54 protein-coding genes and 1 pseudogene (2 of these 55 running past the window's edge) are annotated in these 54677 nt (G+C 60.2%); 29 read left to right on the plus strand and 26 right to left on the minus strand.

Features of this window, described 5'->3' with window-relative positions:
• Positions 1-916: the 3' portion of an SdiA-regulated domain-containing protein gene (locus tag AC07O1_RS05400; protein ID WP_495088133.1), read on the plus strand. The gene continues 2 nt to the left of window position 1, outside the view; only the last 916 of its 918 coding nucleotides appear in the window; only part of the start codon is in view: it crosses the left edge, with 1 base visible at position 1; the stop codon is at positions 914-916.
• 136 nt (positions 917-1052) lie between these two features.
• On the opposite strand, the gene rpiA is transcribed toward AC07O1_RS05400, so the two are convergent.
• Entirely contained in the window at positions 1053-1724 is a 672-nt protein-coding gene (rpiA, locus tag AC07O1_RS05405; RefSeq protein ID WP_495088134.1) for a ribose-5-phosphate isomerase RpiA, read from the minus strand.
• A 146-nt stretch (positions 1725-1870) separates the two neighbouring features.
• Here rpiA and ilvA point away from each other — a divergent pair, with 146 nt between their 5' ends.
• On the plus strand, positions 1871-3385 hold the full coding sequence (gene ilvA / locus AC07O1_RS05410; RefSeq protein WP_494990764.1) for a threonine ammonia-lyase, biosynthetic: 1515 nt from the start codon (positions 1871-1873) through the stop codon (positions 3383-3385).
• 39 nt (positions 3386-3424) lie between these two features.
• Complete coding sequence (locus tag AC07O1_RS05415) at positions 3425-3853, plus strand: DUF2269 family protein (protein ID WP_495088135.1); 429 nt, start codon at positions 3425-3427, stop codon at positions 3851-3853.
• Between the two features lie 71 nt (positions 3854-3924).
• Here the strand turns inward: AC07O1_RS05415 and AC07O1_RS05420 are convergent, their stop codons facing one another.
• Positions 3925-4581, minus strand: coding sequence for a histidinol-phosphatase (locus AC07O1_RS05420; protein WP_495088136.1), 657 nt, complete (start codon positions 4579-4581; stop codon positions 3925-3927).
• Positions 4582-4724: 143 nt separating this feature from the next.
• Between AC07O1_RS05420 and AC07O1_RS05425 the strand changes: the two genes are divergently transcribed.
• Together AC07O1_RS05425 and ptsP are read left to right on the plus strand one after the other, a co-directional pair.
• The gene (locus AC07O1_RS05425) at positions 4725-5204 is read left to right on the plus strand and encodes an RNA pyrophosphohydrolase (RefSeq protein ID WP_150806187.1); all 480 of its coding nucleotides are present in this window, start codon (positions 4725-4727) and stop codon (positions 5202-5204) included.
• A gap of 22 nt (positions 5205-5226) precedes the next feature.
• Positions 5227-7506 (plus strand): phosphoenolpyruvate--protein phosphotransferase, encoded by a 2280-nt coding sequence (gene ptsP, locus AC07O1_RS05430; protein WP_495088137.1) that lies wholly within the window; start codon positions 5227-5229, stop codon positions 7504-7506.
• A 117-nt stretch (positions 7507-7623) separates the two neighbouring features.
• Here the strand turns inward: ptsP and AC07O1_RS05435 are convergent, their stop codons facing one another.
• Positions 7624-8370 carry an NRDE family protein gene (locus AC07O1_RS05435; protein ID WP_495088138.1) on the minus strand — a complete coding sequence of 249 codons (747 nt, stop codon included), beginning with the start codon at positions 8368-8370 and terminating at the stop codon, positions 7624-7626.
• A gap of 122 nt (positions 8371-8492) precedes the next feature.
• Here AC07O1_RS05435 and AC07O1_RS05440 point away from each other — a divergent pair, with 122 nt between their 5' ends.
• The 3 genes from AC07O1_RS05440 (at position 8493) to AC07O1_RS05450 (ending at position 11201) form a co-directional block, all read left to right on the plus strand.
• Complete coding sequence (locus AC07O1_RS05440) at positions 8493-9275, plus strand: sulfite exporter TauE/SafE family protein (protein WP_495088139.1); 783 nt, start codon at positions 8493-8495, stop codon at positions 9273-9275.
• An 84-nt stretch (positions 9276-9359) separates the two neighbouring features.
• Positions 9360-10181: a prolipoprotein diacylglyceryl transferase gene (gene lgt, locus AC07O1_RS05445; RefSeq protein WP_489069213.1), complete on the plus strand. Its 822-nt coding sequence runs from the start codon at positions 9360-9362 to the stop codon at positions 10179-10181.
• 48 nt (positions 10182-10229) lie between these two features.
• Entirely contained in the window at positions 10230-11201 is a 972-nt protein-coding gene (locus AC07O1_RS05450) for a thymidylate synthase (RefSeq protein WP_495088140.1), read from the plus strand.
• Between the two features lie 93 nt (positions 11202-11294).
• Here AC07O1_RS05450 and cadR read toward each other — a convergent pair whose 3' ends face one another.
• On the minus strand, positions 11295-11744 hold the full coding sequence (cadR, locus tag AC07O1_RS05455; RefSeq protein WP_495013077.1) for a Cd(II)/Pb(II)-responsive transcriptional regulator: 450 nt from the start codon (positions 11742-11744) through the stop codon (positions 11295-11297).
• Positions 11745-11829: 85 nt separating this feature from the next.
• Here cadR and AC07O1_RS05460 point away from each other — a divergent pair, with 85 nt between their 5' ends.
• The 7 genes and pseudogenes from AC07O1_RS05460 to AC07O1_RS05490 all read left to right on the plus strand — a co-directional run.
• Entirely contained in the window at positions 11830-14109 is a 2280-nt protein-coding gene (locus AC07O1_RS05460) for a heavy metal translocating P-type ATPase (protein WP_495088141.1), read from the plus strand.
• A gap of 16 nt (positions 14110-14125) precedes the next feature.
• Complete coding sequence (locus AC07O1_RS05465) at positions 14126-14989, plus strand: LysR family transcriptional regulator (RefSeq protein WP_495013079.1); 864 nt, start codon at positions 14126-14128, stop codon at positions 14987-14989.
• Positions 14990-15214: 225 nt separating this feature from the next.
• A complete protein-coding gene (locus tag AC07O1_RS05470; protein ID WP_494990754.1) occupies positions 15215-16291 on the plus strand; it encodes a putative 2-aminoethylphosphonate ABC transporter ATP-binding protein in 1077 nt (358 codons plus the stop codon).
• Positions 16291-18015 (plus strand): putative 2-aminoethylphosphonate ABC transporter permease subunit, encoded by a 1725-nt coding sequence (locus AC07O1_RS05475; RefSeq protein WP_495088142.1) that lies wholly within the window; start codon positions 16291-16293, stop codon positions 18013-18015. The genes AC07O1_RS05470 and AC07O1_RS05475 overlap by 1 nt, the downstream gene beginning before the upstream one ends.
• A 47-nt stretch (positions 18016-18062) precedes the next feature.
• Positions 18063-19088 (plus strand): putative 2-aminoethylphosphonate ABC transporter substrate-binding protein, encoded by a 1026-nt coding sequence (locus AC07O1_RS05480; RefSeq protein ID WP_495088143.1) that lies wholly within the window; start codon positions 18063-18065, stop codon positions 19086-19088.
• Positions 19089-19214: 126 nt separating this feature from the next.
• Positions 19215-20345 (plus strand): TIGR03364 family FAD-dependent oxidoreductase, encoded by a 1131-nt coding sequence (locus AC07O1_RS05485; RefSeq protein ID WP_495088144.1) that lies wholly within the window; start codon positions 19215-19217, stop codon positions 20343-20345.
• A gap of 2 nt (positions 20346-20347) precedes the next feature.
• A pseudogene (locus AC07O1_RS05490) lies at positions 20348-20596 on the plus strand (HD domain-containing protein); the annotation flags it as partial.
• A gap of 112 nt (positions 20597-20708) precedes the next feature.
• On the opposite strand, the gene AC07O1_RS05495 reads toward AC07O1_RS05490, so the two are convergent.
• Both AC07O1_RS05495 and AC07O1_RS05500 read right to left on the minus strand, forming a co-directional pair.
• The gene (locus tag AC07O1_RS05495; protein ID WP_495088145.1) at positions 20709-22073 is read right to left on the minus strand and encodes a GTPase/DUF3482 domain-containing protein; all 1365 of its coding nucleotides are present in this window, start codon (positions 22071-22073) and stop codon (positions 20709-20711) included.
• Positions 22066-23445, minus strand: a complete 1380-nt coding sequence (locus tag AC07O1_RS05500; RefSeq protein WP_495088146.1) for a DUF2868 domain-containing protein — start codon at positions 23443-23445, stop codon at positions 22066-22068. The genes AC07O1_RS05495 and AC07O1_RS05500 overlap by 8 nt, the downstream gene beginning before the upstream one ends.
• 94 nt (positions 23446-23539) lie before the next feature.
• On the opposite strand from AC07O1_RS05500, the gene AC07O1_RS05505 reads away from it, so the two are divergent.
• Complete coding sequence (locus AC07O1_RS05505) at positions 23540-24052, plus strand: dihydrofolate reductase (protein WP_495088147.1); 513 nt, start codon at positions 23540-23542, stop codon at positions 24050-24052.
• 112 nt (positions 24053-24164) lie between these two features.
• Here the strand turns inward: AC07O1_RS05505 and AC07O1_RS05510 are convergent, their stop codons facing one another.
• On the minus strand, positions 24165-25556 hold the full coding sequence (locus AC07O1_RS05510) for an L-cystine transporter (RefSeq protein WP_495088148.1): 1392 nt from the start codon (positions 25554-25556) through the stop codon (positions 24165-24167).
• A gap of 241 nt (positions 25557-25797) precedes the next feature.
• On the opposite strand from AC07O1_RS05510, the gene AC07O1_RS05515 reads away from it, so the two are divergent.
• Positions 25798-26853, plus strand: a complete 1056-nt coding sequence (locus tag AC07O1_RS05515; protein ID WP_495022720.1) for an HAD family hydrolase — start codon at positions 25798-25800, stop codon at positions 26851-26853.
• A 155-nt stretch (positions 26854-27008) separates the two neighbouring features.
• Here AC07O1_RS05515 and ilvD read toward each other — a convergent pair whose 3' ends face one another.
• From ilvD to AC07O1_RS05530, 3 genes are all read right to left on the minus strand, one after another.
• Positions 27009-28850: a dihydroxy-acid dehydratase gene (ilvD, locus tag AC07O1_RS05520; protein ID WP_494990744.1), complete on the minus strand. Its 1842-nt coding sequence runs from the start codon at positions 28848-28850 to the stop codon at positions 27009-27011.
• A 335-nt stretch (positions 28851-29185) separates the two neighbouring features.
• The gene (locus tag AC07O1_RS05525) at positions 29186-29644 is read right to left on the minus strand and encodes an REP-associated tyrosine transposase (RefSeq protein ID WP_495013088.1); all 459 of its coding nucleotides are present in this window, start codon (positions 29642-29644) and stop codon (positions 29186-29188) included.
• Positions 29645-29823: 179 nt separating this feature from the next.
• Entirely contained in the window at positions 29824-31020 is a 1197-nt protein-coding gene (locus tag AC07O1_RS05530; protein ID WP_495088149.1) for a class I SAM-dependent rRNA methyltransferase, read from the minus strand.
• A gap of 229 nt (positions 31021-31249) precedes the next feature.
• Here AC07O1_RS05530 and mutM point away from each other — a divergent pair, with 229 nt between their 5' ends.
• The gene (gene mutM, locus AC07O1_RS05535) at positions 31250-32062 is read left to right on the plus strand and encodes a bifunctional DNA-formamidopyrimidine glycosylase/DNA-(apurinic or apyrimidinic site) lyase (protein WP_495088150.1); all 813 of its coding nucleotides are present in this window, start codon (positions 31250-31252) and stop codon (positions 32060-32062) included.
• Positions 32063-32086: 24 nt separating this feature from the next.
• Here the strand turns inward: mutM and AC07O1_RS05540 are convergent, their stop codons facing one another.
• From AC07O1_RS05540 to AC07O1_RS05560, 5 genes are all read right to left on the minus strand, one after another.
• Positions 32087-32338, minus strand: coding sequence for a YfhL family 4Fe-4S dicluster ferredoxin (locus AC07O1_RS05540; RefSeq protein WP_489069174.1), 252 nt, complete (start codon positions 32336-32338; stop codon positions 32087-32089).
• Between the two features lie 106 nt (positions 32339-32444).
• A complete protein-coding gene (gene coaD, locus AC07O1_RS05545; RefSeq protein WP_494990740.1) occupies positions 32445-32924 on the minus strand; it encodes a pantetheine-phosphate adenylyltransferase in 480 nt (159 codons plus the stop codon).
• A 115-nt stretch (positions 32925-33039) separates the two neighbouring features.
• Positions 33040-34635, minus strand: a complete 1596-nt coding sequence (locus AC07O1_RS05550; protein ID WP_495088151.1) for a GMC family oxidoreductase — start codon at positions 34633-34635, stop codon at positions 33040-33042.
• A gap of 135 nt (positions 34636-34770) precedes the next feature.
• On the minus strand, positions 34771-35316 hold the full coding sequence (locus AC07O1_RS05555) for a twin-arginine translocation pathway signal protein (RefSeq protein ID WP_495088152.1): 546 nt from the start codon (positions 35314-35316) through the stop codon (positions 34771-34773).
• A gap of 27 nt (positions 35317-35343) precedes the next feature.
• Positions 35344-36774 (minus strand): coniferyl aldehyde dehydrogenase, encoded by a 1431-nt coding sequence (locus AC07O1_RS05560; protein WP_494990737.1) that lies wholly within the window; start codon positions 36772-36774, stop codon positions 35344-35346.
• Between the two features lie 147 nt (positions 36775-36921).
• Between AC07O1_RS05560 and AC07O1_RS05565 the strand changes: the two genes are divergently transcribed.
• Together AC07O1_RS05565 and AC07O1_RS05570 are read left to right on the plus strand one after the other, a co-directional pair.
• Positions 36922-37593 (plus strand): TetR/AcrR family transcriptional regulator, encoded by a 672-nt coding sequence (locus tag AC07O1_RS05565; protein WP_495088153.1) that lies wholly within the window; start codon positions 36922-36924, stop codon positions 37591-37593.
• Between the two features lie 33 nt (positions 37594-37626).
• Entirely contained in the window at positions 37627-38481 is an 855-nt protein-coding gene (locus AC07O1_RS05570; RefSeq protein WP_495088154.1) for a sulfurtransferase, read from the plus strand.
• A 40-nt stretch (positions 38482-38521) separates the two neighbouring features.
• On the opposite strand, the gene AC07O1_RS05575 is transcribed toward AC07O1_RS05570, so the two are convergent.
• The 8 genes from AC07O1_RS05575 to AC07O1_RS05610 form a co-directional block, all read right to left on the minus strand.
• Positions 38522-38851: an AzlD domain-containing protein gene (locus tag AC07O1_RS05575; protein WP_494990734.1), complete on the minus strand. Its 330-nt coding sequence runs from the start codon at positions 38849-38851 to the stop codon at positions 38522-38524.
• Positions 38848-39567, minus strand: coding sequence for an AzlC family ABC transporter permease (locus tag AC07O1_RS05580; protein ID WP_495088155.1), 720 nt, complete (start codon positions 39565-39567; stop codon positions 38848-38850). The genes AC07O1_RS05575 and AC07O1_RS05580 overlap by 4 nt, the downstream gene beginning before the upstream one ends.
• 34 nt (positions 39568-39601) lie before the next feature.
• The gene (locus tag AC07O1_RS05585) at positions 39602-40450 is read right to left on the minus strand and encodes an AraC family transcriptional regulator (RefSeq protein WP_495088156.1); all 849 of its coding nucleotides are present in this window, start codon (positions 40448-40450) and stop codon (positions 39602-39604) included.
• Positions 40451-40455: 5 nt separating this feature from the next.
• On the minus strand, positions 40456-41454 hold the full coding sequence (locus AC07O1_RS05590; protein WP_495088157.1) for a hydrolase: 999 nt from the start codon (positions 41452-41454) through the stop codon (positions 40456-40458).
• 77 nt (positions 41455-41531) lie between these two features.
• A complete protein-coding gene (rsmD, locus tag AC07O1_RS05595) occupies positions 41532-42152 on the minus strand; it encodes a 16S rRNA (guanine(966)-N(2))-methyltransferase RsmD (RefSeq protein WP_494990730.1) in 621 nt (206 codons plus the stop codon).
• A complete protein-coding gene (locus tag AC07O1_RS05600; protein ID WP_495088158.1) occupies positions 42152-43642 on the minus strand; it encodes a M16 family metallopeptidase in 1491 nt (496 codons plus the stop codon). Before AC07O1_RS05600 ends, rsmD begins: the two co-directional genes overlap by 1 nt.
• The gene (locus tag AC07O1_RS05605) at positions 43635-44990 is read right to left on the minus strand and encodes a M16 family metallopeptidase (protein WP_495013095.1); all 1356 of its coding nucleotides are present in this window, start codon (positions 44988-44990) and stop codon (positions 43635-43637) included. Before AC07O1_RS05605 ends, AC07O1_RS05600 begins: the two co-directional genes overlap by 8 nt.
• Before the next feature lie 290 nt (positions 44991-45280).
• Positions 45281-45427 (minus strand): hypothetical protein, encoded by a 147-nt coding sequence (locus tag AC07O1_RS05610; protein ID WP_494990727.1) that lies wholly within the window; start codon positions 45425-45427, stop codon positions 45281-45283.
• On the opposite strand from AC07O1_RS05610, the gene ftsY reads away from it, so the two are divergent.
• From ftsY to rpoH, 4 genes are all read left to right on the plus strand, one after another.
• Positions 45426-46964 carry a signal recognition particle-docking protein FtsY gene (ftsY, locus tag AC07O1_RS05615; RefSeq protein ID WP_495088159.1) on the plus strand — a complete coding sequence of 513 codons (1539 nt, stop codon included), beginning with the start codon at positions 45426-45428 and terminating at the stop codon, positions 46962-46964. The genes AC07O1_RS05610 and ftsY overlap by 2 nt on opposite strands.
• Positions 46961-47632: a cell division ATP-binding protein FtsE gene (gene ftsE, locus AC07O1_RS05620; RefSeq protein ID WP_494990725.1), complete on the plus strand. Its 672-nt coding sequence runs from the start codon at positions 46961-46963 to the stop codon at positions 47630-47632. Before ftsY ends, ftsE begins: the two co-directional genes overlap by 4 nt.
• A complete protein-coding gene (gene ftsX, locus AC07O1_RS05625; protein WP_495088160.1) occupies positions 47629-48651 on the plus strand; it encodes a permease-like cell division protein FtsX in 1023 nt (340 codons plus the stop codon). Before ftsE ends, ftsX begins: the two co-directional genes overlap by 4 nt.
• A gap of 113 nt (positions 48652-48764) precedes the next feature.
• A complete protein-coding gene (rpoH, locus tag AC07O1_RS05630) occupies positions 48765-49619 on the plus strand; it encodes an RNA polymerase sigma factor RpoH (RefSeq protein ID WP_494990723.1) in 855 nt (284 codons plus the stop codon).
• Between the two features lie 174 nt (positions 49620-49793).
• Here rpoH and mtgA read toward each other — a convergent pair whose 3' ends face one another.
• Positions 49794-50516 carry a monofunctional biosynthetic peptidoglycan transglycosylase gene (mtgA, locus tag AC07O1_RS05635; protein WP_495022726.1) on the minus strand — a complete coding sequence of 241 codons (723 nt, stop codon included), beginning with the start codon at positions 50514-50516 and terminating at the stop codon, positions 49794-49796.
• Between the two features lie 74 nt (positions 50517-50590).
• Here mtgA and AC07O1_RS05640 point away from each other — a divergent pair, with 74 nt between their 5' ends.
• From AC07O1_RS05640 to AC07O1_RS05660, 5 genes are all read left to right on the plus strand, one after another.
• Positions 50591-50962 (plus strand): DUF423 domain-containing protein, encoded by a 372-nt coding sequence (locus AC07O1_RS05640; protein WP_495088161.1) that lies wholly within the window; start codon positions 50591-50593, stop codon positions 50960-50962.
• A 90-nt stretch (positions 50963-51052) separates the two neighbouring features.
• Entirely contained in the window at positions 51053-51253 is a 201-nt protein-coding gene (gene thiS, locus AC07O1_RS05645) for a sulfur carrier protein ThiS (RefSeq protein ID WP_495088191.1), read from the plus strand.
• 61 nt (positions 51254-51314) lie between these two features.
• Positions 51315-52109, plus strand: coding sequence for a thiazole synthase (locus AC07O1_RS05650; protein WP_494990720.1), 795 nt, complete (start codon positions 51315-51317; stop codon positions 52107-52109).
• A gap of 9 nt (positions 52110-52118) precedes the next feature.
• Complete coding sequence (gene trmB / locus AC07O1_RS05655) at positions 52119-52844, plus strand: tRNA (guanosine(46)-N7)-methyltransferase TrmB (RefSeq protein WP_495088162.1); 726 nt, start codon at positions 52119-52121, stop codon at positions 52842-52844.
• Between the two features lie 186 nt (positions 52845-53030).
• Complete coding sequence (locus tag AC07O1_RS05660) at positions 53031-53840, plus strand: hypothetical protein (RefSeq protein WP_495088163.1); 810 nt, start codon at positions 53031-53033, stop codon at positions 53838-53840.
• A gap of 44 nt (positions 53841-53884) precedes the next feature.
• Here the strand turns inward: AC07O1_RS05660 and AC07O1_RS05665 are convergent, their stop codons facing one another.
• Both AC07O1_RS05665 and AC07O1_RS05670 read right to left on the minus strand, forming a co-directional pair.
• On the minus strand, positions 53885-54385 hold the full coding sequence (locus AC07O1_RS05665; RefSeq protein WP_495088164.1) for an RNA 2'-phosphotransferase: 501 nt from the start codon (positions 54383-54385) through the stop codon (positions 53885-53887).
• A gap of 22 nt (positions 54386-54407) precedes the next feature.
• Positions 54408-54677, minus strand: the 3' portion of a protein-coding gene (locus AC07O1_RS05670; protein ID WP_494990718.1) for a DUF3392 domain-containing protein. Its footprint extends 54 nt past the window's final position; the window shows 270 of its 324 coding nt (coding positions 55-324); its start codon lies off the right edge, out of view; the stop codon is at positions 54408-54410.

Here is a 54677-nt window from a genome sequence, read left to right on the forward strand (position 1 = left end):
GCGCCGACTTGCCCGTCCCCAACCGTTCTTCCTGCTTGTGAGTCTTGTCGCTCTGGTGCTGCTGGTACTGGCCGGGCAGCACTATCGACTGTTCGAGCGCGCCTGGTTCAACGTGCAGGCGTGGTGGCAGCCTGCGGACGCCCGATCCATTGGTCTGGCGGATTACCGGGTATCGCTTGAGGCCAGGGTCATCGAGGGGCTGGATGCCGACGTCTCTGCGCTGACCTATGACCCGGTGCGTAAAAGCCTGTTTACGGTCACCAACAAAAATGCTGAGTTGATTGAACTGTCCCTCGATGGTCGGATCCTTCGACGTGTGACATTGATCGGGTTTGGCGATCCGGAAGCTGTCGAGTTCATTAACGCCGACACCTATGTGGTTGCCGATGAGCACGGGCAGCGACTGATCAAAATTCATCTGGAAGACAACACGGTGTTCCTCGATGCGGCAGATGCCGAGCAGATGACCCTCGGCGTGCACACCAGCGGCAACAAAGGCTTTGAGGGGTTGGCATACGACTCGGTGGGCAAGCGGCTGTTCGTCGCAAGGGAGCGCGACCCGATGCTGATCTATGAGATTCAGGGTTTTCCTCATTACAACCCTGAAAAGTCGTACGCGGTGCATGTGGTGAACAATCCCAAGCGTGACGCCGGGTTGTTTGTCCGCGATCTGTCCAGTCTGCAATACGACAAGCTCAGCGGGCATTTGCTGGCGCTGTCGGATGAGTCGAGGCTGGTGCTGGAGCTGGATGTCGACGGACGGCCGTTGAGCACGATGTCACTGAGCAGGGGGCATCAGGGGCTGCAAAAGACCGTGCCGCAAGCGGAAGGGATCGCCATGGATGACGAGGGTACGATGTACCTGGTCAGTGAGCCCAATCTGTTTTACGTCTTCAAGAAGCCGCCGCAACCCTGATAAACACCGCAGAGCCATGTAGGAGCAGCCGGTCGACGCTCGATTGCTCGCGATAGCAGTCTGTCAGTCGACATCTCTGTCGCCTGTGACGGCCTCATCGCGAGCAATCGAGCGTCGACCGGCTGCTCCTACAGGGTCATGCGCGAAGGGTTTTCACGCCTTCGCTAGTGCCCAGCAGCAGCAGGTCGGCCGGACGCGCTGCGAACAGGCCATTGGTGACCACACCGACGATAGCGTTGATCCGGGTTTCCAGCTCGACCGGATTGGTGATCTGCATGTTGAACACGTCGAGGATGATGTTGCCGTTGTCGGTCAACACGCCTTCGCGGTAAACCGGGTCGCCGCCGAGCTTCACCAGTTCGCGGGCCACATGGCTGCGGGCCATCGGGATCACTTCGACCGGCAGCGGGAAGGCGCCCAGTACTGGCACGAGTTTGCTGGCGTCGGCGATGCAGATGAAGGTCTTGGCCACCGCCGCGACGATCTTCTCGCGGGTCAGGGCTGCGCCGCCACCCTTGATCAGGTTCAGGTGTTCGTCGGTTTCATCGGCGCCATCGACGTAGAACTCCAGGTCGCTGACGGTATTGAGCTCATACACCGGAATGCCGTGGCCCTTGAGGCGTGCCGCGGTGGCTTCGGAGCTGGCGACCGCGCCGTCGAACGCGCCCTTGTGCAGGGCCAGGGCGTCGATGAAACAGTTGGCGGTGGAGCCTGTGCCGACCCCAACGATGCTCTTGTCGTCGAGTTTTGGAAGGATAAAGTCGACGGCGGCCTGAGCCACTGCCTGTTTGAGTTGATCCTGGGTCATGCGGGCTCCGAAGCGGGCAGAGGGGGAACAGAAGGCCGCCATTATAGCCGTATGCCCGGTTAAAACCTCTTGATTCGTATGGTCGCACGGCCAAACGCTGAGTTAGACTCCTTGGCCCTGCCCAACCCGCTCAGTGATGCTTTCCGATGCTCGAACAGTACGTCAAGAAGATCCTCACCTCGCGCGTTTATGACGTTGCCGTAGAAACTCCATTGCAGACTGCCCGCCAGCTCTCCGAGCGGCTGTGTAATCAGATCTGGCTCAAGCGTGAAGACTTGCAGCCCGTGTTCTCGTTCAAGATTCGCGGTGCTTACAACAAGCTCACACAGCTGACTGATGAGGAGCGCGCCCGCGGCGTGGTCACCGCATCAGCCGGCAACCATGCACAGGGCCTGGCCCTGGCGGCCAAAGTGCTGGGGGTCAAGGCGATCATTGTGATGCCCAAGACCACCCCGGAGATCAAGGTCGAAGGCGTGCGCTCCCGTGGCGGCAAAGTGGTGCTGCACGGCGATACCTTCCCGGAAGCATTGGCTTACTCGCTGAAACTGGTCGACGAAAAAGGCTACGTCTACATCCATCCGTACGATGATCCGCACACCATTGCCGGGCAGGGCACCGTGGCGATGGAGATTCTGCGCCAGCACCCGGGGCGTCTGGATGCCATTTTTGTTCCGGTAGGCGGTGGCGGCCTGATCGCCGGGATCGCCGCTTATGTGAAATACCTGCGGCCGGAAATCAAAATCATCGGCGTCGAACCGGACGATTCCAATTGCTTGCAAGCGGCCATGGCGGCGGGCGAGCGCGTGGTGTTGCCGACTGTCGGCATCTTCGCCGACGGCGTAGCAGTGGCGCAGATCGGTCAGCACACCTTTGACATCTGCAAAGACTATGTTGATGAAGTGATCACTGTCAGCACCGACGAGATCTGTGCGGCGATCAAGGATATCTACGACGATACCCGCTCGATCACTGAGCCTGCCGGTGCTTTGGGCGTAGCCGGGATCAAGAAATATGTCGAGTTGCGCGGCGTCACCGGCCAGACTCTGGTGGCCATCGACTCCGGCGCCAACGTCAATTTTGACCGACTGCGTCACGTCGCCGAACGCGCCGAATTGGGCGAGGGGCGCGAAGCAATCATCGCCGTGACCATTCCGGAAAAGCCCGGCAGCTTCAAGGCATTCTGCGAAGCCATCGGCAAACGTCAGATCACTGAATTCAACTATCGCTACAACACCGGCAGCGAAGCGCACATTTTCGTCGGCGTGCAGACGCACCCGGAAAACGATCCGCGCAGTGCGTTGATCAGTAGCCTTATGATTCAGGGTTTCCCGGTACTCGACTTGACCGACAACGAACTGGCCAAGTTGCACATTCGTCATATGGTGGGTGGTCATGCGGCGCGGGTCAGCGATGAGATAGTGCTGCGCTTCGAGTTCCCGGAGCGACCGGGCGCGCTGTTCAACTTCCTCAACAAACTCGGCGGTCGCTGGAATATCTCGATGTTCCACTACCGCAACCACGGTGCTGCCGATGGGCGAGTGGTCGCAGGCCTGCAAGTGCCTGCCGATGAACGCCATCTGGTGCCGGCAGCGTTGGCAGAGATCGGTTACCCATACTGGGATGAAAGCAATAATCCGGCGTATCAACTGTTCCTCGGTTGAGTGACTACGCTGATGGTCACGGCCTAAGGAGTCGTATACATGGAAACGCTTACCGCCCTGAAAATAGCCCACGTCCTGGCGACGGTGCTGCTCTTGGGCAGCGCGTTGGGATTGGCAATCCGGGTATGGCGTGGTGACAGCAAGGGTGATGCGACGATCTACACCCGCATCTTGCATCGGCCGTGGCTGTTCGTCTGGTTGGTGATGGGGGTTGCGCTGCTGAGCTTGCCGTTCAGCGGCTGGTGGATGGCGCACCTGGTGGGCTGGCCACTGGGGCAGACCTGGGTTCTGGCCTCCAGCGTGATCTATATGTTCGGCGCGCTGAGCTGGTTATGGCTGCTGATACGGCTCAATCGCCTGCGGGTGGCGCAGGCGGCGAGCAATTTGAAATTCACCTTGGCGTTGGCGGTTTTCAGCTTTGTTTGCTTCATTGCCATTTCAGGATTGATGGGCGCCAAGCCGGTTTAAATCCAGAAATAGTGCCGGTCCTATCGCGAGCAAGCTCGCTCCTACAGGAACCCTTGCTCGCGATGGTGTCATCAGTCGCGCAGCGAAATCACCGGCCAACCCCGTTTCTCGGCCTCAGCCCGCAAATTTGGATCAGGATCTACCGCCACCGGATTCGTCACCTGTTCCAGTAGCGAAAAATCATTCATCGAATCGCTGTAGAAGTAGCTGTCTTGCAGGCTAAATCCGGTTTCTTCCAGCCAACGATTCAAGCGCGTCACCTTGCCTTCACGGAAGCACGGCACGTCAGTGCTGCGCCCGGTGTAGCGGCCGTCGATCATTTCGCACTCGGTGGCGATCAGGGTTTCGACGCCCAGGCGTGCGGCAATCGGCCCGGTAACGAAGCGGTTGGTGGCGGTGATGATCACCAGCTTGTCGCCGGCGGCCCGGTGTTTGGCTAGTAGCTCGATGCCCTTGGGCAGCATGATCGGTTCGATGCAATCGCGCATGTAGTCGCGATGCCATTCGTCCAGCTTGGCCATCTCGGTGCGGCCGAGGATTTCCAGGCAGAAGTTCAGGTACTCGGCGTTGTCCAGTTTGCCGGCCAGGTAATCCTGGTAGAACTCATCGTTACGCGCCTTGTAGGCGACAGCGTCGAGGATGCCCCGTTCGCACAGGTAATCGCCCCAGGCGTGGTCACTGTCACCGCCCAAAAGCGTGTTGTCCAAGTCGAATAAAGCCAGGCGCATTGCAGTTACTCGCTGAAAAGTCTGTAAAAAGGCGTCCAGAATACGGTCTTTTCACAAGAGTGCACATAAGGTAGGCCGGCTCGTTGCTGCTTTCACAGCCTTTGTGGAACAATGCGGCGACATGCGTTTGCGAGGTTGTTGCCGTGATCGACCCAGATGGTTTCCGCCCCAATGTTGGGATCATTCTGACGAATGATGCCGGCCAGGTGCTATGGGCTCGCCGTATCAATCAAGATGCCTGGCAGTTTCCGCAGGGTGGTATCAACCCTCAGGAGACACCGGAAGACGCCTTGTACCGTGAGTTGAACGAAGAAGTGGGTCTGGAACGCGAAGATGTGCAAATTCTCGCCTGCACTCGGGGCTGGTTGCGCTATCGTTTGCCGCAACGTCTGGTGAGGACGCATAGTCAACCGCTGTGCATCGGCCAGAAACAGAAATGGTTTCTCCTGCGCCTGGTCTCTAACGAGCAGCGGGTGCGGATGGATTTGACCGGCAAACCGGAATTCGATGGCTGGCGCTGGGTCAGCTATTGGTATCCGTTGGGCCAGGTAGTGACATTCAAGCGCGAGGTGTATCGACGCGCCCTCAAAGAGCTTGCCCCGCGCCTTTTAGCGCGCGACTGACGACGGAGTTCGACCCCGAGCCATGCTCAATACGCTGCGCAAGATCGTCCAGGAAGTTAACTCCGCCAAGGATCTCAAGGCGGCGTTGGGGATTATTGTGTTGCGCGTCAAAGAAGCCATGGGCAGCCAGGTCTGCTCAGTCTATCTGCTGGACCCAGAGACCAATCGCTTCGTGCTGATGGCCACCGAGGGCTTGAACAAGCGCTCGATCGGCAGGGTCAGCATGGCGCCCAACGAAGGTCTGGTCGGCCTGGTCGGCACGCGTGAAGAACCCCTGAATCTCGAAAACGCCGCTGATCACCCGCGTTATCGCTACTTCGCCGAAACCGGCGAGGAGCGCTTCGCCTCCTTCCTTGGCGCACCGATCATTCACCACCGCCGCGTCGTCGGCGTGCTGGTCATTCAGCAAAAAGAACGTCGCCAGTTCGATGAAGGTGAAGAAGCCTTCCTGGTGACCATGAGCGCCCAGCTTGCCGGGGTTATCGCTCACGCCGAAGCCACTGGCTCGATCCGCGGTCTGGGGCGTCAGGGCAAAGGCATTCAGGAAGCCAAGTTCGTCGGCGTACCCGGTTCGCCCGGTGCCGCGGTCGGTACGGCGGTGGTCATGCTGCCACCGGCGGATCTGGACGTGGTGCCGGACAAGACCATCACCGACATCGACGCCGAGCTGGGGCTGTTCAAGACCGCCATCGAAGGTGTGCGCGCCGATATGCGCACGCTGTCGGAAAAGCTCGCCACCCAGTTGCGCCCTGAAGAACGGGCGCTGTTCGACGTCTACCTGATGATGCTCGACGATGCTTCGCTGGGTAGCGAAGTGACTACCGTGATCAAGACCGGCCAGTGGGCTCAAGGCGCCTTGCGCCAGGTGGTCACCGATCACGTCAATCGTTTCGAATTGATGGACGACGCCTACCTGCGCGAGCGGGCATCGGACGTCAAGGACCTGGGCCGCCGTCTCCTGGCCTATTTGCAAGAGGAGCGCCAGCAGACGCTGGTCTACCCTGACAACACCATTCTGATCAGCGAAGAACTGACGCCGGCGATGCTCGGCGAGGTGCCGGAAGGCAAGCTGGTGGGCCTGGTCTCGGTGTTGGGTTCGGGCAACTCCCACGTGGCGATCCTGGCCCGTGCCATGGGTATCCCGACGGTGATGGGTCTGGTTGACCTGCCGTACTCCAAGGTCGACGGCATCCAGATGATTGTCGACGGCTACCACGGCGAGGTCTACACCAACCCGAGTGAGGTGTTGCGCAAGCAATTCGCCGAAGTGGTCGAAGAAGAGCGGCAACTGGCCCTGGGGCTGGATGCGCTGCGCGACTTGCCGTGCGTGACCCTCGATGGTCACCGCATGCCACTGTGGGTCAACACCGGCCTGCTGGCGGACGTGGCGCGAGCGCAGAAGCGTGGCGCAGAAGGCGTGGGTCTGTACCGCACCGAAGTGCCGTTCATGATCAATCAGCGTTTCCCGAGCGAAAAGGAGCAGCTGGCGATTTATCGCGAGCAACTCGCTGCCTTCCATCCGCAACCGGTGACCATGCGCAGCCTGGACATTGGTGGCGACAAGTCGCTGTCGTATTTCCCGATCAAAGAAGACAACCCGTTCCTCGGCTGGCGCGGGATCCGCGTCACCCTCGACCACCCGGAAATCTTCCTGGTCCAGACCCGCGCCATGCTCAAGGCCAGCGAAGGCCTGAACAACCTGCGAATCCTGCTGCCGATGATCTCCGGCACCCATGAGCTGGAAGAGGCGCTGCACCTGATTCACCGCGCCTGGGGCGAAGTGCGCGACGAAGGCACCGACGTACCGATGCCGCCGGTTGGCGTGATGATCGAAATCCCCGCAGCGGTGTATCAGACCAAGGAACTGGCGCGGCAGGTGGACTTCCTTTCGGTCGGCTCCAACGACCTGACCCAATATCTGTTGGCGGTGGATCGTAACAACCCCCGGGTTGCCGACCTCTACGACTACCTGCACCCAGCCGTGCTGCAAGCCTTGCAGAGTGTCGTGCGCGACGCCCATGCCGAAGGCAAACCGGTGAGTATCTGCGGAGAGATGGCCGGTGATCCTGCGGCGGCGGTGTTGTTGATGGCGATGGGCTTTGACAGCCTGTCGATGAACGCCACCAACTTGCCGAAAGTGAAGTGGATGCTGCGCCAGATCAACCTGAGCAAGGCCAGGGAACTGCTGGCCGAGCTGATGACCATCGACAACCCGCAAGTTATCCACAGCTCGCTGCAACTGGCGCTGAAGAATCTCGGGCTGGCGCGGATGATCAATCCGGCGGCGATGAAGGCGCTTTAAGTCCTTACTGAGCATGCCCACGCTCTGCGTGGGCATGCAGCCTTCGACGCTCTGCGCCGGTGACGCGGAGCGTCACGGGATGCGTTACCACGCAGAGCGTGGGAACGATCCTTGGGATTAAACCCTCAGCTCAACCTCCCCCAAATGCCCGCCATAGGGTCCGAAGCTGCGCTCGACGATGTGCCGCGAGCCGTCGGCCCGAACGATCAGCGCCGTGCTGGCTCGGGTGCCATAGCTGGGGCTGGCGATAAACACGCTCGACAGTAGACTCTCGGTAGCGAGGCCAACCCCGGTGTCGGGTAATTCGGCGATCGGAGCGGTTTGTGGGTCGTTCAACAAGGCGAGTAGCGCCTGTGGTTGCGGATCGTCCAGGACCTCGCTCAATGCCGCCTTGGCCTTGAGCACTTTCGGCCATGGAGTATCGAGTCCCGCATTGGACAGTCCGTAGACACCGGCCGCCAAAAGCACGGGCCCAGGCTCCAGTGAGTTGTAGTGCCATAACTGATCAGTCGTACCAACCAGCAGGTTAAACCCCGCATATTCAACCGATCTGTCGACAACGTCGGCTAAATAGTCTTCAATCGGCGTGTTCTCGTTCAGAAAGCGCGCCACCAACTCACCGCGCGATCGACGGGCCGGTGGCTGATGCGGGTTGCGTATATTGGTCAGCGCAGCAAAGCGTCCAGCGGCACCGACTCCGAGCCAGGTGCCTCCTGCCTCCAGATCCCGACCGGCATAGATCTGCGGCGCCTCAGGCCATTGCGCCAACGGCAGGCTCGGGCGCGCGTAGAACTCATCGCGGTTGGCGGCTACAACCAAAGGCTGGGCATGGCCGGGTCGCCAGGCGAACACGATCAAGCACATGGGGTTATCCCTCTGTGTTTTTTGCTCACTCTACGCACAGATCGGGCGGGTATCCATCGCCATCCAGTGGAGCCCAAGGCCATGCATCCGTTACCATGCCGGTCTTATTTCGGGATGCACCCATGGAATTTCTGCTCTACCTGCTGCTGGGCGCCTGTGCAGGCGTGCTGGCGGGGCTGTTTGGCGTTGGCGGCGGAATCATTATTGTCCCGGTGCTGGTGTTCAGTTTCACTTTGCAAGGTTTCGATGCATCGGTGCTGACTCACCTCGCGGTGGGTACATCCTTGGCGACGATTATCTTTACCTCGGTCAACGCGGTCCGCGAGCATCAGCGCAGAGGCGCGGTGCGCTGGCCGATTTTTCTCTGGATGACGGTCGGGATCCTGATCGGCTCGGGTGTTGGCGCGCTGACGGCAGAGGCTATCTCCGGACCGAACTTGCAGAAGATCATCGGTGTCTTTGCCTTGGTCATCGCCCTGCAGATGACCCTGGATCTCAAACCCAAGGCCAGCCAAACCGTTCCCGGAAAGCTCTTGTTGACCCTGGCCGGCAGCGTGATCGGCTGGGCGTCGGCGATCTTCGGGGTCGGTGGTGGCTCGTTGACCGTACCGTTCCTGACCTGGCGTAGCGTGCCGATGCAGCAGGCGGTGGCCACCTCATCGGCCTGCGGCTTGCCGATTGCCGTGGTGAGTGCGTTAAGTTTTATGATTCTGGGCTGGCATGATTCACGTTTGCCGGCTCATAGTCTGGGTTTCATTTATTTGCCAGCGCTGCTCGGGATAGCCCTGACCAGTATGGTTTTCGCACGGTTCGGCGCACGGATGGCGCATAGGCTGTCGCCGCGTTTGCTGAAACGAATGTTCGCCGCATTGCTGTTTTGTGTGGGCTTGAGTTTTCTGTTCTGACAGCGTGTCGCAATATTGGCTTAATCCTGGATTGGCATGGTCCAGCCCCGAATTTTTAGGTTTCAACTCTAACGAGGAGTCGCAATGCTGCCTTACCCGCAGATTGACCCGGTGGCCCTGGCCATCGGCCCGCTGAAAATCCACTGGTACGGCCTGATGTACCTGGTCGGCATCGGCGGCGCCTGGCTGCTGGCGTCGAGCCGGATGAACCGTTTCGACCCGACCTGGACCAAGGAGAAACTCTCCGACATGGTGTTCTGGATGTCGATGGGGGTGATTGTCGGTGGCCGACTGGGTTATGTGCTGTTTTACGACCTGAGTGCTTATCTGGCCAACCCGACCCTGATCTTCGAAGTGTGGAAGGGCGGGATGTCGTTCCACGGTGGCTTCATCGGGGTCATGCTGGCGGCCTGGTGGTTCGGCAAGCGCAACGGCAAGTCGTTCTTCGAGCTTATGGATTTTGTCGCGCCGATGGTGCCGATTGGCCTGGGAGCCGGGCGTATTGGCAACTTCATCAACGCCGAGTTGTGGGGCAAGCCGACCGACGTGCCGTGGGCGATGATCTTCCCGCCTTTCAGCGATCCTGATCAGTTGGCGCGTCACCCGTCACAGCTGTACCAGTTCGCCCTGGAAGGTGTCGCACTGTTTGCCATCCTCTGGCTGTACTCACGTAAGCCTCGACCAACGATGGCCGTATCCGGGATGTTTGCCCTGTTTTACGGAATTTTCCGTTTCATCGTCGAATTCGTTCGTGTTCCAGACAAACAACTCGGTTATCTGGCATGGGACTGGCTGACCATGGGGCAGGTACTCTGCGTGCCGATGATTGTCGGCGGTCTGTTCCTGATCTGGCTGGCCTATCACCGTGCCCCGGCAGCCCCTGCTGCCAAAGACGCGGCGCTTTAAATTCGAATCCCGGGGCGCAGGCCCCGGGTTCAAGGACACAGGTAATTCATGAAGCAATATCTCGATCTGGTCGCCCACGTCATCAAGCACGGCACCAAGCAGGCCAACCGCACTGGTGTGAACACCATCAGTTTTCCCGGCGCGATGCTGCGCTATGACCTGAAGGAAGGTTTCCCGGCAATCACCACCCGCAAGATGGCCTTCAAGTCGGCCATCGGCGAGATGGTCGGTTTCCTGCGCGGCGTGAACAACGCCGCTGAGTTTCGTGCTCTGGGCTGCAAAGTCTGGGACCAGAACGCCAACGAAAACGCTCAGTGGCTGGCCAACCCGTTCCGTCAGGGCGACGACGATCTGGGCGAGATCTACGGCGTGCAATGGCGCAAATGGCCGGCGTACAAACAGATCAACACCAGCAACCAGGCCGCTATCGAACTGGCGCTGAGCCAGGGCTATCGGCAGATCGCCGAAGGTGAAGAAAACGGCCAGGCCTACGTGGTGCTGTACAAGGCCATCGACCAGATTCGTCAGTGTGTCGACACCATCATCAAGGACCCGGGCAGTCGCCGGATTCTGTTCCACGGCTGGAACTGCGCCCAGCTCGATGAAATGGCCTTGCCGCCGTGCCATCTGCTGTACCAATTCCACCCGAATGTCGAGACCAGGGAAATCTCCCTGACCCTCTACATCCGCTCCAACGACCTGGGGCTGGGGACGCCGTTCAACCTGACCGAAGGCGCGGCGCTGCTGAGCCTGATCGGCCGCCTGACCGGTTACACGCCACGCTGGTTCACCTATTTCATCGGTGACGCCCACGTCTACGAAAACCACCTGGACATGCTCAACGAACAACTCACCCGTGAGCCGTTCCCGATGCCGAAACTGGTGATTTCCGAGCGTGTTCCGGAGTTCGCCAAGACCGGTGTGTACCAGCCCGAGTGGCTGGAACAGATCGAACCGAGCGACTTCTCGCTCGAGGGCTACGAACACCACGCGCCAATGACTGCGCCGATGGCGGTCTGATTTAGGCACCGCTTTGCGGTGATCGCGGGCAAGCCTCGCTCCTACGGAATCACATCGAACCTGTAGGAGCGAGGCTTGCCCGCGATGGCGTCCTCAATGCCCGTGGCTTCTGCCCACATGTGAATGCTCGGCTTCACTGGCCACCACTGAGCCACTCACTTCCAGACGCTGCAAAATCCCGCACTGATCGATACCCGGCCCTTCGCTGCAGCGTTGGCGCAGGTCGAGCAGTTGTTCCTGCAAGGCCAGCAAGCCGTCGATTCGCGCCTTGACGTGGAGGATGTGCTCGTCGATCAAGGCATTCACGCTTTCGCACTGGCCTTGCGGGCTGTCGCGCAAACCCAGCAGGCTGCGGATTTCCTCGAGGGTCATGTCCAGGGTTCGGCAGTTGCGGATAAAGGTCAGCCGTTCGGTGTGGGCCTGGGTGTACAACCGATAATTGCCTTCACTGCGCGCAGGTGGCGGCAGCAAGCCTTCGCGTTCGTAATAACGGATGGTTTCGACCTGACAGTCAGTCAGTTTCGCCAGCTCACCTATTTTCATTTCAGATCATCTCCATTGGCTGCTTGACCCTATAGTGGCTACAGGGTGTTCACTTGGCAACAGGCACCTTTTCGGACGCGACCCAATGAGCGATTCCATCCACACCCACAAACCCGATGCTGACCATCAGCATGCTGATCACGATCACGGGCAAAAGCTCCGGCCAGTCGATAAGCACCATCACGCCAGCCATCAGCATTCCTGCTGTTCGACGGCTCAAGCGCCGTCGCTGATCAAGCTCAGCGAAGCGCCCACTGCCGGGGCACGCCTGAGCAGTTTCCGCATTGAGGCGATGGACTGCCCGACGGAGCAGACACTGATCCAGAACAAACTCGGCAAGCTTTCGGGTGTGCAGCAACTGGAGTTCAACCTGATCAACCGGGTGCTGGGCGTCACTCATGACCTGGCGTCCACTGCACCTATCGTTGAGGCGATCAAGTCCCTGGGCATGCAAGCCGAGCCCATCGAGCCGGGATCCGATGCTGAGGTAGCAATCCCGATACCGGCAAAAAAGCCCTGGTGGCCGCTGGCGTTGTCCGGTATCGGTGCTTTGGTAGCCGAAGTGATCCACTTCACCAGTGCAGCACCGACCTGGGTCGTGGCGTTGGTCGCACTGGTGTCGATCCTCAGTGGCGGTTTCGCTACTTATAAAAAGGGCTGGATTGCCCTGAAAAATTTCAACCTGAACATCAATGCGTTGATGAGCATCGCCGTGACGGGTGCGGTGTTGATCGGCCAATGGCCTGAAGCGGCGATGGTGATGTTCCTGTTCACCGTGGCCGAGCTGATCGAAGCCAAATCCCTCGACCGCGCGCGCAATGCCATCAGCGGCCTGATGCAGATGACCCCGGAACAGGCCACCGTGCAGCAAGCTGACGGCAGTTGGTTTGAACGCGAGGTGAAAACCATCGAATTGGGCGCGTTGGTGCGGGTTCGTCCTGGCGAACGTATCGGTCTGGACGGTGAAGTGGTGTCCGGTAGTTCGACCATTGATCAGTCACCGATCACCGGTGAAAGCCTGCCGATCGAGAAAAGCGTCGGCGATAAGGTCTTCGCCGGCACCATCAACCAGTCCGGCTCTCTGGAATACAAAGTGACGGCTGCGGCCAATCACTCGACCCTGGCGCGGATCATTCACGCCGTCGAGCAGGCTCAGGGCGCACGCGCGCCGACTCAACGTTTTGTCGACACCTTCGCCAGGGTCTACACGCCGGTGGTGTTCATCTTCGCCTTGGCTGTGGCGGTGGTTGCGCCGTTGTTCATGGGCGGAGTCTGGTTCGAGTGGATCTATCGGGCACTGGTGCTGCTGGTTGTCGCTTGCCCCTGCGCCTTGGTGATTTCCACCCCGGTGACTATCGTCAGCGGCCTCGCGGCGGCGGCGCGCAAAGGTATTTTGATCAAGGGCGGTGTCTATCTGGAGGGTGGTTACAAGCTCGATTACCTGGCCCTGGACAAGACCGGGACCATCACCCACGGCAAACCGGTGCAGACCGACTATCTGTCCCTTGATCCGATAGCCAATGAGATCGCGCCGGCCATTGCCGCCAGCCTGGCCAGCCGCTCGGATCACCCGGTGTCTTTGGCCATCGCCAATGCGGCTGTGGATAAACAGCCGACGCTGCACGCTGTGGATAACTTCGAAGCCCTGAGCGGTCGCGGTGTGCGCGGTGAAATCGGTGGTCAGCTCTACCACCTGGGCAACCATCGCCTGGTGGAAGAACTGGGTCTGTGCTCGCCAGCGCTGGAAGAGAAGCTTTTCGCACTGGAGGAGCAGGGCAAGTCGGTGGTGCTGCTGCTCGATGCCTCTGGCCCACTGGCGCTGTTCGCCGTGGCGGATACGGTCAAGGAATCCAGCCGCGAAGCGATCCGGCAGTTGCATGAGCTGGGCATCAAGACGCTGATGCTCACCGGCGACAACCCACACACTGCCCAGGCGATTGCGGCCCAGGTTGGTATCGATCAGGCTCAGGGCAATCTGCTACCGACCGACAAGCTTCAAGCCGTTCAAGCCTTGTATGCTCAAGGGTATCGGGTTGGCATGGTCGGCGACGGCATCAATGATGCGCCGGCGCTGGCTCGAGCCGAGATTGGTTTCGCCATGGCCGCGGCTGGCACCGACACCGCCATCGAAACTGCCGATGTCGCCCTGATGGACGACGATCTACGCAAGATTCCGGCATTTGTCCGTCTCTCTCGGCAGACCTCGAGCATCCTCAAACAAAATATCGCGTTGGCGTTGGTCATCAAGGCGATCTTTCTTGGGGTAACCTTCGCAGGCCTCGCCACGATGTGGATGGCGGTTTTTGCCGATATGGGCGTCAGCCTGTTGGTGGTGTTCAATGGTTTGCGCCTGTTGCGCAAATAGACAATGAGAGGGTGCAGTGCTGAGTGCCGAGCTGAAGGCTTTTTATATGGTCGCCCGCCTGGGCAGCATCACCCAGGCGGCGAAAAAGCTCGGCCTGAGCCAACCGACGGTGACGACGCAGATTCGTCATCTGGAAAGCCAGTATTGCGTTGAGTTGTTCTACCGCGGCGGCCGCCGCTTGAGCGTCAGCGATGAAGGCGCGCGGCTGCTGCCGATGGTCAAAGCGTTGTTGCAGCAGGAAGCCGATATCGAGTTTTTCCTGCGCAACAGTGGCCAGGTCCAAGGTACGCTGCGCATCGCCGCCACGGCGCCGTATTACATTCTCGATCTGGTGAAAACCTTCCGCGAGCGCTTGTCACAGGTTGAGGTCTCGGTCGAGATCGGCAATTCACAACAGGTGCTGGAATCCCTGGAGGAGTACCGGGTCGACATTGCCGCCTCTTCGCAGTTGCTGGAAGACGCGCGGCTGATTCGCCGGGTGTTGGGCAGCGATCCGCTGGTGTTGGCGGTGCATCGCAATCATCCGTTGGCGACCCATGGCCATGTTCCACTCAGCGCATTGGCCGGGCATACCTTGTTGATGCGCGAGCCGGGCTCGACCACTCGCCGACTGACCGAGGACCTGCTGCAAAACGCCAACGTCAGTTTCGGCCCGTTGCTGGAAATCGGCAGCCGCGAATCGATTCGTGAAGCGGTGCTGCGCAACATCGGCATCAGCATCATCGCCCGCCATGAAGTGCCTCATGATCCGCAACTGCGGGTGCTGACCTTCGAAGGCGCGCCGCAGATTTCCGAGTATCTGTACTGCCTCAAAGAGCGAAAGGGCGCGCGCCTGCCGGCAGCGTTCCTGGGGTTGGCGCAGGAGATGGCCGGTTGCTGAATCGCCGATGATCGTTCCCACGCTCCCGCGTGGGAATGCCTCACTGGACGCGTCCGCGTCCGCTTCGGCTGCGACGCAGAGCGTCACGGGCTGCATTCCCACGCAGAGCGTGGGAACGATCACCCAAATCCACCAATACCACTATCGGCAACTTTTGCCTCGTTGCCACATGACCTACGCATTCAGTCTCTAGGATGGCTTTCATCTGCTTGATGAGGCCCGTCCATGAACAACCCGATCGCAACTGCTCAGACCTTTCCCGGTACGCCGATGAAGGTGCGCGGCATTCAGAAGCGCTTTGGCGCATTCACTGCGCTGGATAACGTTTCGCTGGACGTCGCCGCTGGCGAACTGGTGTGCCTGCTCGGGCCGTCCGGGTGCGGCAAGACTACGCTGCTGCGCTGCATCGCCGGCCTGGAGCGTCAGGACAGCGGCGAGTTGTACCTCGGTGCCCGCAACGTTTCCCACCTTGCACCGCAAGCCCGGGACTATGGCATTTTGTTTCAGTCCTACGCGCTGTTCCCCAATCTCACCGTCGAAGCCAACATCGCCTACGGCCTGGCAGGCAGTGGCCGCGATGAAGTGCGCAAACGCGTCGGGCAGATGCTTGAACTGGTTGGCCTGATCGGCAGCGAAAAGAAATACCCTGGCCAACTATCGGGCGGTCAACAGCAGCGCGTAGCCCTGGCTCGTGCCTTGGCGCCGGCACCATCGTTGCTGCTGCTCGACGAGCCGATGTCGGCCCTCGACGCCCGGGTGCGCGAGCATCTGTGTACCGAACTGCGCCAAATGCAGCGCAACCTGGGCGTCACCACCCTGATGGTTACCCACAATCAGGACGAAGCGATGTTGATGGCCGACCGGATTGCCGTGATGAACAACGGCAAGGTCGAGCAGTACGCCACACCCCAGGAAATTTACGACAAGCCGGCGACGCCGTTTGTGGCCGAGTTCGTTGGCCAGGGTAATTGGCTACCGTTCCAGCGCAGTAGCGACAGCCACGCCCAGGTCGGCGGCATGCATGTACGGCTGGCCGAGGGTTCCGGCCGGGCCGTCTCGGGCCGTCTGTTCTGCCGCCCGGAATCCATCAGCGTCAACCCGCCGGTGCATGAAGAGAATCTGTTCCCGGCGAAGGTCCGCGAGATCACCTTCCTCGGCAATCGCTGCCGCATGAGCTTCGAACTCAACGAATTGCCGGGTCACTCGCTGCTCGCCGAGCTGGCGCCACAAGACATGCCACGCCTCGGCGCCCAGGACATCATGGTCGCCTTGCCGCCACGCAGCCTGCAGGTGTTTGCCTGATGAGCGCGCACGTCGTCCTGCCGATATCGCACAAGCAGGTTCGGCAAACCACCCGCGCCGAACTTGGCGACCGGGTGTTCGTGGTCGGTGGCAAGGTTTTGCTGCTATGCCTGTTGGGCGTTGCGGTGCTGATGCCGTTGTTGGCGATCTTTTGGCGTGGCTTCAGTGCCGAAGCCGGGCAGGGCGGCGGTCTGGTAGCCGCTCGTGAACTGGTGACCAGCGCGAATTTTCACTGGCTGCTGGGCAATAGCCTGAAGGTTTCTGTCAGCGTGGCGGCCATTGTCGTGCCGCTGGCCTATCTGTTTGCCTACGCTCTGCAGCGCACGTTGATCCCGGCAAAAGGCATCTGGCGCGGGATGTCGTTGTTGCCGCTGATGGCGCCGTCGATGTTGCCGGGAATCGCCCTGGTTTATCTGTTCGGCAACCAGGGGATGCTTCGCGGGCTGGTGTCGGAAAACATCTACGGCTTCTGGGGCATTGTCCTTGGTGAAGCGATTTACACCTTTCCTCATGCTTTGATGATTCTGCTCTCGGCCTTGTCCTTGGCCGATGCGCGTTTGTTCGACGTCGCGTCGAGCATGGGCGCGAGCCCGGCCAAGGCGTTTCGCAGCATCACCTGGCCGGCGACCCGCCAGGCTGTTTTCGCTGCGTTCTGCCTGGTGTTTACCCTGACCATCACCGATTTCGGTGTGCCCGTGGTGGTCGGCGGCGATTATCAGGTGCTGGCGCTGGAAGCCTACAAAGCGGTGGTCGGCCAGCAGCAATTCGGTCGTGGCGCCTTGATTGGCATGGTGCTATTGCTGCCGGCGCTGTTCAGTTTCGGCGTCGATGCCTGGTTGCGACGTCGCCATGGCGACTCCATGAGCGGTCGGGCGCAGGTCTTTCAACCGGCGCCCTCGCGGCTGCGTGATGGCTGCTACCTGGCCATCGTATTGCTGATCTGCGCCGCGCTGCTTCTGGTGTTCGGCATGGCGGTGTACTCGTCGCTAGTGAAGTTCTGGCCGTACAACCTGTCGCTGTCGCTCAATCACTACCAGTTCGGTGACACCGCCGGTGGTGGCTGGCTGGCCTACGGAAACAGCGTGAAGATGGCCTTGTGCACGGCGTTGATCGGCAGCGGGTTGATCTTCACCGGCGCTTATTTGATGGAAAAAACCAAGGGGCAGCGCGGTTTGAACCTCGCGCTGCGCATGCTCAGTTTTGTGCCGATGGCGGTGCCAGGTTTGGTGCTCGGGCTGGGCTACGTGTTTTTCTTCAACCTCAATGGCAATCCGCTGCATGTGTTCTACGGCACCATGACCCTGCTGGTGGTCTGCACCATTGCTCACTATTTGACCACCGCGCAAATGACCGCCACCACCGCGCTGCGTCAGCTCGACGCCGAGTTCGAAGCCGCCGCGCTGTCACTCAAAGCACCGCTCTATCGGCACTACCTGCGGGTCACCGTGCCGATCTGCCTGCCGGCGCTGCTGGACATCGTTCGCTACTTGTTCGTCTCGGCCATGACCACGGTTTCGGCGGCGATCTTTCTCTACAGCCCCGACACCATCCTCGCGGCGGTGGCGGTGCTGAACATGGACGACGCCGGCAATGTCGGCGGCGCGGCGGCCATGTCGACCCTGATTCTGTTCACCTCGGCAGGCGTCTCGCTGCTGCTGGCCTGGGCCTCGCGCGGTTTGCTGCGTCGCTCCCAGGCCTGGCGGCAAACCGCGCCCGGCAACTGATTCGCTCCACCACTCACCCTGATCCGCACTCACAAAGGAACCGCACCATGTTCAAGCCCATGGCTCTTGCCGCTGCTGTCCTCACTGCTTTCAGCTTGAATGCCTTCGCGGCGAAAACCGAACTGACGGTGTACACCGCCCTCGAAGCCGAGCAACTGAAGTCCTACAAAGAGGCCTTCGAAGCAGCCAACCCGGACGTCGAAATCAAGTGGGTGCGCGATTCCACGGGGATCATCACCGCCAAACTGCTGGCCGAAAAAGCCCGTCCGCAAGCTGACGCGGTCTGGGGCCTGGCAGCATCGAGCCTGGCGATCCTTGACCAGCAAGGCATGCTGCAAAGCTACGCACCGAAGGACTTGGGCAAGATCGGCAGCAATTACCGTGACGCCGCCAACCCGCCGGCCTGGGTCGGTATGGATGTTTGGGCCGCGACTATTTGCTTCAACACCGTCGAAGCCCAGAAGCAGGGTTTGACCAAGCCTGTGAGCTGGCAGGACCTGACCAAACCTGAATACAAAGGCAAGATCGTCATGCCGAACCCGGCGTCGTCCGGAACCGGTTTTCTCGACGTCAGTGCCTGGTTGCAGACCTTCGGCGAGAAGCAGGGCTGGCAGTACATGGACGACCTGCACCAGAACATCGGCCAGTACGTTCATTCGGGTTCCAAGCCATGCAAGTTGGCGGCAGCCGGTGAATTCCCGATTGGCATCTCCTTCGAATACCCGGCCGTGCAGCTGAAACGCCAAGGCGCGCCGCTGGATATCATCCTGCCAAAAGAAGGCCTGGGTTGGGAAATCGAAGCCACTGCGCTGATCAAGGGCACGCCTCATGAAGAAGCGGCGAAGAAACTTGCCGACTTCTCCGCAAGTCCCGCGGCGATGGAGCTGTACAAGGAAAACTTCGCGGTGCTCGCGCAGCCCGGTATCGCCAAGCCACAGACCGAACTGCCGGCGGATTATGAGCAGCGTCTGATCAAAAACGATTTCGCCTGGGCCTCGAAAAACCGCGACAACATCCTCACCGAATGGCGCAAGCGCTATGACGGCAAGTCGGAAAAAGTCGTCGCCAAGTAAGTCAGTTCGATCGTTCCCACGGTCCCCGTGGGAATGCAGCCCGTGACGCTCTGCGTCACAGTGGACGCAGAGCGTCCATGGAGGCATTCCCACGCAGAGCGTGGGAACGATCATGGGGAGAAAAACATGGCTAATCACAGCGACATGCTGATTGTCGGCGCGGGGATTCTTGGTTTGTCCCACGCCTATGCCGCAGCCAAACGTGGCTTGCGGGTCAAGGTCTTCGAGCGCAGCGCCACACCGCTTGGCGCCTCGGTGCGCAACTTCGGTCAGGCGCTGGTTACCGGTCAGCCGCCGGGGGTGATGTTTGATCTGGCGCGGGCCAGCCGCGATATCTGGGGCCAATGGGCGCAGTCAGCCGGTTTGCAACTCAAGCGCAACGGCTCGTACCTGTTTGCCCGCAACGAAGCCGAAGAACAACTGCTGGAAGCCTTCTGCAGCGGCCGCGCAATGGCGCACGGCTATCGTGTTGAACTGCTGCGCGGTACTGCATTGCGCGACCTGTACGGGGGCCAGTTCAGCCATCACCGTGCGGCGCTGCACGGACTGGATGACCAGCAACTGTATTCTCGCGAGGCGATACCGGCGCTGATCGAATACCTGCGCCGTGAGTTGGGTGTGGAGTTTCACTTTTCCACGCTGGTTCGCGACATCGAACCCGGGCAGTTGCAGAGCACGGCAGGCAACTTCCGTGGCGAACAGATCATCGTCTGTTCCGGACACGATTATCAGACGCTGCTGGCCGAACAAATTGCTGAGTTGAACCCGCAAATCTGTCGCCTGCAAATGCTCCGCGCGCGGCCGCAGATCAATCTGAATCTGCAACACGCGTTGCTGACCGGCTTGAGTTGCGTGCATTACGGCGCCTTTGCCGATTTGCCGGAAGCCGCGGCGGTGCAGGCCCAGATTCTTCGCGAATCGCCGCACCTGCACGAGCAGGGGATTCACCTGCTGATCAGCCCGACGCCCTATGGTGAGCTGATCATCGGCGACTCTCACCATTACGGCAGTGATCCCTCGCCGTTCAACGCTGAGCGGGTGGACAACTGGCTGATTGACCTGGCCGAGCAAACGCTGGGCTGCAAGGTGCAGGTGCTTGAGCGCTGGCAAGGCGTCTATGGTTCTCGCGGGCCTGGGCCGTTCTCGTTCCTGCGCGCAGCACCGGGAGTGAGCGTGGCGCTGATGCACACGGGTGTGGGCATGAGTGTCGGGCCGGCGATGGCTGAACGTAATGTCGCGACCTTGTTGGGGGAGTAGTAATGAATGACTGTGAGCAGGTCATCGCCGAGGTCTTCGGTTGGTATGAGCAGTTCGGTGACAACGATTACATCGGTGAGCCAGTGTCGCAGATCGAGCACATGTCCCAGGCCGCGCAGCTGGCGATGGCCGAGGGTTTCGATGATGAAGTGGTGTTGGCGGCGTTCTTTCACGATATCGGGCATATCTGCGCTCAAGACGCGCAAAACATGGGCGGTTTTGGCGTGGTCAGCCACGAGCGCCTGGGCGCGTAAGCCACCGATCGTTCCCACGCTCCTGCGTGGGAATGCAGCCCGTGACGCTCCGCGTCACAGTGGACGCGGAGCGTCCATAGAGGCATTACCACGCAGAGCGTGGGAACGATCAGAGTTGCTGCGCCAACACCTCAACCTGTTCCTGGCGCTCCGTCTGGCTCAATCGCGCATGAGGATTGAGCGACGACCACTGCGGATGCGCTCGGGCCTTGTTCAGAGCCTCCGGTAATTTCCCTTCGCGCCAGGTCTTGTCCTGTGGGGTGGCGACCTGGATGCTGTCCATCGCCGCATGCCCGCGCAGATTCAGTGCCTGGAGCAATTGCCGCTGGCGCAAGGCGAGCAGGCGCAGCACGCTGTCGTCGACGGTCAATTCGTGTTGGCCTTTGATCTTGCCAAGCAAGCGACTGCCATAGCTGCGGGCCGTTTGCAGTGCGCCGCCGGCGATTGCCCCGGCTAGCGCGGCGGCGCCCAAGGTCAGGCCGCCCACCAGCAAGTCCACGCCGGCACCGGCCGCCGCGCCCGCTGCGATCCCGCCTCCCACCCGTACTCCAAGCTGTTTGAGGGTTTCGGGGTTGAACAAGTCATCGCCCCAACGGCCATCGAGCAAGGGCAAATCACTGGCGGCGGCGTCCTGCGGGCGGAAGGCGTAGAGCTTGAGCAGCGCTTCGACGCAACGCTGCTCGCGCTGGCGAATGGTTTTGCGCAGTTCGCTGATGGCGTGCTGTTGTGCATCGGCTTTGCTGACCACACTGCGTCGGCAGGCGGCGCAATCAATCAGTAGCTCGGCAATCAAGCGTGCTGCGCTTTGCTGGCGGGCCAGACGCTGCGCTTGTTGATCGGCAATCAGCCGTTCCAGTTGCCCGCGAGAACTCTCCAGCAGCAGGGCGAGGCTTTCGTAGAGTCGCCGCTCACCGTCTAGCGGTGGCGCGACGCTATCGAAACGCACCAGTGCGTGCAGCCCGAGTCGGGCCAGGGCTTCGCGCCAATCGGGTTCGCGGTGGTTGGCGCTGCTGACGAAATTCAGTACCGGCAACAACGGTTTGCCGCAACTGGCCAGCACTTCCAGTTCATCGCGGTACTTGGCCAGCACCGGCTCGCGGGCGTCGATCACATACAGCCCGGCATCCGAGGTCAGCAACTGGCGAAGGACCTTGGCTTCCTGTTCGAAACGCTGGCGCGCCTCGCTGCCGTCGAGAAACCGTGCCAGTCGCGCCGGGCCATCAAGACGTTCGCCGGGATGTTCCAGGCGTTCCAGGTAGTCAAGCAGGGCAATCGCGTCTTCCAGCCCTGGCGTGTCGTACAGATCCAGCAAGGCTTCGCCGTCCACCGACAAACGTGCACCTTCGACATGCCGGGTGGTGCTCGGCCGATGGGAGACTTCGCCGAAGCCGACGTCGCGAGTCAGAGTCCGTAGCAATGAGGTCTTGCCGACATTGGTGTGGCCGACCACCGCGAGCCTCAAAGGCTTAGTCATGGCCGCTCTCCAGCCAGTTCAACGGCGCGCAATCGGCGAACGGCAATTCCAGCTGTCGCAGGGCATCGTGCCAGTCGCCCAGGCGTTCGGCATCCAGCGCCTGGCCAGGCGGCGCTTGCAGCAGCCAGACGCGGGTCGCTGTGGCGTTGCGCGCCAGTTCGGCGATCAGCGCCAGGCTGCCGCGATCCGGTGAACGGCGCGGGTCGCAAGCAATGGTCAGGCGTGCCGGGGGAAAACGGGTCATTTGCTCCAGCAGCTTTTGCCGGGACTCACGGCTGTCGAGGATGCCGGCGTCTTTCACGGTTTTCGGCAACTGTGGCGGCCACGGGCGCTGATCGTCCAGCTCGATGGCCACCAGCAAGGCGCCGTCACTTTCCAATGTGCTGAGGCCACCCTGAACCGCGTGCAATTGTTCGGGGGCGGCATCGTTGACGCCAAGGCGTTCGCTGCTGGGCATCAGGTGTTCGCGCAATTGGCTGTAGCCGGGCAGGTTCAGGTCGAGGTGCAAGGCCGAGCGGCCGGTTTTCCAGCGCGCCCAACAGAACAGCGCGAGAATCAGGCGCGGCAATACTCCGTAGACCACTAGCACACCCACCAGCCACGCGGCCCAGGCTTGCCGGGCGCTTTCGATGTTCAGCGCGGTATCGCCGCTGGCGCGAATCATTTCCACGGTCGGGACGCTGAAGCCCAATAATGCCGGAAGGGCGCCAAGGGTCTGAGTCACGACGACAAAGGTATCGCCACTGAGAATGGTGGTCTCCCAGACGAAACCGTAGCGCCGGGTCGCCATCAGCATCAGCAGAATCGCCAAGGCGCTGAGTAACACCAGCAACCACAGACTGTTGACCAATACGCCGACGGCCCAACGGTTGAGCTTCTTGCGTTGCAGCAACAGTAATAAGGCCGGCGCCAGTTGCGCGGCTTTGGCGTCGCGGGCGAGCTTTTCGCTGAGCCACAACCATAGGCGCCCGAGACTGGCGCCGTGTTCGCCGGCGAACAGCAGACCCAAGGCCCAGCTCAGTAGCAGAATCAGGTTCAAGCCAAGCAGACTGCCCAAGGCCCAGAACACGTTGACCGGGGCCTGGCCGTCGCCCAGCGCCGCAAACGCCAGACCGGCGCCACTGACGATGGCCAGCACCGCCAGTACGATCAACGCCAGTCGCGCGCCTTGCAGCCAATGGCGCAGCGCGCTGGTCAGGCCATCGCGCTCTGCCAGCCACAGGGCGCGGTACTGGATTCGGCTCGGCAGGTCGCCGCCAGCGTTGCGGGCCAGGCGGTTGGCTTCAAGATCTTCCAAAGGGCCTGCGTGTTCTTCGCGCAGGCGCACGGTTTCAGTCAGCCAGAGATTTTCCAGCGGGGTGAGTGCAGTCACGCGGCATCCCATTGCTCAAGTGAGCCCAGAGCATAACCGCTGTACGTCGATCGGGCACGTTGCGAGCATGCAAGCCTCTGGTATCCTCGCCTCCATGAAAAAAACTCTCCCTCTCAGCCTGATTGCAGCTCTCGGTGAAAACCGCGTGATCGGCGTCGACAACAGCATGCCCTGGCACTTGCCGGGGGATTTCAAATACTTCAAGGCCACGACCCTGGGCAAGCCGATCATCATGGGTCGCAAGACCTGGGATTCCCTCGGTCGTCCACTGCCGGGCCGGTTGAACATCGTGGTCAGCCGTCAGGTCGATCTGCAGCCCGAAGGCGCCGAGGTGTATCCATCGCTGGAAGCCGCTGTGGTCCGGGCTCAGGAATGGGCGCTGGAGCAGGGCGCCGATGAGGTGATGCTGATTGGCGGCGCGCAGCTGTATGCGCAAGGGATGGATCAAGCGGATCGCCTGTACCTGACCCGCGTGGCGCTGAGCCCGGAGGGCGATGCGTGGTTTCCGGAGTTTGATCTGGCGCAGTGGAAACTGGTGTCCAACACCGAGAACCCGGCGCTGGATGACAAGCCGGCGTACAACTTCGAAGTTTGGGAACGCGTCTAGGATCGTTCCCACGCTCCCGCGTGGTAACGCAGCCCGTGACGCTCTGCGTCACGGTGGACGCGGAGCGTCCATAGAGGCATTCCCACGCAGAGCGTGGGAATGATCTATCTGATTAAGCCTGCGCCAGCTCTTCGTGCTCATCGGCATCCAACAGGCTCTTGTCGGTCTGCTGCATGATCTGGCTGGTGATCGCGCCGGCGGTCATCGAGCCGCTGACGTTCAATGCGGTACGGCCCATGTCGATCAGCGGTTCAACCGAGATCAGCAGCGCCACCAGTGACACCGGCAAGCCCATGGCCGGTAGCACGATCAGCGCGGCAAACGTCGCACCACCACCCACACCGGCTACCCCTGCCGAGCTCAACGTCACAATCGCCACCAGTGTTGCGATCCACAGCGGATCCAGCGGGTTGATGCCCACGGTCGGCGCCACCATCACCGCCAGCATTGCCGGATAAAGCCCGGCACAACCGTTCTGGCCAATGGTCGCGCCGAACGAGGCGGCGAAGCTGGCGATCGATTGTGGAATGCCCAGACGACGAGTCTGCGCTTCGATGCTCAGCGGAATGCTCGCGGCGCTCGAACGGCTGGTGAAGGCAAACGTCAGCACCGGCCAGACTTTACGCAAGAAGCGCAGCGGGTTGATCCCGGCCAGTGAGACCAGCAAGCCGTGAACCACGAACATCAGCCCCAGGCCGATGTACGACACAACCACGAAACTGCCGAGCTTGATGATGTCTTGCAGGTTGGAACCGGCGACCACTTTGGTCATCAACGCCAGCACGCCGTACGGGGTCAGCTTCATCACCAGACGCACCAGACGGGTCACCCAGGCTTGCAGGGTGTCGATGGCATTGATCACTTTCTGGCCTTTGTCTGCATCGTCCTTCAGCAGCTGCAGCGCGGCGACCCCGAGGAAGGCGGCGAAGATCACCACGCTGATGATCGAGGTCGGCTTGGCCCGAGCCAGGTCGGCGAACGGGTTCTGCGGGATGAATGACAGCAGGAGTTGCGGGATATTCAGGTCGGCGACCTTGCCGGCGTAATCGCTCTGGATCACCTGCAGGCGGGCCATTTCCTGGGTGCCAGCGACCAGGCCATCGGCAGTCAGGCCGAACAGGTTGGTCAGGCCGATGCCGATCAGCGCCGCGATGGCGGTGGTGAACAGCAGCGTGCCGATGGTCAGGATGCTGATCTTGCCCAGCGAGGACGCGTTGTGCAGACGGGCCACGGCACTGAGGATCGAGGCGAACACCAGCGGGGTCACGATCATCTGCAGCAATTGCACGTAACCATTGCCCACCAGATCGAACCAGCCGATCGAGGCTTTCAGGGGCGGGCTGTCCGAACCATAAATGGCGTGCAGCGCGACGCCGAAGATCACACCCAGCACCAGGGCGAACAGGACCTTCCTGGCCAGGCTCCAGGTGGTGTGACGGGTTTGTGCCAGGCCCAGCAGTAAGGCGAGGAATACCAGCAGATTGAGAACCAGCGGCAAATTCATTGAGGCTCCGATAAGACTTGTGCCAATCGCGTTCCAGGGCGATTGCGAACCGGCAAGCCTAACAGCTTGATATCTAATGAATTAATACCTGGATGGAATGATCGCTGTCGTTTTTGGAATAAGCCGCTGACGCTCAAACGAATGTCGATGACGTGATCTGGACGCAAGCCGTCGTGCGCAGGAGAGAACTGTCATATGGATTTGTTAGCGTCGATGACTTTCATTCAGGGAGAAAATAAACATGAAGCTCGCTCCGGGGTTGTTTGCCGCCGCGCTGTGCCTTGGCCTTGCCGGCCAGGCTTTTGCCACCGAGTTGAAACACTGGCCAGAGGCTCAGGCCAGGCAACTGGACGCGATGATCGCGGCCAATGCCAACAAGGGTAACTTCGCGGTGTTCGACATGGACAACACCAGTTACCGCTACGACCTGGAAGAGTCCTTGTTGCCGTTCATGGAAAACAAGGGCCTGATCACCCGCGAGACACTCGATCCTTCCCTGAAGCTGATCCCGTTCAAAGACACCGCCGACCACAAGGAAAGCCTGTTCAGTTACTACTACCGCCTCTGCGAAGTCGACGACATGGTCTGCTATCCATGGGTCGCGCAAGTGTTCGCAGGCTTCACCCTCAAAGAACTCAAAGGCTACGTCGATGAGATGATGGCCTCCGGCAAGCCAGTGCCGAGCACCTATTACGACGGCGATGTGGTCAAGACCATCGAGGTCCAGCCGCCAAAGGTCTACACCGGCCAGGCCGAGCTGTACAACAAGCTGATGGAAAACGGTATCGAGGTCTATGTGATGACCGCCGCCTCTGAAGAACTGGTGCGGATGGTCGCCGCCGATCCGAAGTACGGCTACAACGTCAAGCCACAGAACGTGATTGGCGTGAGCACGCTGCTCAAGGATCGCAAGACCGGCGAGCTGACCACCGCACGCAAGCAGATCACCGCCGGCAAATATGACGAGAAAGCCAACCTGGGCCTGGAGTTGACGCCTTACCTGTGGACCCCGGCCACCTGGATGGCCGGCAAACAGGCAGCGATCCTGACCTATATCGACGAGTGGAAAAAACCGGTTCTGGTGGGTGGCGATACTCCATCCAGCGATGGTTACATGCTGTTCCACAGCGTTGACGTGGCCAAGGGTGGTGTACACCTGTGGGTCAACCGCAAGGACAAGTACATGACCCAGCTCAACGGCATGATGACCAGGCATGCTGCCGCTCAGGCCAAAGAAGGCCTGGTGGTGACGGCGGACAAGAACTGGGTGATCGTCAAGCCTGAAGATATTCAGTAGGTACTGGAGGATCGTTCCCACGCTCCGCGTGGGAATGCAGCCCGTGACGCTCCGCGTCACTGGACGCAGAGCGTCCCTTGAGGCATTCCCACGCGGGAGCGTGGGAACGATCAGCCCCGCACTTGGCGGGGCATTTTTATTCAACGGCTAAGCAATCACAGACCGTCGAGCATCGCCTTGTTACGCACCGCGCCTTTGTCGGCGCTGGTGGCGAGCAGGGCATAGGCCTTCAATGCGGTGGTCACTTTACGTGGACGCACTTCGACCGGTTTCCAGCCTTTCTTGTCCTGTTCAACCCGGCGCGCCGCCAGTTCTTCATCGCTGATCAACAAGTTGATCGAGCGGTTCGGGATATCGATCAGCACTTTGTCACCGTCCTGTACCAGGCCGATTGCACCGCCGGCAGCGGCTTCTGGCGAAGCGTGGCCGATGGACAGGCCCGAGGTGCCGCCGGAGAAACGGCCGTCGGTGAGCAGGGCGCAGGCTTTGCCCAGGCCTTTGGATTTCAGGTAGGACGTCGGGTACAGCATTTCCTGCATGCCCGGGCCGCCTTTCGGGCCTTCGTAACGGATGATGACGATGTCGCCTTCCTTCACTTCGTCGGCGAGGATGCCGCGTACGGCGCTGTCCTGGCTTTCGAAGATCTTCGCGTTGCCTTCGAAGACGTGGATCGACTCATCGACGCCGGCGGTTTTTACCACGCAACCGTCCAGGGCAATGTTGCCGTACAGAACGGCCAGGCCGCCCTCTTGCGAGTAGGCGTGTTCGACACTGCGGATGCAGCCGTTTTCACGGTCGTCGTCCAGGGTTTCCCAACGGGTCGACTGGCTGAACGCGGTCTGAGTCGGGATGCCTGCAGGACCGGCCTTGAAGAAGTGATGCACGGCTTCGTCGGTGGTCTGGGTGATGTCCCACTTGGCGATGGCTTCTTCCATGCTGCGGCTGTGTACGGTCGGCAGGTCGGTGTGCAAAAGACCGCCGCGGGCCAGGGAACCGAGAATGCTGAAGATCCCGCCTGCACGGTGCACGTCTTCCATGTGGTACTTCTGGATGTTCGGCGCGACCTTGCACAATTGCGGTACATGGCGGGACAGACGGTCGATGTCGCGCAGGTCGAAATCGATCTCGGCTTCCTGGGCCGCAGCCAGCAAGTGCAGGATAGTGTTGGTGGAACCGCCCATGGCGATGTCCAGGGTCATGGCGTTTTCGAACGCCTTGAAGTTGGCGATGTTGCGCGGCAACACCGATTCATCGTTCTCGCCGTAGTAGCGTTTGCACAGTTCGACGATGGTGCGGCCGGCTTGCAGGAACAGCTCTTCGCGGTCGCTGTGGGTGGCCAGGGTCGAACCGTTGCCCGGCAAGGCGAGGCCCAGAGCTTCGGTCAGGCAGTTCATGGAGTTGGCGGTGAACATGCCGGAGCACGAACCGCAGGTCGGGCAGGCGCTACGCTCGTACTCGGCAACCTTCTCGTCAGAAGCGCTGGAGTCGGCGGCGATCACCATGGCATCGACGAGGTCGAGACCGTGGCTGGCCAGTTTGGTCTTGCCGGCTTCCATCGGGCCGCCGGAAACGAAGATCACCGGAATGTTCAGGCGCAGGGCGGCCATCAGCATACCGGGGGTGATCTTGTCGCAGTTGGAGATGCAGACGATGGCGTCGGCGCAGTGGGCGTTGACCATGTACTCGACGGAGTCGGCGATGATCTCGCGGCTCGGCAGCGAATAGAGCATGCCATCGTGGCCCATGGCGATGCCGTCATCCACGGCGATGGTGTTGAATTCCTTGGCGACGCCGCCAGCCCGTTCGATTTCCCGGGCAACCAGTTGGCCCAGATCCTTCAGGTGCACGTGGCCCGGTACGAACTGGGTGAAGGAGTTGGCAATGGCGATGATCGGCTTCTTGAAGTCGTCATCTTTCATCCCCGTGGCGCGCCACAGGGCGCGAGCACCGGCCATGTTGCGGCCGTGGGTGGATGTTTTCGAGCGGTAATCAGGCATGGAGCACTCCGGGCGGCTAATCGGGTATCAAAAGGGACGTGAGCTTCTATTGACGTCTGGAACACACAGAAATGGCCGTGTGCCCGGAAGATGCCGATAACGCTGCGGGATCGCCGCGCGCCTCAGCCTGAGCTCATAAACCCGCCGGGGGATGACTGGCGATGAATCTTGTGATTCTACACCGCTGGCGTCAGGAAGGAATGGTGCGATGACGGGACGTACGCCGCCTTCCCTTGTAGGGGCGAGCTTGCTCGCGAAAAACGTTAACGATGACGCGGGATACCTGATATGCCGCGGCGCCTGTTAATTTTTCGCGAGCAAGCTCGCTCCTACAGTTAGAGCCAGATGGCATCCCAAAGCGGATAGTCACCAATATGAATGACCAATCCGGCTCGTAGGGGATTGGCAACGATGTATCGGGCCATGGTTTTTAGATCTTCCTCCCGGCGCAGTGCTCGGTCGAAATAGCCTTTTTGCCATACAGGTTCATGGCTGTTTCTTGCTTTGTTGATGGCCCGGGCGCAGCGGGACTTGGTTGCTTGCATCAATTTGGGCAAGTCGCCGTTATGCAACTCAACCAGCCAGTGAATGTGATCTGGCATGACCACCCAGGCAACGGAGTCAGCGGCACCGTCTTCTTGAGCTTTTCTAAATTCGTTCACGACCAGGCGGCCAATGCTCCAATCGTGGAAGAGCGGTTGGCGCAAATGAGTGACGGCGGTGAGCAGATAAATGCGTCCGGAGTCCGAGAAACGGCCGGTGCGTAAGCGATGGGCATGAGGTGTTTTGGACATTCCGTTGTCCTCCCTGTGGCTGGAAGAGCAACGTTACGTGAGGCAAGGAGGATAGTCTTTTTGACAGTAGATCTGGATGTGTCTGCCTGAGAGCATCGCGAGCAAGCTCGCTCCTACAGGTCATCGGGTACCCCTGTAGGAGCGAGCTTGCTCGCGATCAGCCGCGAAGCGGCGCTGCCTTAGCTGTTAGGCAGCAACCGGCAGGTAATGCTCTTGATGTAGCGCGTTTCGGCAATCGCCGGGTGCACCGGATGGTCCGGCCCCTGACCACCGCGTTCGAGCAACTGAATATTGCGGTCCAGGTGGCGGGCGCTGGTCAGCAGGATGTTTTGCAGATCGTCTTCCGGCAGGTGCATGGAGCACGACGCGCTGACCAGAATGCCGTCCTTGCTGAGCAGGCGCATGGCTTGCTCGTTCAGGCGACGGTAGGCGCCTTCGCCGTTCTTCAGGTCTTTCTTGCGTTTGATGAAGGCCGGTGGGTCGGCGACGATCACGTCGAAGCGTTCTTCGCTGGCTTTCAGTTCTTTCAGGGCTTCGAACACGTCGCCTTCAATGCAGGTGACTTTCTCGGCGAAACCGTTCAACGCAGCGTTGCGCTCGACGCCGTCGAGGGCGAAGGACGAGGCGTCGACGCAGAACACTTCACTGGCGCCGAAGGCTGCGGCTTGCACGCCCCAGCCACCGATGTAGCTGAACAGATCGAGTACGCGCTTGCCCTTGGCGTACGGAGCGAGGCGGGCGCGGTTCATGCGGTGGTCATAGAACCAGCCGGTTTTCTGGCCTTCCATGACCGGCGCTTCGAACTTCACGCCGTTCTCTTCCAGGGCAACCCACTCCGGCACCAGACCGAAGACGGTTTCGACGTAGCGGTTGAGGCCTTCGGCATCACGGGCCGCGGAGTCATTCTTGAACAGAATGCCGCTTGGCTTGATCACTTGGGTCAGCGCCGCGATCACGTCGTCTTTATGGGCTTCCATGGTCGCCGAAGCGATCTGGACCACCAGAATGTCGCCGAAACGGTCGACCACCAGACCCGGCATCAGGTCGGAATCACCGTAGACCAGGCGATAGAACGGCTTGTCGAACAGGCGCTCGCGCAGGGACAGGGCCACATTGAGGCGGTGTACCAGCAGCGACTTGTCCAGCGGCAACTTGATGTCACGGGACAGCAAGCGTGCGCAGATCAGGTTGTTCGGGCTCATGGCGACGATGCCCAGCGGCTTGCCGCCGGCGGCTTCCAGAACCGCTTGATCGCCTGCCTTGAAACCGTGCAGTGGGGTGGCGGCTACATCGATTTCGTTGCTGTAGACCCACAGGTGACCGTTGCGCAGGCGACGGTCGGCGTTGGCTTTGAGGCGCAGGCTTGGCAGGGACATGACGTCGCTCCGGAAAAAAGAGCGGGAGTATAGCGCGTTGTGTAAAGAATGGCCGTGCGGGCAGATGTACTGTAGGAGCCGCCGGTCGACGCTCCTATAGAAAGCGCGCGCTGCTTCGGGTGTTGGAGGTGTCGGGTCGGACTTTATAAGGGTTAGAATCGTTGCTTGGCCCATATGCCAGAGCCAGCGCGCAATGCCGTGGTCGGCTATTTATTGATCTGAGAGCGCCATGCCTGAACTACCTGAAGTCGAAACCACCCGGCGCGGTATCGCACCGCATCTGGAGGGCCAGCGCGTCAGCCGCGTGATCGTCCGTGACCGCCGCTTGCGCTGGCCCATTCCGGAAGATCTTGATGTGCGTCTGTCCGGGCAGCGCATCGTGACGGTCGATAGACGTGCCAAGTATCTGCTGATCAATGCCGAGGTCGGGACGTTGATCAGCCATTTGGGGATGTCGGGGAATTTGCGGCTGGTGGAAGTCGGCATGCCGGCGGCCAGGCATGAACATGTGGACATCGAACTGGAATCGGGTCTGGCTTTGCGCTACACCGACCCTCGGCGTTTTGGGGCGATGCTCTGGAGTCTTGATCCGCTCAATCATGAACTGCTGATCCGGCTGGGGCCGGAGCCGTTGACCGACCTGTTTGATGGTGAGCGGCTGTTCCAGCTATCGCGCGGGCGCTCCATGGCGGTAAAGCCGTTCATCATGGACAACACGGTGGTGGTGGGAGTGGGCAATATCTACGCGACCGAAGCGCTGTTTGCGGCAGGCATCGATCCGCGACGCGAAGCCAAGGGCATTTCCCGGGCGCGTTATCTGAAGCTGGCTATCGAGATCAAACGCATTTTGGCTCATGCCATCGAGCGCGGCGGCACCACATTGCGCGACTTTATTGGTGGCGACGGCCAGCCCGGCTATTTCCAGCAGGAATTGTTCGTCTACGGTCGTGGCAATGAACACTGCAAGGTGTGTGGCACTGGCCTTCGTGAGGTTCGTCTGGGGCAGCGCGCCAGCGTCTATTGCCCGCGTTGCCAGAGCTGACGAAACCGCACGATCATCTGAAGTTTACGCCTTGCCAGTAATGATCTTGTACTTGGCCATCAGCTGTTCTTCGGTTTCCGGATGGGCTTCATCCAGCGGGATGCAGTCTACCGGGCAGACCTGCTGGCACTGCGGTTCGTCGTAGTGGCCGACGCACTGGGTGCACAGGTTCGGGTCGATCACGTAGATCTCTTCGCCTTGCGAGATGGCGGCGTTCGGGCACTCGGGTTCGCAGACGTCGCAATTGATGCAGTCGTCGGTGATGATCAGGGACATGGCGCACTCCTGCCGGGGCGGCTGGCCCAGGCATCTGAAAACTAATGCTGCAATTGTGCCGCATTGGCGCCCGCAGTGCACGCGGGCGCGATGGGCTGTTCCCTGACTATTTCTTGAAGCGCAGGGTCAGGGCGTCAGCGACAGCCGGGTGGACGAACTTGGCAATATCGCCGCCCAGGGCGGCAATTTCACGAACCAGCGTCGAAGAAATGAACGAATAACGCTCTGACGGGGTGAGGAAAAGGCTTTCCACATCCGGCGCCAACTGGCGGTTCATGTTGGCCAGCTGGAATTCGTATTCGAAGTCCGACACCGCTCGCAGGCCACGCAGGAACACATTGGCGTTCTTTTCCTTGGCAAAGTGCGCAAGCAGCGTGGAGAAACCGACGACTTCAACGTTCGGTATATGTTTGGTGACCTCGCGGGCCAGCTCCACACGCTGTTCCAGGGGGAAAAGCGGGTTTTTCTTCGGGCTGGCGGCGACGGCAATGATCACATGGTCGAACAGGCGCGCGGCGCGTTCGACCAGATCGCCATGGCCCTTGGTAATCGGGTCGAAGGTACCTGGGTACAACACTCGGTTCATCGCGTCGTCCTGGCGGGAGTCCGTTGGGGAGTCGGATGGTATCGCAGCCTTCCCGGTCGGCCAAGTCGCCTTTGGGGGAAGAAAGCACTATAGACGATACGAATAATGTGCTTTTTCACGAGTTTTTTAAACGCTCGGCCAGTGAAGTCGCCAATTGCGCCGTCAGTCCGTAGACCGACAGCTGCGGGTTGGCGCCAATGCTGGTGGGGAACAACGAGCCATCGTGGATCGACAGATTGCCCAACTGATGATGCCGGCCGAGGCTGTCGCAGACGGCATTTTTCGAGTCTTCGCCCATGGCGCAGCCGCCCATCACGTGAGCGCTACCCAGGCGCGTGCGATACAACTCAAGGCTCAGACCGTCGATCAGCGTGCGGGCTTGCGCCAGGGTTTTTACATAACGGGCATCGTTGTGCAGGGGCATGACTTCCTTTGCGCCGCCGGCGAACTGGATTTGCGCCATGCTGTGGAAGGCCCGGCGCAGGCCATCCCAGGCATAAGGTGATACCTGATAGTCGAGCACCGGTGTGCCATCACCGCGCAACTCGACACTGCCGCCGGGGCTGTCGGGGTGAAAGCCATCACGCAGTAGTGCAAGCATGGCGTGGGTGTGGGGCAGTTGTTCCATGCGCAGTGCGTTGTCGGAACCGAAACCACCGAACAGGGTGCTGGCCAGCGCCGGGTGCAGCGGGGGGACTTCCAGCTTGTAAGACATTTTGCCGGTAGTGCCGTCCTGCCATTGAAAATGGTCGGAATAAATCGATTGGGGCGCGCCGTAGAACGGGTTGATCACGTCGTCGAAATGCCCGGCAGACATGTTTACCAAGTGTAGGAAGGTCCGTTTGCCGAGCCGCTCATGGGGGTCGGGCGCCTTGGAACGCAGCAGCAACGCCGGGCTGTTGATGCCGCCGCCGGCCAGAACATAGTGCCGTGCCTTGACGGTGATGCTGCGCCCGGTCGGCGCGACGCAGCGTGCATCCATGGCCACGCATTGCAGGCCAGTGACCTTGTCATCTTTGATCAACAGATGTTCGGCACGGGCCAGATACAGCAGTTCGCCGCCTTTTTCCAGGGTTGCCGGAATGCTGGTCACCAACATCGATTGTTTGGCGTTGGTCGGGCAGCCCATGCCGCAATAACCGAGGTTCCAGCACCCGCGAACGTTGCGCGGGATCACATGCCAGCTGTAGCCGAGCTTTTCGCAGCCATTCTTGATCACGTCGTTGTTGGCATTGGGCGGCACCATCCACGGCGCGATGCCCAGGCGCTGCTCCATTTTCTCGAACCAGGGCGCCATCTCGGCAGGGCTGTGGCCTTTGACATTGTGTTCTTTGGCCCAGTGCTCAAGAGTCGGCTGCGGGGTTCGAAAGCTCGAAGTCCAGTTGATCAACGTCGTGCCGCCGACCGCGCGGCCTTGCAGGATGGTGATCGCACCGTCCTTGCTCATGCGGCCGATGCCTTCCTGATAGAGGCTGGCGTAGGCTTGATCCTCCAGCATCTTGAAGTCGCTGCTGGTCTTGAGTGGGCCTTCTTCGATCAGCAGCACCTTGTAGCCGGCGGCGCTGAGAATCTCTGCCGTAGTGCCGCCGCCGGCACCGCTGCCGATGATCGCCACGTCCGCTTCCAGCGTCAGGTCCTGCTCCAGTTGCGAGCCGTCATGGGTTTTCCAGCCACGGGCCAGGCCCTCGCGAAACAGATCAGGTACGGGCATATCAGGTGCTCTTGTTTTTATGGATTAAACGCAGGTGGCCGCTACGCGGCCAATCGCGAGCAAACTGTTGTGGTCCAGTTTTTTTGGACCAGTCCGTAGGAGCGAGGCTTGCCCGCGAATGGGGCACCGCAAATCTCAAACCTTCGGCGGCCCCGGATAACCGCAGTGCGCCCACGATTCGGTGCGACCGTACCAGGCCATCATCACCAGTTGCACAAGCGAGCTGTGGCCCATGCGCAGCAGGCTCAACGAGCTGTTTTCCCAACGCTTGAGAAAGTGCCGGATGTCATGGGCGCTGGCGTTCTCCCAACTGCCCCAGATGCCGGTCAACGGCCCACGGGTGATGGCCATGCCGAGCACATCGAACAGTTGCCGGGTCAGCTTGAGCATTTCCGGCGACAGGTGATCGAGACCGCGATCCAGGCTTTGCAGGGTGCCGTCGATGGCCACAGGCATTTTCTCGACGGCCACGGCACCCTCGAGCATCACCGGGATCAGTGCCCGTAGAAATGGCAGGTCGCCGCTGCGCAGAATCGCAAAACCGCTGGCCGGGGTGCTGGCCGAGCAGCCGCTGAGGCTGGCGCCAAGCCCGGCAGTGGCGAGGAAGGCACTGGCGCACAGGCCGAACGTCAATAGACCGCGTCGTGACATCTCGGGTGATTCAGACAGGCTTGGGTTCATTATTGTTATTACCCGACAGCAATGTGGTTAGCGGACAAACAGCTTCTGAATCAGCTTCTGGATGGATTTTCCGTAAGGCGGGTAAATCAATTTCGCCGCATTCAGCCGCTGCTTGGTCAGCACGCCCTTGGCCTTGCTGAACGTCAGGAAGCCCTCACGGCCGTGGTAATGGCCCATCCCCGATGCGCCGATGCCGCCGAACGGCATATCGTCTTGAGCGACGTGCAGCAGGGTGTCGTTGATGCAAACGCCCCCTGAGTGGGTTTCGTTGAGCACGCGGCTTTGTTCTGCCTTGTCGTAGCCGAAGTAGTAGAGCGCCAGCGGACGCGGTCGTTGGTTGATGTAGGTAAAGGCTTGATCCAGGCCGGTGTAGGGGACGATGGGCAGCACCGGACCGAAGATTTCGTCCTGCATTACGGTCATCTCGTCGTTGACGTTCAGCAACAGGCTGTGGCCCATGCGTCGACCTTGACCCTGGTCGAACAGCGGGATCAGCAACGCGCCCTTGCTGGTGGCGTCGCTGAGGTAACCGTTGAGCCGTGCCATTTGTCGGTCATTGATGATCGCGGTGTAGTCCGGGTTGTCTGCAAGCTTGGGATAAAACCCGCGAACGGCTTTGCGATAGGCTTCGATGAAGGCGCCAACGCGGTCCTCCGGCACCAGCACGTAATCCGGAGCGACACAGGTTTGTCCCGCATTCAGGGTTTTGCCGAAGGCGATGCGTTCAGCGGCATCCTTGAGCGGTACGTCGGCGGAGACAATGGCCGGCGATTTGCCGCCCAGTTCCAGGGTCACGGGAGTCAGGTGTTCTGCCGCGGCGCGCATGACATGCTTGCCAATGCTGGTGGCGCCGGTAAACAGCAGGTGATCGAAGCGTAGTCTGGAAAACGCCATGCCGACTTCGGCTTCTCCCAATATCACGCAGACCAGATCCTCTGGAAAGACCCGAGCCAACAATTCCTTGAGCAATTGCCCGGTGGCCGGCGTCGACTCGCTGAGCTTGAGCATCACCCGATTACCGGCGGACAACGCGCCGACCAAGGGGCCGATGGCGAGGTAAAGCGGATAGTTCCACGGCACGATAATTCCGACCACGCCCAGTGGTTGATAGATGACTTTGGCCGAGGCGGGCTGGAAGGCTGCGCCTACCTTGCGTCGGGATGATTTCATCCAGCCCTTGAGGTGTTTGCTGGCGTAATGAATGCCGTGCAGGCTGGGCATCAGTTCGGCAAGCAAGGTTTCATCGGCGCTGCGGTGGCTGAAATCCTGGCTGATGGCGTCTATCAATGCCTGGCGTTCGTCGCTCAACACATGACGCAAGGCCTTGAGCCATTGCTGGCGTTGCGCCGCTGGCGGCATTGGGTGGGCCGCATAGGCCTGGCGCTGGGCGGCAAACAGCCTGTGGAGCTCATCCAGTTGCGGTTGAGAGTCTTGCAGATAGGCAATGTCGGCAGGCATGGATGGCTCCGATTTTTATTCGAGAGGCTTGTTTTTAGAGTCTATGCTCTAAAATGTCAAATGACATCACTCGACAGCTTTGATTTATCCGATTCGGGATAGGTCGTAAGATGCTCGGCAACGCACTCTGAATTAAAGCCCAAGCCCATGGCCCCACGGATAAAAACCAGCGAGCGCATCGTCCAGAACAGCCTTGAGCTGTTCAATCAGCAGGGCGAGCGTAGCGTCAGCACCAACCACATCGCGGCCCACATGGAAATTTCCCCGGGCAACCTGTATTACCACTTCCCCAACAAGCAGGCGATCATCGCCGTGCTGTTCAGTGAGTACGAAAACCTGGTGGACAGTTTCCTGCGCCCACCCCAGGGCCGTGCGGCTACGGTCGAAGACAAACGCTATTACCTGCAGGCGCTGCTCGCCGCCATGTGGCGCTACCGATTCCTGCACCGAGACCTCGAACACCTGCTCGACAGTGACCCGGAACTGGCCGCTCGCTACCGACGGTTTTCCCAGCGCTGTCTGATCCAGGGCACGGCCATTTACGAGGGCTTTGTCGAGGCCGGAATCCTGAGCATGGGCAGGGTCCAGATTGAATCCCTGACCCTCAACGCCTGGATCATCCTCACCTCCTGGGTGCGCTTTCTCTGCACCACGCGGGAAAATTCCACGCATCTGAGTGAAGAGGCCATCAAGCGCGGGGTCTATCAGGTGTTGGTACTGGAAGCCGGATTTGTCACTGACCAGGCTCGGGGGGCAGTGACCGCGCTGTTCGATGAGTTTTATGTGCCGCTGGCGCAGGCACTGGAAGAAGTGCAGTAGGATCAACCACAGACTTAATCACAGGAGCCCGTTATGCCCATTGCGCAATTGATCAGCCCTCAAGCTCTGGACTTGAAAAAGGAGCAGGCCGGGCTGGTGATTCTGGATTGCCGTTTTGCCCTGGAAGACCCGGACTACGGCCAGCGCAGTTATGCCGAAGGGCATATCGCCGGCTCATCTTTCGCCGATCTGGAGCGTGACCTCAGCGGTCCTGTGATCAAGGGGGTGACCGGTCGCCATCCGTTGCCGGATCCCGAGCAGCTGACTGAGCGTTTGCAGGCCTGGGGTATCAATGCCGAAAGTGAAATTGTGCTGTATGACGATGGCCCCGGCGCATTTGCCGCACGCGCCTGGTGGCTGCTGGCCTGGCTGGGCAAGCGCGACGGTGTGTTCATTCTCGATGGCGGTTTGAAGGCCTGGCACGCGGCTGGTTTGCCGTTGAGTCTGGACGCGCCTGATACACGCCCCGGCAGCTTTGCAGGTACACCAGACGACTCGCTGCTATTGAGTGCCGAACAACTGCAAAAGCGCCTCGGCCAGCCAACCCTGACCTTGCTCGATGCTCGCGCCCAGCCGCGTTTCCGTGGCGAGGTGGAGCCGATCGACCCCGTGGCCGGGCACATCCCCGGCGCACAATGCGCGGCGTTCAGCGAAAACCTGGGTGGCGACGGGCGTTTTCTCCCGGTAGACCAGCTCAAGCAACGTTTCGCTGCGAAGCTGGGTGACCGCTCGCCGAGTGAACTGGTGGCCTATTGCGGTTCCGGCGTGACGGCTTGCCATAACCTTTTTGCGTTGTGCCTGGCAGGTTATCCGCTGGCCCGTCTGTATGCAGGATCGTGGAGTGAGTGGATTACCGATCCCAAGCGTGGCATCGCCAAGGGCGATTGAAGATAACGATCGTTCCCACGCTCCTGCGTGGGAACGATCACTAGACCGGCAATTGCCCCATCATCCAGCGCAACAAAAAGAACACCAGCAACCCGCCTCCAATGGTCGCCAGCAAATGCCGGGTCAACGCGGCAATGGCAATTGCGACCAACCCCGCCAACAGATACGCATTACTCAGGTTCAGCGCCCAATGCTCACCATCGGGCAGCAACATGCCGGGCACCACAATAGCCGTCAGCACCGCTGTCGGCACATAGTGCAAACCCTGGCGCACCAGCGGCGGGAAGCTCAGATTTGGCCAGGCGAACAAGCTGTAGCGCAGCACAAAGGTAATCGCGGCCATGCCGAAAATCAGCCACCAGTAGCTCATGAGTGCAACTCCTTGCCAGTCTGAGTCGCCAATCGTCGGCGCTCCAACACTGCGCCCACCGCAATCCCGCTGAAAGCGGCTGCCATCAGTCCGAGTTTGTAGGGCCAGCCATAAGTCACCAATGCTACGGCGCCTGCCGCCAGCGCTGCAGCAACTTGTGGTTTATTGCGCAGCAACGGCACGACGATGCCGATAAAGGTCGCCAGCATGGCAAACTCCAACCCCCAGCTCGCCAAGTCCGGCACGGCTTGACCGAACAGCACACCCACCAGTGAACTCGACACCCAGCACACATACAGCGAACTGGTGACGCCCAGCCAATACCAGTGCGCAAGCGGGCGATCACCGTGCAGCAGATAGAAGCGTTGAACCACTGCGAAGGTTTCATCCGTCAGCCAAAACGCCAACAACACTCGCCAACGCTGCGGCAACTGGCTGACATGAGGCTGCAGGGTGGCGCTGTAAAGCACGTGGCGCAGATTGACGATAAAGGTCGTCAGCAGAATCACCACCGCACCGGCACCCGCGCCGAACAGGCTGATGACGATAAATTGCGCGGAACCGGCGTAGACGAATAGCGACATACCGACCGCTTGCCATAACGTCAGGCCAGCGGCGCCGGCCAATGTGCCGAAGATCAGCCCGAACGGCAGAATGCCCACGGCCATGGCAAAGCTGTCGCGGATACCTCGGGAATAAAGCTGTTTGCGGGTCATCAAGACTCTCCTTGTTGCCCGCATCTTAGGCAGCTCAGGAAAAGTCTGTCTTGAACGATCTTGCGCTTGCGGTCCGATAAGCCCCCGGCCCGACGCCATAGACTTGCTTGAACTGCCGGCTCAGATGGCTCTGGTCGGCGAAGCCCAATTGCGTCGCCACTTCCAGCGGCAGGCAGCCTTTGCGCAACAATGCCCGCGCTTGAGCAATGCGCTGCTGCATCAGCCAGGTATGTGGCGGCATGCCGGTTGCCCGGCGAAACACTCGGGCGAAATGAAAGGGTGACAGGTTAACCGCAGTGGCCAGTTCTTCGAGGGAGGGCGGCGAGGCCAGTTGCGATTGCAGCAGCTCTTTGGCCTGGACAATGGCGCGATGTTCCTGCCCTGGCTTACCGGGCGTGGGCACTCCCGCGTGCCGTTGCAGCAAAGACAACATCATTTCCCGCCAGACTGTCTGCTGTTGCAGCGCCGTGGCCGGGCTTTCCAGCAACCGGTGCAGCTGGCAGAAGCCGCTCACCAGGTCCGGATCGCGATAGAGCGTGGCACCGAATGCCGGAAGGCTGTTGGCCGGGAGTTCGAGCTCGGCCAGCAGTGAAAGAATCTGGTCGTTGTCTGGATAAAAGGCCCGATACAGCCACCCGTCATCGGTACCTTTGTGGCCGGTGTGCAATTCGTCCGGATTGATCAGCACCAATGTCCCGGTGCCCGCCAGATGTTCTGCGCCGCGATAGCGATAACGCTGGGCGCCGGCCATGATCAGGCCAATGACATAACCATCATGCACATGGGGTACAAAACGGTGTTCGATGTAGCGGGCGGCCAATAACTCGACACCGGCCAGCGGCGCGGCTTGCCAGAAGCGGATCGACTCGCCCTCAGTGTTCATCAGCGCTACCTGTGACCTGCACCGGTCAGCCAATGCGGGATACGGCGTTCCAGGTAGTAGCCGGGTTTGTGCAGGGTTCCGTCGACAAAACCGACATGCCCACCCTTGGTCTGCAATTCAAACTGCGTGCTCGGTGACAGCTCTTCAGCCTGCGGCAAGCTGTGGAGGGATACGAACGGATCGTCAGCTGCCTGAATGATCAGGGTCGGTGTGCGGATGGCCCCGAGAAAATAACGACTGGAGGCGCGCCGGTAATAGTCTTCGGCATCCAGAAACCCATTCAGTGGCGCGGTGACCCGGCCGTCGAAATCCCAGAAAGTCCGCAAGTTGTCCAGCGAGCCAAGCCCGTCCAGGGTGGCCAGGCCTTCGTGGCGGCCGTCATGCAGGAATCGCCGTTGCTTGTTTTTGATGTAGGCGAGCATCTCGCGCATGAAATGCGCCTGATAAACCCTGGAAAAACCCTGGCCGATACGGTCAGCGCACTGGTCGAGACGAAAGGGAACCGAAACCGCCACGGCGCCCAGCAGCTCGCTGTCGTGGCCGGTTTCCCCCAGATGTTTGAGCAGCACATTACCGCCCAGCGAATAGCCGACTGCATACAACGGAGCCAACGGCCGCTGGGCCCGCAGATGGCTGATCGTTGCCGCGAGGTCTTCGCTGGCGCCGGAGTGATAGCTGCGTGGCAACAGATTCGGTTCGCCCGAGCAGCCGCGCCAGTTCAGCGCCACGCTGGCCCAGCCTCGAACTGCCAGCACTTTTTGCAACCCGGCCACATAGGGCGAATTTGAAGACCCGGTCAGTCCGTGCAACACCAGCACCAAGGGGGCATTGGAGCTATGAGGGCCATGCCAGTCGAGGTCGAGGAAGTCGCCATCTTCAAGCCAGAGTCGTTCACGTTGCCGGTCGAGATGAGTGGTTTTGCGCCACAGTGGGCCCCACAAGGTTTGCAGGTGCGGGTTGCCCAGGCCAAAGGCGGGGGTGAAACGATCTGACGGTGTAGGCACGATTTTTCTCGGTGCACAATTGCGTACCCAAGGTCTGTCAACAGACCCCGGGTATGAACCTTTTTCAGGCCTGTCGATTAACCGACGGTCTCTGCCATACGTTGCCACAGCGCGTAGTGCACCCGCCCGGATTTTTGCTCCCGGTGCAGGCGCCAGCTGGCTGGAAGGCCGAGCGTCGAGGGCGCCGTTTCGCTTTCAGTATAGATCCACGCGGCGTCGGCCAGCCATTGGCGCTCTTCCAGCAGTGTGCAGGCAGCGGGCAACAGGTTCTGGTTGAACGGTGGATCGAGAAATACCAGGTCGAACGGCGTCGCCGGCTGGGTTTCCAGGTAGCGCAAGGCGTCGGCGGTCTGCACGTGACCGGTGGTGCAGCGCAGGGTGCCCAAGTGCTCGCGCAGACTGGAAACGGCAATGTTGCTACTGTCCAGCGCCTGGCCCATGGCAGCGCCGCGGGACAGCGCTTCGAGGAACAGTGCGCCGCTACCGGCAAACGGGTCGAGCACCTTGGCCCCGACGACGTACGGTGCGAGCCAGTTGAACAGGGTTTCGCGGACGCGGTCCGGGGTCGGGCGCAGGCCCGGAGCGTCCGGGAAGCTCAGGCGACGGCTACGCCATTCTCCGCCGATGATACGCAGCTGACCAACGCCGTTATGGACGTTGTGAACAGGTTTTTTGCTGGGACGCGATGGGCTGGCCATTAATGCTCCGGAACCCCGAGCGGTTGCTCGGCAGGTTTGTCAGTAGGGGCCGGTAACGGCTTTTGTGGAACGGTTGGCCCGGCGCTGACAATAACCATTTTGTCAGCGCTCAGGTGTTTGTTCAGCGCAGTCTTGACCTGGTCGACGGTCAGGCTTTGGGACTGTTGCATGAAGTCTTCAAGGTAGCTCAGTGACAGGTTGTAGAAACCCATGGCACCAAGCTGACCGACGATATCGGCGTTGCTCGCGGTGGATAGCGGGAAGCTGCCGGCCAGTTCACGCTTGGCGTCGTCCAGTTCTTTCTGGGTCGGACCGGTTTTCAGGTAATCGGCGAGAACGTCCTGGACCAGTTTCAGCGTTCCTTCGCTCATCTCGGCGCGGGTTTGCAGATTGATCATGAACGGCCCGCGGACCTGCATCGGGGAGAAACCGGAGTATACGCCATAGGTCAGGCCGCGCTTCTCGCGGACTTCGTTCATCAGCCGTGTACCGAAACCACCACCGCCGAGGATCTGGTTGCCCAGGGACAGCGCCGCGTAGTCCGGATCATCACGGTCAATGCCCAGTTGCGCGAGCATCAGATTGGTCTGATTGGACGGGAACTCGATATGGCCAATGCTGGCCTTAGGCTCAACCGGTTGCTCGATTTTGGCCAGCGCCGGACCTTTCGGCAGCGCGGCGGAAACTTGCGCGGCAACGGCTTCGGCTTCCGTGCGTGACAGGTCGCCGACCAAGGCAATCACCACATTGCCAGCGGCATAAGCCTTGTCATGGAACGTCCGTATTTGCGCGGGGGTGATCGACGGAATACTTTTCGCCGTGCCATCGCTGGCGTGGGCATAAGGATGATTGCCGTACAAGCGATTCATCAGCTCAAGGCTCGCCAGTTTGCCGGGGCTCTGCTTCTGATATTCGAAACCGGCGAGCATCTGGTTTTTGATTCGCGCCAGCGAGTCAGCCGGGAGTGTCGGTTTGCCCACGACTTCGGCAAACAGCTTCAAGGCAGGTGCGCGTTTATCAACGGCGCTCAAGCTGCGCAGCGATGCTATCGCCATGTCTTTATAAGCACCATTGCCAAAATCGGCACCTAAACCTTCGAAGCCTTCGGCAATCGCGCCGACGTCTTTACCTGCCACGCCTTCATTGAGCATGGCGTTTGTCAGCAGCGCCAGACCGGGTGTGCTGCCATCCTGGCTGCTACCCGCGGCGAAGGTCAGGCGCATGTCGAACATCGGCAGTTCGCGGGCTTCAACGAACAGCACCTTGGCGCCTTCGGCGGTTTTCCAGGTTTGTACGTCCAGCGCACGGTGGCTTGGCGCCTTGCCGTCCAGCTCGGTCAGCGATTGCAGCTTTTTGCTGGCCTTGGCCTGATCGAGTGCCTGGCTGGCATCGGATTGGCCTGGGCGGCTGAAGTAGAAACCCAGTGAAACGACCAGCGCGACGAGTACCAGGCCGATCAAGGCCGGGCGTGATTTTTTGCGCTCACTCATGTGTTGTCTCCTCGGGCAGGACATGCGCAACGCTGAGACGTTCGCGGGTGAAATAGGTGCGGGCGGCGTTACGGATGTCTTCCGGAGTCACGCTTTGCAGCTCGGCGAGTTCGGTATCCATCAGTTTCCAGGACAGTCCGACGCTCTCCAGCTGGCCGATGGCAGTGGCCTGACTGGTGATCGAGTCACGCTCGAAGACCAGGCCGGCGATCACCTGGGCGCGGACGCGTTCCAGTTCATCCGTGGTGGGGGCAGTGGTTTTCAACTGTTCGAGCAGGCGCCACAGGCCCGCTTCGGTCTGGGCCATGGTTTTCTTTTTCTGGGAGTTGGGCGTCGCAGAGAGCGTGAACAGACTGTCGCCACGGGTGTAGGCGTCGTAACTCGACGAGCCACCGGAGACCAGCTCTTCGCCGCGCTCCAGTTGGGTCGGAAGGCGTGCGCTGTAACCGCCATCGAGCAGGGCCGAGATCAGTCGCAAGGCATTCACCGAGCGCTTGTCCACCGCAGTGGCGATGCTTGGCACGTTGAAGCCCAGCATCAGGCTCGGCAGTTGGGTCTTCACGTGCAGGGTGATCTGGCGTTCGCCGGGCTCGGCCAGCTCCAGCGGGATCTTCGCTGGCGGTATGGCGCGTTTGGCGATCGGACCAAAGTAGCGTTGGGCCAAGGCTTTGACTTCATCCGGGGTCACATCACCGACCACCACCAGCGTGGCGTTGTTCGGCACATACCAGGACTGGTACCAGCGGCGCAGGTCTTCGACCTTCATCCGGTCCAGGTCCGCCATCCAGCCGATGGTTGGCGTGTGGTAACCGCTCGCCGGGTAAGCCATGGCCTTGAAGCGCTCGAAGGCCTTGGACGTCGGCTTGTCGTCGGTGCGCAGGCGACGCTCTTCCTTGATCACTTCAATTTCACGGCTGAACTCATCGGCCGGCAGGCGCAGGTTGGCCATGCGGTCGGCTTCCAGTTCGAAAGCCACGCCCAGGCGGTCGCGAGCCAGTACCTGGTAAAAGGCGGTGAAATCGTCGCTGGTGAACGCGTTCTCTTCGGCGCCCAGATCGCGCAGGATCAACGAGGCTTCGCCGGGACCGACTTTCTCGCTGCCCTTGAACATCATGTGTTCCAGAGCGTGGGACAAGCCGGTCTGGCCCGGGGTTTCATAACTGGAGCCGACCTTGTACCAGATCTGCGAAACCACCACGGGAGCGCGATGGTCTTCTCGCACGACCACTTTCAGGCCGTTGTCGAGGGTGAACTCGTGGGTGGGCTGTGGGTCGGCAGCCAGAGCTGAAAGAGGCAGACAAACTGTGCTGAGCAACAGGCCTGCGGCGCGGCGGGCTAGAGCATTCATTCGTTTTTAAACCTGTTGGGCTGCCCGCTTGGTCTTGGCGTCGGCGGGCGAGAGGTTGGGGCGTGTCATCAATCATTACCAGTACCGCGCACTATCAGGCCCGTTTTCAGGCGGCCACGCGGTACTGGTAATGATTGATGACACGCCCTAGGATACTGATCCGTTTTACTGGCGGCCACGCCTATCAGGCCTTTGAATGGTCAGCAGGTTGTTTGGGTTTGCGGCTGAAGCTTTGAGTTTGTCAACTAAACTCTGCGTTTTCGCCGACGATGCCGTACCAGTCCTTCGTATTAGTCGACCTTTGAGGTGCCGATGGGCACCTCGACAAAATGTTGCGCGTGAACAAGCTGGCTAAAAAGCAGTCTGTTCTGCATCGAATATTTATCTGTCGAGGCGTCACATTGGCGCGTCGCTACCTTGAGATAGCCGTCATCCATGTTTGGTTCCAACGACGACAAGAAGAGCCCAGCTGCGGCTGGCGAGAAAAAAAGCCTGTTCGGGTGGCTGCGCAAAAAGCCGCAGGAAACCGTCGTCGAACAGCCAAAGCCACTTCCTGAGGCCGTTCCTGAGCCGGTAATAGAAGCTGCGCCCGTTGCACAAGCGCCGGCGCCGCTGGTGTTGCCGATCACCGAGTCGGTGCATCAGCCGGTAGCTGAACCTGCTCTGGCGCAGGAAGCACCGCTGACGCCGGAAGTCGAACACAAGCCCTGGCTGGTCCTGCCGGTGGCAGAAGAGCCGGTGGGGCTGGTCGAAGATGAGCTGGCGCCGCATATCACTCCGCCGATTCCTGCGCCAACGGTCACTCAGCAAGCGGTAGAGCTGCTGGCTGTCGAGCCGATTTCGTTTGTTGAGCCGGTTGCTGTTGAACCCGATGTCCCAGAGTCAGTGATTGCCGCATTTGTTGCTGCAGAACCTGTCCAGGCTCCGGCGCCAGTGCCAGTCGCTGCACCGGTTGTTACTGCGCCAGTTGCGCCAGTACCCAGCGCGCCGAGTGAATTGCCTGCAGCCGCGGAGCCGGTCGGTGCCAGTCGCGAAGAAAACAAAGTCGGTTTCTTTGCCCGCCTCAAGCAAGGCCTGTCCAAGACCAGTGCCAGCATCGGCGAGGGCATGGCCAGCCTGTTCCTGGGCAAGAAGCTGATCGATGACGAATTGCTGGAAGATATCGAAACCCGTCTGCTGACCGCTGACGTCGGTGTCGAAGCGACTTCGGTGATCATCCAGAGCCTGACCCAGAAGGTCGCACGTAAACAGCTGGCCGACGCCGATGCACTCTACAAGTCCCTGCAGGCCGAGCTTGCGAGCATGCTCAAACCGGTCGAGCAGCCACTGAACATCACCTCGCAGAACAAGCCATTCGTGATTCTGGTGGTTGGTGTGAACGGTGCCGGTAAAACCACCACTATTGGCAAGCTGGCGAAGAAACTGCAACTCGAAGGCAAGAAAGTCATGCTTGCGGCCGGTGATACTTTCCGTGCAGCGGCGGTCGAGCAATTACAGGTCTGGGGCGAGCGCAACAAGATCCCGGTGATCGCCCAGCATACCGGGGCCGATTCCGCGTCTGTGATCTTCGATGCAGTCCAGGCCGCCAAAGCCCGTGGCATTGATGTATTGATCGCCGACACCGCCGGTCGCCTGCACACCAAAGACAACCTGATGGAAGAACTGAAGAAGGTTCGTCGGGTTATCGGCAAACTCGACGCCGATGCGCCGCACGAAGTACTGCTGGTGCTCGACGCCGGCACTGGCCAGAACGCTATCAACCAGGCCAAACAATTCCATCAGACGGTCGAGCTGACCGGTCTGGCGTTGACTAAGCTCGATGGCACGGCCAAGGGCGGGGTGATTTTCGCCCTGGCCAAGCAATTTGGCCTGCCCATTCGCTACATCGGTGTCGGTGAAAGCATCGATGATCTGCGTACTTTTGAAGCCGAACCCTTTGTCCAGGCACTTTTTGCCGAGCGGGAGCGTTCATGATTCGTTTCGAACAGGTCGGTAAACGCTATCCGAACGGACACGTCGGCTTGCATGAGCTGAGCTTTCGAGTCCGAAGGGGCGAATTTTTGTTTGTTACGGGCCATTCCGGCGCCGGTAAAAGCACCTTATTGCGGCTGTTGCTGGCCATGGAGCGCCCGACTACCGGCAAGTTGCTGCTGGCCGGCCAGGATCTGGGTCAGATCAGCAATGCCCAGATTCCTTTCCTGCGTCGGCAGATTGGCGTGGTGTTCCAGAACCACCAGTTGCTGTTCGATCGCACGGTGTTCAACAACATCGCCTTGCCGTTGCAGATTCTTGGCCTGTCCAAGGCTGAAATCGCCAAGCGCGTGGACTCGGCCCTCGAGCGTGTGGCGCTTTCGGACAAGACCGACCTGTACCCGGGTGACCTGTCCACCGGCCAGCAACAGCGCGTCGGTATTGCCCGTGCCATCGTTCACCGCCCGGCACTGCTGCTGGCGGACGAACCGACCGGTAACCTCGACCCGCGTCTGGCGGCGGAAATCATGGGTGTATTCGAAGACATCAACCGGCTGGGCACCAGCGTGCTGATCGCCAGCCACGACCTGGCGCTGATTGCCCGCATGCGTCATCGCATGCTGACGCTGCAACGCGGCCGCCTTATCGGCGACGGGGAGGCTGGGGCATGAGTGCGACACGCAGTCCGAAGGTTTCCGAGCGTGTGGCGCCAAAGGCCGCCGACCCGCAACCGCAGAAGAAAAAACGTGACGATGACGACGGGCCGGACTTCAGCACCTTGCTGCATGCCTGGATCGAGAGTCACCGCGCCAGCCTGCTGGACAGCCTGCGTCGCCTGGGCAAACAGCCGATCGGCAGCTTTTTCACCTGTCTGGTAATGGCCGTTGCCCTCAGCTTGCCGATGGGGCTTTCACTGTTGCTGAGCAATGTCGAACGTCTAGGCGGGTCCTGGCAGCGTGCGGCGCAGATTTCCCTGTACCTGCAACTCGACGCCAGCGCCAACGAAGGCGAGCACCTGCGTGAGCAGATCAAGGGCCTGCCGGGCGTCGCGGATGCTGAGTACATCAGCCGTGATCAGGCGCTGGAAGAGTTTCAACAGCAGTCTGGCCTGGGCGAGGCGCTCAAAGAGCTGCCGCAGAATCCGTTGCCGGGCGTGGTCCTGGTGACCCCGAATGAAGTCGACAAGCCCACCCTTGAAGCATTAAGACAAAGACTTTCCGGGCTACCGAAGGTGCAACAGGCGCAGCTTGATCTAGTCTGGGTCGAGCGCCTGGCAGCGATTCTCAAGCTGGGGGACCGTTTTGTGTTCGGTCTGACCGTGCTTTTGGTTTCTGCATTACTTTTGGTGATAGGCAATACCATTCGTCTTCATATTGAAAACCGCCGCATAGAGATAGAAGTGATTAAACTCGTCGGCGGCACTGACAGCTATGTGCGTAGGCCCTTTCTATATATGGGTGCGCTTTATGGCTTCGGTGCAGGGATTTTTTCCTGGGGCGTATTGGCGTTCGGCCTCAACTGGCTGAACGACGCGGTGGTCGGGCTGGCCGGGTTGTACGGCAGTGATTTTGCGCTGGCGGGGGTGCCACCCGCCGATGGTCTGTCGCTCTTGCTTGGCGCGGTGCTGTTAGGGTATATCGGTGCTTGGATCGCGGTAGCACGCCACCTGAGGGAGCTTGCGCCGAAGTAGTGTCTTTTTGCTTGTATTGACCTTTCAGCTTTCTAGGGAACTTGTCCTGCGGTTCCCGGTCAATTTTCGCAGTGCTGAACTGCACGAGTTATGTGAGTCGGAGGTTTTTTCGTATGACCACTTCTTTGCAACCTGCATATGCTTTAGTCCCGGGTGCAAACCTGGAGGCTTATGTGCACACGGTGAACAGCATCCCATTGCTGACACCGGAGCAGGAGCGTGAACTGGCCGAGAGTCTCTATTATGAGCAGGATCTTGGGGCGGCTCGGCAGATGGTGCTCGCCCACCTGCGTTTTGTAGTACATATAGCGCGTAGCTATTCCGGCTACGGTCTGGCTCAGGCTGACCTGATCCAGGAAGGCAACGTCGGCCTGATGAAAGCGGTAAAACGCTTCAACCCGGAAATGGGTGTGCGCCTGGTGTCGTTCGCCGTGCACTGGATCAAGGCTGAAATCCACGAATTCATCCTGCGCAACTGGCGCATCGTCAAGGTCGCCACCACCAAGGCTCAGCGCAAGCTGTTCTTCAACCTGCGCAGCCAGAAAAAACGTCTGGCCTGGCTGAACAACGAAGAAGTCCATCGTGTGGCAGAAAGCCTCGGCGTAGAGCCACGGGAAGTGCGCGAGATGGAAAGTCGCCTGACCGGCCATGACATGGCCTTCGACCCGGCTGCGGAAGCAGACGACGACAGCGCCTTCCAGTCGCCGGCCAACTATCTGGAAGACCACCGGTACGATCCGGCGCGTCAACTGGAAGACGCCGACTGGACCGACAACTCCAGCAGCAACCTGCACGAAGCGCTGGAAGTGCTCGACGATCGAAGCCGCGACATTCTCTACCAGCGCTGGCTGGCAGAAGATAAAGCCACGCTGCATGACCTGGCGCAGAAGTACAACGTGTCAGCCGAGCGTATTCGTCAGCTTGAGAAGAGCGCGATGAACAAGCTGAAACTGTCGATCGCCGCTTAAAACGCAGCGTCCAGACAAAAAAACGCCCCGATCTGATCGGGGCGTTTTCGTTTGTGCTGTTGTAGGAGCGAGGCTTGCCCGCGATAGCTGCGACCGAGGTATATCTGAAACATCGCGTCATCGTTCATCGCGGGCAAGCCTCGCTCCTACAGGTTCTGCATCGCTCTCCAATGATCACAGCGCCCAAGGCGCCCTGCGCGAATCGTTCAACCCCGCGAGATAGCCATCCCCACCCAACTGGCCCATCTGCTGGCGAATCCAGCTCGCGCGGCCTGCAACATAGCTGCTCGGATGGCTGGCGCTCCAGGCTCGCGGATTAGGCAGTACGGCCCCCAGCAGGCTGGCCTGCTGACGCGACAAGGACGCCGCGCTGACGCCGAAGTGATGCCGAGCCGCCGCTTCGGCGCCGAACACGCCGTCATCCCACTCGACGCTGTTGAGGTACACCTCAAGAATCCGCTGCTTGGGCCAGAAGACTTCGATGAGCCCCGTGAACCAGGCTTCCAGGCCCTTGCGCAGCCAGCTGCGACCGGACCACAGAAACAGGTTTTTCGATACTTGCTGGCTCAGGGTGCTGGCACCGCGGATCGAGCCGCCGTGCTCGTTATGGGCGAGCGCCGCCTCAATCGCGCCGAAATCAAAACCCCAGTGCTCGGAGAACTTCTGGTCCTCGCCGGCAATCACCGCGATTTTCAAGTCGTCGGATATCTCGTTCCACGGCCGCCAGCTGCGTTGCAGCTCAATAGGCTCGCCGTCGAACCAGGATTCGACCTTGCGTTCGACCATCAACGCCGTCCCAGGTGGTGGCACGACACGAAACACCAGTACCAGCAAAACGCTGCCAACTGCGAACCAGAACAGGGCTTTGGTGAAACGACGAAAAAGTAAACGCAGCATAGAGATGGCTTGGTCGAACCCGTGGAGCGGGTCATTATACAGACCTTGTTGAATGATTCTGACTGGAGTTCCTCATGCTGCGTGGCTTTCTGATGCTGGCTGCCTTCTTCGGGTTTACCGGCGTCGCCCTTGGAGCGTTTGCTGCTCATGGCCTGAAAAGTCGCCTGAGCGCGGAGTACCTGGCGATTTTTCACACAGGGGTCACTTACCAATTGGTGCACACCCTTGCATTGCTGGCGGTAGCGTTGCTGGCGACACAGATTTCCGGGCGTTTGATGACCTGGGCGGGCGCTTCATTCGCCATCGGCATCTTGCTGTTCTCCGGCAGTCTGTACCTGTTGACCCTGACCGGTGTCAGCACGCTGGGTATCGTCACGCCATTTGGCGGGTTGGCCTTTCTGGTCGGCTGGTTCTGCCTCGGCCTTGCCGCCTGGCGGTTGAGCTGACCGAGCGGTCCATTTCATGACGAATGGCTTGGGTCGGCCTGACTGATCGGGCTAGAATGCTGGCCCCTAAAAATGATGACGGCATCCGGCATGCGCATTCAGTTGAACGGTGAATCCTTCGAACTGCCCGACGGCGAAACCGTCGCGGCCCTGCTGAGCCGTCTGGATCTGACCGGACGCCGGGTGGCGGTCGAACTCAATCTGGATATCGTCCCGCGCAGCCAGCACGCCGAGACGGCTCTCGCAGAGGGTGACCAGGTCGAAGTGGTGCACGCCATCGGCGGCGGTTAGATCACTCGGTTATTCAGCGTCGACACATTCTGCAGAACCTCACCCCAACAGAGGATTTCCCATGAGCAACGTTCGTAGCGATAAGCCCTTCGTCCTGGCCGGTCGTACTTACCAGTCGCGTTTGCTGGTAGGTACCGGCAAGTACCGTGACATGGAAGAAACCCGCCTGGCCATCGAGGCCTCGGGTGCCGAGATCGTCACCGTTGCCGTACGTCGGACCAATATCGGCCAGAACCCGGGTGAACCGAACCTGCTCGACATCCTGCCGCCGGATCGTTACACCATCCTGCCGAACACCGCCGGTTGCTATGACGCGATCGAAGCGGTGCGCACCTGCCGTCTGGCCCGTGAACTGCTGGATGGTCACAACCTGGTCAAGCTTGAAGTCCTGGCTGATCAGAAAACCCTGTTTCCTAACGTAATCGAAACCCTCAAGGCCGCTGAAGTACTGGTCAAAGAAGGTTTCGACGTCATGGTCTACACCAGCGATGACCCGATCATTGCCCGGCAATTGGCAGAAATCGGCTGCATCGCCGTGATGCCGCTGGCCGGCCTGATCGGTACTGGCCTGGGGATCTGCAACCCGTACAACCTGCAGATCATCCTCGAAGAAGCCAGGATCCCGGTGTTGGTGGATGCGGGTGTCGGTACTGCTTCCGACGCAACCATCGCTATGGAGCTGGGTTGCGAAGCGGTGCTGATGAACTCGGCCATCGCTAACGCGCAGCAGCCGATCATGATGGCTGAAGCCATGAAGCACGCCATTGTGGCAGGCCGTCTGGCGTATCTCGCCGGGCGCATGCCGAAAAAACTTTATGCCAGCGCCTCCTCGCCGCTGGATGGTCTGATCAAGTAAGAGCCATTGATGACTGAATCAAACGACACGCCTATCCAGCAGGAAGAAGGCGAAGAACGCCAGCACCGCCGCATCAAGAGCTTCGTGATGCGCGCCGGGCGTATGACCGAAGGCCAGCAAAAAGGTCTGGAACAAGGTACGCCGCTGTTCGTTCTGCCACTGGCCGATGCGCCGGTGGACTTCGACCAGGTGTTCGGTCGTTCCGCGCCGCGCACCCTGGAAATCGGTTTCGGCATGGGTCATTCGCTGCTGGAAATGGCTGCGGCTTCACCGGAACAGGATTTCATCGGCGTTGAAGTTCACCGTCCGGGTGTCGGCGCGCTGCTCAATGGCGTGCTGACTCAGGGCCTGACCAACCTGCGGGTCTACGATTGCGATGCGATCGAAGTACTCAATCGTTGTATCGCGGATAACAGCCTCGATCGCCTGCTGCTGTTTTTCCCGGACCCGTGGCACAAGAGCCGCCACCACAAGCGTCGCATCGTTCAAGCGTCGTTCGCTGAGCTGGTGCGTAGCAAGTTGAAAGTCGGCGGTGTGCTGCACATGGCTACCGACTGGGAACCCTACGCCGAGTACATGCTGGAAGTCATGGACGTCGCGCCGGGCTACCGCAACCTCGCCGAAGACGGCAAATGCGTACCGCGTCCTACCGAACGCCCAATCACCAAGTTCGAACGCCGTGGCGAACGTCTTGGGCATGGCGTGTGGGATTTGAAGTTCGAAAAGCTGGCTTAAGCCGTAACGCAATACAAAATGTGGGAGCGGGCTTGCTCGCGATGAGGCCATAACATTCAACATCTAAGTTGACTGTCAGACCGCCATCGCGAGCAAGCCCGCTCCCACATTTGTTTTGTGTCGGGTTCAAGATCGGTGTTCATCCGCCGACAGCTCTGCGTCCGTACTAGTAAAGGAAGACAAGGTTTGAAATTGATCCTCGCCACCGCATTGTTGTTGAGCCTGTTGTCTTCGACGGCCTTCGCAACCACTACTGCCAGCCTGCCCCCGATATCGGCGGACGAATACTTTGAGCGAGCCCGGCAGAAGTCGGAGCAACTCAGGCATGTTTCCGATGAATTGGTAAAGCTGGAAGCCAGCGGAAAGCTTGACCCCCAAAATGCATCCGAGGCGATGAAGGACGCTGAAGCGACATTCTTGGCATTCAAACACGACCTGAAGATGGCGTCCGAGGGTGGTCACGTTGTTGCGACATATCTGTTGGCCAATATCGAAAGCAAGTTTGGCCCGACCGACGAGGAGCGCAAACAGTTCTGTGAGCCTTTGCAGAAGGCAATGGGTCAAGGCTTGCTGGCGTCCGCCGTTGCTTATCACTTTCAGTGTGATATGGCGTACATGCGGTTTGACTTCAGGAGCCCAGGTCACTTGAAGTACCTGGAAGATTTGAAGCAGATGCTTCAGCGAGTAGATGGCAATCGTGACTACTACCCGCTGCCAGCCAAGCGGTCGTCATGTTTCCAGGACTTGCGGGCAGAGTTGACGGCTGAAAGAACGTTGGCCGCTATTCAGGCGCGTAACAACGCCATGGTGCTGACCTACGATCAATATCGGGCGGAGGCCTATTACATACTGGCGGCCACGCGTCTGAATGAAAAAGGTCAGCCGGACAGTCAGAACCTGGTCTATCTGAATCAGGCTCTGACGTTGGGTTGCAAAGACACCATGAGGCTCAAGGACTATTACGAAAAGGAGTTTGGCGCTCAAGCGTCCAAATAGCGGTGGGAGCGACCAGCCGCGCTCTGTAGGGGGAGAGGCTTGTCCTACAAGGGAGCGATGAACTTCACCGGCACCTGTTCCGTCAGCCAGACTCCATTCTCGGCCTGATAGAACTTGAAGCCCTGCTCCAGCATCTCCAGGGCTGCGACCTTCAGAATCACTACCGTTCCATAGCGTTGTCCCACGGCGCTGGCCGTTTCTATTTCCTGGGAAAGGTGCACGTGATGACGTGAGCCCGGGATCAGGCCTTTCTCGTTGATCGATGCCATGAACCGGGTCGCGGTGCCGTGGTACAGCGTCGCGGGAGGGCGCTTTTCTTCGAATTGCAGATCGACTGTTTTTGTCGAATGACCCTGCACGGCGCGGATGCGTTGGCCGTCTGCGGAGATTGAAAAGCGTTTCTTGTCGCTGTTGTCGACAACCTGCTGGATCAATTGCCGATCCAGGGTTCTACCGTCGCGTGCCGCGCCGCTGATCAGCGCGTCGATAGCCGCCCAACCGTCGGTATCCAGTACCAGGCCAATGGCCTGCGGCCCTTCCCACATTTGTTTTGTGTTGGGTTCGGCTTCAGCGGCGGTCTGCGACGACGCCGATCAACACCAGCACCACCAACAACACCGGCGCCAGGCTGTAGTTGTTGAACTGGCTCAGGCCGCGAACAATCCACGGTGTGGCGTAGATCAGTGCGGCGCCGCTGCCGATCATGCACAGCAGGGCCATCAACGGGACGCGCAAGGCGCCGGCGATGCTGCCCAGGCGTTGCTCGATCCAGCCTTTGATGTCTGCGCCGAACAGCACCAGCAGGCAGCCGACAAGCGCCAGAGCGATTTCCGAAAG

It is taken from the genome of Pseudomonas sp. GW821-FHT07G10 (assembly GCF_059418545.1).

Excerpts from the sequence above, each read along its gene's own strand:
- rpiA (WP_495088134.1), bottom strand. The coding sequence starts at position 1,724 with ATGACCCAGGATCAACTCAAACAGGCAGTGGCTCAGGCCGCCGTCGAC.
- ilvA (WP_494990764.1), top strand. The coding sequence starts at position 1,871 with ATGCTCGAACAGTACGTCAAGAAGATCCTCACCTCGCGCGTTTATGAC.
- AC07O1_RS05415 (WP_495088135.1), top strand. The coding sequence starts at position 3,425 with ATGGAAACGCTTACCGCCCTGAAAATAGCCCACGTCCTGGCGACGGTG.
- AC07O1_RS05420 (WP_495088136.1), bottom strand. The coding sequence starts at position 4,581 with ATGCGCCTGGCTTTATTCGACTTGGACAACACGCTTTTGGGCGGTGAC.
- ptsP (WP_495088137.1), top strand. The coding sequence starts at position 5,227 with ATGCTCAATACGCTGCGCAAGATCGTCCAGGAAGTTAACTCCGCCAAG.
- AC07O1_RS05435 (WP_495088138.1), bottom strand. The coding sequence starts at position 8,370 with ATGTGCTTGATCGTGTTCGCCTGGCGACCCGGCCATGCCCAGCCTTTG.
- AC07O1_RS05440 (WP_495088139.1), top strand. The coding sequence starts at position 8,493 with ATGGAATTTCTGCTCTACCTGCTGCTGGGCGCCTGTGCAGGCGTGCTG.
- lgt (WP_489069213.1), top strand. The coding sequence starts at position 9,360 with ATGCTGCCTTACCCGCAGATTGACCCGGTGGCCCTGGCCATCGGCCCG.
- AC07O1_RS05450 (WP_495088140.1), top strand. The coding sequence starts at position 10,230 with ATGAAGCAATATCTCGATCTGGTCGCCCACGTCATCAAGCACGGCACC.
- cadR (WP_495013077.1), bottom strand. The coding sequence starts at position 11,744 with ATGAAAATAGGTGAGCTGGCGAAACTGACTGACTGTCAGGTCGAAACC.
- AC07O1_RS05460 (WP_495088141.1), top strand. The coding sequence starts at position 11,830 with ATGAGCGATTCCATCCACACCCACAAACCCGATGCTGACCATCAGCAT.
- AC07O1_RS05470 (WP_494990754.1), top strand. The coding sequence starts at position 15,215 with ATGAACAACCCGATCGCAACTGCTCAGACCTTTCCCGGTACGCCGATG.
- AC07O1_RS05475 (WP_495088142.1), top strand. The coding sequence starts at position 16,291 with ATGAGCGCGCACGTCGTCCTGCCGATATCGCACAAGCAGGTTCGGCAA.
- AC07O1_RS05480 (WP_495088143.1), top strand. The coding sequence starts at position 18,063 with ATGTTCAAGCCCATGGCTCTTGCCGCTGCTGTCCTCACTGCTTTCAGC.
- AC07O1_RS05485 (WP_495088144.1), top strand. The coding sequence starts at position 19,215 with ATGGCTAATCACAGCGACATGCTGATTGTCGGCGCGGGGATTCTTGGT.
- AC07O1_RS05495 (WP_495088145.1), bottom strand. The coding sequence starts at position 22,073 with ATGACTAAGCCTTTGAGGCTCGCGGTGGTCGGCCACACCAATGTCGGC.
- AC07O1_RS05505 (WP_495088147.1), top strand. The coding sequence starts at position 23,540 with ATGAAAAAAACTCTCCCTCTCAGCCTGATTGCAGCTCTCGGTGAAAAC.
- AC07O1_RS05510 (WP_495088148.1), bottom strand. The coding sequence starts at position 25,556 with ATGAATTTGCCGCTGGTTCTCAATCTGCTGGTATTCCTCGCCTTACTG.
- AC07O1_RS05515 (WP_495022720.1), top strand. The coding sequence starts at position 25,798 with ATGAAGCTCGCTCCGGGGTTGTTTGCCGCCGCGCTGTGCCTTGGCCTT.
- ilvD (WP_494990744.1), bottom strand. The coding sequence starts at position 28,850 with ATGCCTGATTACCGCTCGAAAACATCCACCCACGGCCGCAACATGGCC.
- AC07O1_RS05525 (WP_495013088.1), bottom strand. The coding sequence starts at position 29,644 with ATGTCCAAAACACCTCATGCCCATCGCTTACGCACCGGCCGTTTCTCG.
- AC07O1_RS05530 (WP_495088149.1), bottom strand. The coding sequence starts at position 31,020 with ATGTCCCTGCCAAGCCTGCGCCTCAAAGCCAACGCCGACCGTCGCCTG.
- mutM (WP_495088150.1), top strand. The coding sequence starts at position 31,250 with ATGCCTGAACTACCTGAAGTCGAAACCACCCGGCGCGGTATCGCACCG.
- AC07O1_RS05540 (WP_489069174.1), bottom strand. The coding sequence starts at position 32,338 with ATGTCCCTGATCATCACCGACGACTGCATCAATTGCGACGTCTGCGAA.
- coaD (WP_494990740.1), bottom strand. The coding sequence starts at position 32,924 with ATGAACCGAGTGTTGTACCCAGGTACCTTCGACCCGATTACCAAGGGC.
- AC07O1_RS05550 (WP_495088151.1), bottom strand. The coding sequence starts at position 34,635 with ATGCCCGTACCTGATCTGTTTCGCGAGGGCCTGGCCCGTGGCTGGAAA.
- AC07O1_RS05555 (WP_495088152.1), bottom strand. The coding sequence starts at position 35,316 with ATGAACCCAAGCCTGTCTGAATCACCCGAGATGTCACGACGCGGTCTA.
- AC07O1_RS05560 (WP_494990737.1), bottom strand. The coding sequence starts at position 36,774 with ATGCCTGCCGACATTGCCTATCTGCAAGACTCTCAACCGCAACTGGAT.
- AC07O1_RS05565 (WP_495088153.1), top strand. The coding sequence starts at position 36,922 with ATGGCCCCACGGATAAAAACCAGCGAGCGCATCGTCCAGAACAGCCTT.
- AC07O1_RS05570 (WP_495088154.1), top strand. The coding sequence starts at position 37,627 with ATGCCCATTGCGCAATTGATCAGCCCTCAAGCTCTGGACTTGAAAAAG.
- AC07O1_RS05575 (WP_494990734.1), bottom strand. The coding sequence starts at position 38,851 with ATGAGCTACTGGTGGCTGATTTTCGGCATGGCCGCGATTACCTTTGTG.
- AC07O1_RS05580 (WP_495088155.1), bottom strand. The coding sequence starts at position 39,567 with ATGACCCGCAAACAGCTTTATTCCCGAGGTATCCGCGACAGCTTTGCC.
- AC07O1_RS05585 (WP_495088156.1), bottom strand. The coding sequence starts at position 40,450 with ATGAACACTGAGGGCGAGTCGATCCGCTTCTGGCAAGCCGCGCCGCTG.
- rsmD (WP_494990730.1), bottom strand. The coding sequence starts at position 42,152 with ATGGCCAGCCCATCGCGTCCCAGCAAAAAACCTGTTCACAACGTCCAT.
- AC07O1_RS05600 (WP_495088158.1), bottom strand. The coding sequence starts at position 43,642 with ATGAGTGAGCGCAAAAAATCACGCCCGGCCTTGATCGGCCTGGTACTC.
- AC07O1_RS05605 (WP_495013095.1), bottom strand. The coding sequence starts at position 44,990 with ATGAATGCTCTAGCCCGCCGCGCCGCAGGCCTGTTGCTCAGCACAGTT.
- ftsY (WP_495088159.1), top strand. The coding sequence starts at position 45,426 with ATGTTTGGTTCCAACGACGACAAGAAGAGCCCAGCTGCGGCTGGCGAG.
- AC07O1_RS05610 (WP_494990727.1), bottom strand. The coding sequence starts at position 45,427 with ATGGATGACGGCTATCTCAAGGTAGCGACGCGCCAATGTGACGCCTCG.
- ftsE (WP_494990725.1), top strand. The coding sequence starts at position 46,961 with ATGATTCGTTTCGAACAGGTCGGTAAACGCTATCCGAACGGACACGTC.
- ftsX (WP_495088160.1), top strand. The coding sequence starts at position 47,629 with ATGAGTGCGACACGCAGTCCGAAGGTTTCCGAGCGTGTGGCGCCAAAG.
- rpoH (WP_494990723.1), top strand. The coding sequence starts at position 48,765 with ATGACCACTTCTTTGCAACCTGCATATGCTTTAGTCCCGGGTGCAAAC.
- mtgA (WP_495022726.1), bottom strand. The coding sequence starts at position 50,516 with ATGCTGCGTTTACTTTTTCGTCGTTTCACCAAAGCCCTGTTCTGGTTC.
- AC07O1_RS05640 (WP_495088161.1), top strand. The coding sequence starts at position 50,591 with ATGCTGCGTGGCTTTCTGATGCTGGCTGCCTTCTTCGGGTTTACCGGC.
- thiS (WP_495088191.1), top strand. The coding sequence starts at position 51,053 with ATGCGCATTCAGTTGAACGGTGAATCCTTCGAACTGCCCGACGGCGAA.
- AC07O1_RS05650 (WP_494990720.1), top strand. The coding sequence starts at position 51,315 with ATGAGCAACGTTCGTAGCGATAAGCCCTTCGTCCTGGCCGGTCGTACT.
- trmB (WP_495088162.1), top strand. The coding sequence starts at position 52,119 with ATGACTGAATCAAACGACACGCCTATCCAGCAGGAAGAAGGCGAAGAA.
- AC07O1_RS05665 (WP_495088164.1), bottom strand. The coding sequence starts at position 54,385 with ATGTGGGAAGGGCCGCAGGCCATTGGCCTGGTACTGGATACCGACGGT.